This window comes from Paludibacterium paludis (assembly GCF_018802605.1).
Lineage (GTDB): Bacteria > Pseudomonadota > Gammaproteobacteria > Burkholderiales > Chromobacteriaceae > Paludibacterium > Paludibacterium paludis.
Window position 1 is genome coordinate 398,922 of record NZ_CP069161.1, and the last position, 55,873, is coordinate 454,794.

The 55,873-nt window shown below is 60.4% G+C and carries 51 protein-coding genes, 2 tRNA genes, 3 rRNA genes and 2 pseudogenes (2 of these 58 only partly in view); 35 read left to right on the forward strand and 23 right to left on the reverse strand.

Translation table 11 applies throughout. The features are described 5' to 3' along the window. The 9 genes and pseudogenes from JNO50_RS01835 to JNO50_RS01875 form a co-directional block, all read left to right on the forward strand. A protein-coding gene (locus tag JNO50_RS01835; protein ID WP_189533481.1) for a F0F1 ATP synthase subunit B crosses the window boundary here: on the forward strand, positions 1-433 show its 3' portion. It extends 38 nt beyond the left edge of the window; the window shows 433 of its 471 coding nt (coding positions 39-471); its start codon lies beyond the left edge, outside the window; the stop codon is at positions 431-433. 7 nt (positions 434-440) lie between these two features. Beyond that, positions 441-977 (forward strand): F0F1 ATP synthase subunit delta, encoded by a 537-nt coding sequence (locus JNO50_RS01840; protein ID WP_189533479.1) that lies wholly within the window; start codon positions 441-443, stop codon positions 975-977. 8 nt (positions 978-985) lie between these two features. Next, a complete protein-coding gene (gene atpA / locus JNO50_RS01845) occupies positions 986-2,530 on the forward strand; it encodes a F0F1 ATP synthase subunit alpha (RefSeq protein WP_189533477.1) in 1,545 nt (514 codons plus the stop codon). A gap of 47 nt (positions 2,531-2,577) precedes the next feature. Beyond that, complete coding sequence (gene atpG / locus JNO50_RS01850; RefSeq protein ID WP_189533475.1) at positions 2,578-3,444, forward strand: F0F1 ATP synthase subunit gamma; 867 nt, start codon at positions 2,578-2,580, stop codon at positions 3,442-3,444. A gap of 43 nt (positions 3,445-3,487) precedes the next feature. Continuing rightward, positions 3,488-4,885, forward strand: coding sequence for a F0F1 ATP synthase subunit beta (gene atpD, locus JNO50_RS01855; RefSeq protein ID WP_189533474.1), 1,398 nt, complete (start codon positions 3,488-3,490; stop codon positions 4,883-4,885). Positions 4,886-4,896: 11 nt separating this feature from the next. Continuing rightward, a complete protein-coding gene (locus JNO50_RS01860) occupies positions 4,897-5,319 on the forward strand; it encodes a F0F1 ATP synthase subunit epsilon (RefSeq protein WP_189533472.1) in 423 nt (140 codons plus the stop codon). Between the two features lie 89 nt (positions 5,320-5,408). Beyond that, the gene (gene glmU, locus JNO50_RS01865) at positions 5,409-6,773 is read left to right on the forward strand and encodes a bifunctional UDP-N-acetylglucosamine diphosphorylase/glucosamine-1-phosphate N-acetyltransferase GlmU (protein WP_189533470.1); all 1,365 of its coding nucleotides are present in this window, start codon (positions 5,409-5,411) and stop codon (positions 6,771-6,773) included. 42 nt (positions 6,774-6,815) lie between these two features. Continuing rightward, positions 6,816-8,645, forward strand: coding sequence for a glutamine--fructose-6-phosphate transaminase (isomerizing) (gene glmS, locus JNO50_RS01870; protein ID WP_189533468.1), 1,830 nt, complete (start codon positions 6,816-6,818; stop codon positions 8,643-8,645). A gap of 1,361 nt (positions 8,646-10,006) precedes the next feature. Beyond that, positions 10,007-10,207 (forward strand): annotated as a pseudogene (locus JNO50_RS01875) (transposase); the annotation flags it as partial. Between the two features lie 71 nt (positions 10,208-10,278). On the opposite strand, the gene istB reads toward JNO50_RS01875, so the two are convergent. Both istB and istA (JNO50_RS01885) read right to left on the reverse strand, forming a co-directional pair. Further along, on the reverse strand, positions 10,279-11,055 hold the full coding sequence (gene istB / locus JNO50_RS01880; protein WP_215796452.1) for an IS21-like element helper ATPase IstB: 777 nt from the start codon (positions 11,053-11,055) through the stop codon (positions 10,279-10,281). Further along, positions 11,052-12,071, reverse strand: coding sequence for an IS21 family transposase (gene istA / locus JNO50_RS01885; protein WP_215796453.1), 1,020 nt, complete (start codon positions 12,069-12,071; stop codon positions 11,052-11,054). Before istA (JNO50_RS01885) ends, istB begins: the two co-directional genes overlap by 4 nt. 84 nt (positions 12,072-12,155) lie before the next feature. Between istA (JNO50_RS01885) and JNO50_RS01895 the strand changes: the two are divergent. Beyond that, a pseudogene (locus JNO50_RS01895) lies at positions 12,156-13,177 on the forward strand (IS3 family transposase); the annotation flags it as partial. Here JNO50_RS01895 and istA (JNO50_RS01900) read toward each other — a convergent pair. Further along, positions 13,086-13,829, reverse strand: a complete 744-nt coding sequence (istA, locus tag JNO50_RS01900) for an IS21 family transposase (protein WP_215796456.1) — start codon at positions 13,827-13,829, stop codon at positions 13,086-13,088. The pseudogene JNO50_RS01895 and the gene istA (JNO50_RS01900) overlap by 92 nt on opposite strands. Here istA (JNO50_RS01900) and JNO50_RS01905 point away from each other — a divergent pair. From JNO50_RS01905 to JNO50_RS01915, 3 genes are all read left to right on the forward strand, one after another. Then, the gene (locus JNO50_RS01905; RefSeq protein WP_215796457.1) at positions 13,819-14,520 is read left to right on the forward strand and encodes a hypothetical protein; all 702 of its coding nucleotides are present in this window, start codon (positions 13,819-13,821) and stop codon (positions 14,518-14,520) included. The two genes, istA (JNO50_RS01900) and JNO50_RS01905, sit on opposite strands and share 11 nt — an antisense overlap. A gap of 153 nt (positions 14,521-14,673) precedes the next feature. Beyond that, on the forward strand, positions 14,674-15,075 hold the full coding sequence (locus tag JNO50_RS01910) for a hypothetical protein (protein WP_189536945.1): 402 nt from the start codon (positions 14,674-14,676) through the stop codon (positions 15,073-15,075). A 3-nt stretch (positions 15,076-15,078) separates the two neighbouring features. Next, the gene (locus JNO50_RS01915; protein WP_189536947.1) at positions 15,079-15,801 is read left to right on the forward strand and encodes a hypothetical protein; all 723 of its coding nucleotides are present in this window, start codon (positions 15,079-15,081) and stop codon (positions 15,799-15,801) included. 558 nt (positions 15,802-16,359) lie between these two features. Here the strand turns inward: JNO50_RS01915 and JNO50_RS01920 are convergent. Then, positions 16,360-17,322, reverse strand: a complete 963-nt coding sequence (locus tag JNO50_RS01920) for a helix-turn-helix domain-containing protein (protein ID WP_189536949.1) — start codon at positions 17,320-17,322, stop codon at positions 16,360-16,362. Between the two features lie 207 nt (positions 17,323-17,529). Between JNO50_RS01920 and JNO50_RS01925 the strand changes: the two genes are divergently transcribed. Then, on the forward strand, positions 17,530-17,883 hold the full coding sequence (locus tag JNO50_RS01925; protein ID WP_215796458.1) for a DUF559 domain-containing protein: 354 nt from the start codon (positions 17,530-17,532) through the stop codon (positions 17,881-17,883). 279 nt (positions 17,884-18,162) lie between these two features. Here the strand turns inward: JNO50_RS01925 and JNO50_RS01930 are convergent, their stop codons facing one another. Together JNO50_RS01930 and JNO50_RS01935 are read right to left on the reverse strand one after the other, a co-directional pair. Continuing rightward, the gene (locus JNO50_RS01930) at positions 18,163-19,152 is read right to left on the reverse strand and encodes an alpha/beta fold hydrolase (RefSeq protein WP_189536951.1); all 990 of its coding nucleotides are present in this window, start codon (positions 19,150-19,152) and stop codon (positions 18,163-18,165) included. Positions 19,153-19,288: 136 nt separating this feature from the next. Further along, entirely contained in the window at positions 19,289-20,323 is a 1,035-nt protein-coding gene (locus JNO50_RS01935; RefSeq protein WP_189536953.1) for an SDR family oxidoreductase, read from the reverse strand. Between the two features lie 74 nt (positions 20,324-20,397). Here JNO50_RS01935 and JNO50_RS01940 point away from each other — a divergent pair, with 74 nt between their 5' ends. From JNO50_RS01940 to rrf, 9 genes are all read left to right on the forward strand, one after another. After that, positions 20,398-20,826, forward strand: a complete 429-nt coding sequence (locus tag JNO50_RS01940; protein ID WP_189536955.1) for a MerR family transcriptional regulator — start codon at positions 20,398-20,400, stop codon at positions 20,824-20,826. Between the two features lie 212 nt (positions 20,827-21,038). Then, entirely contained in the window at positions 21,039-21,866 is an 828-nt protein-coding gene (locus tag JNO50_RS01945; protein ID WP_215796459.1) for a DUF2167 domain-containing protein, read from the forward strand. Next, a complete protein-coding gene (locus JNO50_RS01950) occupies positions 21,863-22,597 on the forward strand; it encodes a hypothetical protein (protein ID WP_189536959.1) in 735 nt (244 codons plus the stop codon). Before JNO50_RS01945 ends, JNO50_RS01950 begins: the two co-directional genes overlap by 4 nt. Next, positions 22,585-22,974, forward strand: coding sequence for a J domain-containing protein (locus JNO50_RS01955; protein ID WP_189536961.1), 390 nt, complete (start codon positions 22,585-22,587; stop codon positions 22,972-22,974). The genes JNO50_RS01950 and JNO50_RS01955 overlap by 13 nt, the downstream gene beginning before the upstream one ends. 235 nt (positions 22,975-23,209) lie before the next feature. Next, positions 23,210-24,747: ribosomal RNA gene (locus tag JNO50_RS01960) — 16S ribosomal RNA — on the forward strand. Positions 24,748-24,812: 65 nt separating this feature from the next. Beyond that, positions 24,813-24,889 (forward strand) — tRNA-Ile (locus JNO50_RS01965). An 11-nt stretch (positions 24,890-24,900) separates the two neighbouring features. Further along, a tRNA-Ala gene (locus JNO50_RS01970) sits at positions 24,901-24,976 on the forward strand. Positions 24,977-25,204: 228 nt separating this feature from the next. Then, a 23S ribosomal RNA gene (locus JNO50_RS01975) occupies positions 25,205-28,098 on the forward strand. A 108-nt stretch (positions 28,099-28,206) separates the two neighbouring features. Further along, positions 28,207-28,321 (forward strand): 5S ribosomal RNA (gene rrf, locus JNO50_RS01980). The 16S, 23S and 5S rRNA genes sit together here with 2 tRNA genes alongside, the layout of an rRNA operon. A 58-nt stretch (positions 28,322-28,379) precedes the next feature. Here rrf and JNO50_RS01985 read toward each other — a convergent pair. Continuing rightward, positions 28,380-29,201, reverse strand: coding sequence for an alpha/beta fold hydrolase (locus JNO50_RS01985; protein WP_189533970.1), 822 nt, complete (start codon positions 29,199-29,201; stop codon positions 28,380-28,382). Between the two features lie 600 nt (positions 29,202-29,801). Between JNO50_RS01985 and JNO50_RS01990 the strand changes: the two genes are divergently transcribed. Continuing rightward, on the forward strand, positions 29,802-30,143 hold the full coding sequence (locus JNO50_RS01990; RefSeq protein ID WP_189533968.1) for an FKBP-type peptidyl-prolyl cis-trans isomerase: 342 nt from the start codon (positions 29,802-29,804) through the stop codon (positions 30,141-30,143). A gap of 28 nt (positions 30,144-30,171) precedes the next feature. Here the strand turns inward: JNO50_RS01990 and JNO50_RS01995 are convergent, their stop codons facing one another. Next, positions 30,172-31,485, reverse strand: a complete 1,314-nt coding sequence (locus tag JNO50_RS01995; RefSeq protein ID WP_189533966.1) for a Na+/H+ antiporter family protein — start codon at positions 31,483-31,485, stop codon at positions 30,172-30,174. A 196-nt stretch (positions 31,486-31,681) separates the two neighbouring features. Between JNO50_RS01995 and JNO50_RS02000 the strand changes: the two genes are divergently transcribed. Further along, positions 31,682-32,281 carry a phosphorylase family protein gene (locus JNO50_RS02000; RefSeq protein ID WP_189533964.1) on the forward strand — a complete coding sequence of 200 codons (600 nt, stop codon included), beginning with the start codon at positions 31,682-31,684 and terminating at the stop codon, positions 32,279-32,281. A gap of 58 nt (positions 32,282-32,339) precedes the next feature. Here JNO50_RS02000 and JNO50_RS02005 read toward each other — a convergent pair whose 3' ends face one another. Then, the gene (locus tag JNO50_RS02005; protein ID WP_189533963.1) at positions 32,340-32,798 is read right to left on the reverse strand and encodes a DUF4870 domain-containing protein; all 459 of its coding nucleotides are present in this window, start codon (positions 32,796-32,798) and stop codon (positions 32,340-32,342) included. A gap of 105 nt (positions 32,799-32,903) precedes the next feature. Here JNO50_RS02005 and JNO50_RS02010 point away from each other — a divergent pair, with 105 nt between their 5' ends. Further along, positions 32,904-34,799, forward strand: coding sequence for an ABC transporter ATP-binding protein (locus JNO50_RS02010; protein ID WP_280530241.1), 1,896 nt, complete (start codon positions 32,904-32,906; stop codon positions 34,797-34,799). On the opposite strand, the gene JNO50_RS02015 is transcribed toward JNO50_RS02010, so the two are convergent. The 3 genes from JNO50_RS02015 to JNO50_RS02025 form a co-directional block, all read right to left on the reverse strand. Further along, complete coding sequence (locus JNO50_RS02015) at positions 34,791-36,449, reverse strand: SulP family inorganic anion transporter (RefSeq protein WP_189533960.1); 1,659 nt, start codon at positions 36,447-36,449, stop codon at positions 34,791-34,793. The two genes, JNO50_RS02010 and JNO50_RS02015, sit on opposite strands and share 9 nt — an antisense overlap. A gap of 186 nt (positions 36,450-36,635) precedes the next feature. Beyond that, the gene (locus JNO50_RS02020; protein WP_189533958.1) at positions 36,636-37,304 is read right to left on the reverse strand and encodes a DsbA family protein; all 669 of its coding nucleotides are present in this window, start codon (positions 37,302-37,304) and stop codon (positions 36,636-36,638) included. Then, the gene (locus tag JNO50_RS02025) at positions 37,298-38,182 is read right to left on the reverse strand and encodes an MBL fold metallo-hydrolase (RefSeq protein WP_189533956.1); all 885 of its coding nucleotides are present in this window, start codon (positions 38,180-38,182) and stop codon (positions 37,298-37,300) included. Before JNO50_RS02025 ends, JNO50_RS02020 begins: the two co-directional genes overlap by 7 nt. Before the next feature lie 112 nt (positions 38,183-38,294). Between JNO50_RS02025 and JNO50_RS02030 the strand changes: the two genes are divergently transcribed. After that, a complete protein-coding gene (locus tag JNO50_RS02030; protein WP_189533954.1) occupies positions 38,295-39,194 on the forward strand; it encodes a LysR family transcriptional regulator in 900 nt (299 codons plus the stop codon). A 21-nt stretch (positions 39,195-39,215) separates the two neighbouring features. On the opposite strand, the gene JNO50_RS02035 is transcribed toward JNO50_RS02030, so the two are convergent. Then, positions 39,216-39,854, reverse strand: coding sequence for an EF-hand domain-containing protein (locus JNO50_RS02035; protein ID WP_189533952.1), 639 nt, complete (start codon positions 39,852-39,854; stop codon positions 39,216-39,218). Between the two features lie 232 nt (positions 39,855-40,086). Next, complete coding sequence (locus JNO50_RS02040) at positions 40,087-40,554, reverse strand: Spy/CpxP family protein refolding chaperone (protein ID WP_189533950.1); 468 nt, start codon at positions 40,552-40,554, stop codon at positions 40,087-40,089. A 167-nt stretch (positions 40,555-40,721) separates the two neighbouring features. Here JNO50_RS02040 and JNO50_RS02045 point away from each other — a divergent pair, with 167 nt between their 5' ends. The 3 genes from JNO50_RS02045 to JNO50_RS02055 all read left to right on the forward strand — a co-directional run bounded on the left by JNO50_RS02045 (position 40,722) and on the right by JNO50_RS02055 (position 43,618). After that, positions 40,722-41,411, forward strand: a complete 690-nt coding sequence (locus JNO50_RS02045; protein WP_189533949.1) for a response regulator transcription factor — start codon at positions 40,722-40,724, stop codon at positions 41,409-41,411. 1 nt (position 41,412) lies between these two features. After that, complete coding sequence (locus tag JNO50_RS02050) at positions 41,413-42,750, forward strand: HAMP domain-containing sensor histidine kinase (RefSeq protein ID WP_189533947.1); 1,338 nt, start codon at positions 41,413-41,415, stop codon at positions 42,748-42,750. Between the two features lie 166 nt (positions 42,751-42,916). Next, positions 42,917-43,618 (forward strand): GIN domain-containing protein, encoded by a 702-nt coding sequence (locus JNO50_RS02055; protein ID WP_189533945.1) that lies wholly within the window; start codon positions 42,917-42,919, stop codon positions 43,616-43,618. A 5-nt stretch (positions 43,619-43,623) separates the two neighbouring features. Here the strand turns inward: JNO50_RS02055 and JNO50_RS02060 are convergent, their stop codons facing one another. Beyond that, on the reverse strand, positions 43,624-44,547 hold the full coding sequence (locus JNO50_RS02060; RefSeq protein ID WP_189533943.1) for a LysR substrate-binding domain-containing protein: 924 nt from the start codon (positions 44,545-44,547) through the stop codon (positions 43,624-43,626). 112 nt (positions 44,548-44,659) lie between these two features. Here JNO50_RS02060 and JNO50_RS02065 point away from each other — a divergent pair, with 112 nt between their 5' ends. Continuing rightward, entirely contained in the window at positions 44,660-45,268 is a 609-nt protein-coding gene (locus JNO50_RS02065) for an FMN-dependent NADH-azoreductase (protein WP_189533941.1), read from the forward strand. 37 nt (positions 45,269-45,305) lie between these two features. Here JNO50_RS02065 and hemF read toward each other — a convergent pair whose 3' ends face one another. Next, positions 45,306-46,214 carry an oxygen-dependent coproporphyrinogen oxidase gene (gene hemF, locus JNO50_RS02070; protein WP_189533939.1) on the reverse strand — a complete coding sequence of 303 codons (909 nt, stop codon included), beginning with the start codon at positions 46,212-46,214 and terminating at the stop codon, positions 45,306-45,308. 82 nt (positions 46,215-46,296) lie between these two features. Between hemF and JNO50_RS02075 the strand changes: the two genes are divergently transcribed. Further along, entirely contained in the window at positions 46,297-46,908 is a 612-nt protein-coding gene (locus tag JNO50_RS02075) for a glutathione S-transferase family protein (protein WP_189533937.1), read from the forward strand. Here the strand turns inward: JNO50_RS02075 and JNO50_RS02080 are convergent, their stop codons facing one another. The 3 genes from JNO50_RS02080 to JNO50_RS02090 form a co-directional block, all read right to left on the reverse strand. Next, positions 46,909-47,751: an alpha/beta hydrolase gene (locus JNO50_RS02080; protein WP_189533935.1), complete on the reverse strand. Its 843-nt coding sequence runs from the start codon at positions 47,749-47,751 to the stop codon at positions 46,909-46,911. A gap of 75 nt (positions 47,752-47,826) precedes the next feature. Next, positions 47,827-49,206 (reverse strand): ATP-binding protein, encoded by a 1,380-nt coding sequence (locus tag JNO50_RS02085; protein ID WP_189533933.1) that lies wholly within the window; start codon positions 49,204-49,206, stop codon positions 47,827-47,829. Beyond that, positions 49,203-49,901: a response regulator gene (locus JNO50_RS02090; protein ID WP_189533932.1), complete on the reverse strand. Its 699-nt coding sequence runs from the start codon at positions 49,899-49,901 to the stop codon at positions 49,203-49,205. The genes JNO50_RS02085 and JNO50_RS02090 overlap by 4 nt, the downstream gene beginning before the upstream one ends. 177 nt (positions 49,902-50,078) lie before the next feature. Between JNO50_RS02090 and JNO50_RS02095 the strand changes: the two genes are divergently transcribed. Together JNO50_RS02095 and JNO50_RS02100 are read left to right on the forward strand one after the other, a co-directional pair. After that, the gene (locus JNO50_RS02095) at positions 50,079-52,145 is read left to right on the forward strand and encodes a carbon starvation CstA family protein (RefSeq protein WP_189533930.1); all 2,067 of its coding nucleotides are present in this window, start codon (positions 50,079-50,081) and stop codon (positions 52,143-52,145) included. Next, a complete protein-coding gene (locus JNO50_RS02100; RefSeq protein WP_189533928.1) occupies positions 52,138-52,338 on the forward strand; it encodes a YbdD/YjiX family protein in 201 nt (66 codons plus the stop codon). Before JNO50_RS02095 ends, JNO50_RS02100 begins: the two co-directional genes overlap by 8 nt. Positions 52,339-52,413: 75 nt before the next feature. On the opposite strand, the gene JNO50_RS02105 is transcribed toward JNO50_RS02100, so the two are convergent. Continuing rightward, positions 52,414-53,439 (reverse strand): YeiH family putative sulfate export transporter, encoded by a 1,026-nt coding sequence (locus tag JNO50_RS02105; protein WP_189533926.1) that lies wholly within the window; start codon positions 53,437-53,439, stop codon positions 52,414-52,416. A 99-nt stretch (positions 53,440-53,538) separates the two neighbouring features. Between JNO50_RS02105 and JNO50_RS02110 the strand changes: the two genes are divergently transcribed. Beyond that, complete coding sequence (locus tag JNO50_RS02110; protein WP_189533924.1) at positions 53,539-54,420, forward strand: LysR family transcriptional regulator; 882 nt, start codon at positions 53,539-53,541, stop codon at positions 54,418-54,420. Here JNO50_RS02110 and JNO50_RS02115 read toward each other — a convergent pair. The 3 genes in view from JNO50_RS02115 to JNO50_RS02125 are tightly spaced (at most 17 nt apart) and all read right to left on the reverse strand, a layout consistent with a single transcriptional unit that may run on beyond the window. After that, positions 54,406-55,344: a homoserine kinase gene (locus tag JNO50_RS02115; RefSeq protein WP_189533922.1), complete on the reverse strand. Its 939-nt coding sequence runs from the start codon at positions 55,342-55,344 to the stop codon at positions 54,406-54,408. The two genes, JNO50_RS02110 and JNO50_RS02115, sit on opposite strands and share 15 nt — an antisense overlap. 10 nt (positions 55,345-55,354) lie before the next feature. Then, positions 55,355-55,693 (reverse strand): DUF2782 domain-containing protein, encoded by a 339-nt coding sequence (locus JNO50_RS02120; RefSeq protein WP_189533920.1) that lies wholly within the window; start codon positions 55,691-55,693, stop codon positions 55,355-55,357. Between the two features lie 17 nt (positions 55,694-55,710). Then, positions 55,711-55,873, reverse strand: partial view of an LOG family protein gene (locus JNO50_RS02125; RefSeq protein ID WP_189533918.1) — the 3' portion only. Its footprint extends 566 nt past the window's final position; 163 of the gene's 729 nt are visible here — the last part of the coding sequence; its start codon lies off the right edge, out of view — the gene reads right to left on this strand; the stop codon is at positions 55,711-55,713.

Here is a 55,873-nt window from a genome sequence, read left to right on the forward strand (position 1 = left end):
CTTCGCCCTCCTGGTACTGTTCACCATGAAGTTTGTTTGGCCTCCGCTTACCAACATGATGGACGAGCGGGCCAAGCGCATCGCCGATGGCCTGGCCGCTGCAGAACGTGGCAAGCAGGATCTGGAAGCCGCCGAAAAACGCGTCGCCGACGAGATGAACAAGGCTCGCCAGCAGGCGACCGAAATCGTCATGGCCGCTGAAAAGCGCGCCTCCCAGATCGTTGACGAGGCCAAGGACACGGCTCGCGCCGAAGGCGCCCGCATCGTGGCGGAAGCCAAGTCCGAAGTCGATCAGGAAGTCCTGCGCGCCAAGGAAACCCTGCGCGCGCACGTGGCAGACCTGGCCGTCGCCGGCGCGGAGAAGATCCTGCGTCGCGAAATCGACCCGGCTCGGCACGCTGATCTGTTAGCCTCCATCAAAGCGGAGTTTTAAATAACTCATGGCAGAAATCATTACCGTAGCAAGGCCCTACGCCGAAGCGGTATACAGCCTCGCCACCGAAGGGAAACGACTGGACAGCTGGTCGGAGGCCCTCGCGTGGCTGGCTGCCATGGTGAATAACCCGGACGTGGCCGAGGTGGTCACCAACCCGAAACATACCGCACAAGAGGTTGAGGCGCTGATGCTGGACGTGCTCGGCGAGCGTGGCGGCGAAGACGTTAAGCGTTTCGTTGCGACCCTCATCGAGAATAATCGTCTCTTGCTGCTGCCGGAAATTGCCAGACAGTTTGAGCTCCTGAAAGCCGAAGCGGAGGGTGTGGTCGACGGTGTCGTCGAAAGCGCCTTCCCGATGTCCGACGATCAGTTGACCGAACTCACCGCGACATTGTCCCGCAAGTACGGCAAGACCGTACGCCTTGAGGTGCATGTCGACGCCGACCTGATCGGCGGCGTGCGGGTGCTGATCGGTGACGATGTCATCGACACTTCCGTTCGCGGCAAACTGCACGCCATGGCGGCAAGCCTCAAGAATTAGGAGAGATCATGCAGTTGAACCCCTCTGAAATCAGCGATCTGATCAAGGCGAAGATTCAGAACCTGTCCGAAAGCGCAGAAACCCGTACCAAAGGTACGGTTATTTCCGTGACTGACGGTATCGTTCGTATCCACGGCCTGGCAGACGTGATGCAGGGCGAAATGCTCGAATTCCCGGGCAACACCTTCGGCCTCGCCATGAACCTGGAGCGCGACTCGGTCGGCGCGGTGATTCTGGGCGAGTACGAGCATATTTCCGAAGGCGACGAAGTCCGTTGCACCGGACGCATCCTGGAAGTTCCGGTGGGTCCGGAACTGGTGGGCCGCGTTGTCAACGCGCTGGGCCAGCCGATCGACGGCAAGGGTCCGATCAACGCCAAGCAATCGTCCCCGATCGAAAAGATCGCCCCGGGCGTGATTGCGCGTCAATCGGTGTCGCAGCCGATGCAGACCGGCCTGAAGGCCATCGACTCGATGGTTCCGGTCGGCCGCGGTCAGCGCGAACTGATCATTGGCGACCGTCAGACCGGCAAGACCGCTGTCGCGCTGGACGCGATCGTCAACCAGAAAGGCACCGGCGTCATCTGCATTTACGTCGCGATCGGCCAGAAGGCTTCCTCGATCGCCAACGTGGTGCGCAAGCTGGAAGAACACGGCGCGATGGCTCACACCATCATCGTCGCGGCTTCCGCTTCCGAAGCGGCCGCCCTGCAGTTCATCGCTCCGTACGCGGGTTGCTCGATGGGTGAATACTTCCGCGACAACGGCGAAGATGCCCTGATCGTTTACGACGACCTGTCCAAGCAGGCTGTCGCCTACCGTCAGATCTCGCTGCTGCTGCGCCGTCCCCCGGGCCGTGAAGCGTACCCCGGCGACGTGTTCTACCTGCACTCCCGTCTGCTGGAGCGTGCTTCGCGCATCAACGAAGTCGAAGTCGAGAAGCTCACCGGCGGCGCCGTCAAGGGCAAGACCGGTTCGCTGACCGCCCTGCCGATCATCGAAACCCAGGCCGGCGACGTATCCGCGTTCGTTCCGACCAACGTGATTTCGATTACCGACGGCCAGATCTTCCTGGAAACCGACCTGTTCAACTCGGGTATCCGTCCGGCCATCAACGCCGGTATTTCGGTATCCCGCGTTGGTGGCGCGGCCCAGACCAAGGTCATCAAGAAGCTCGGCGGCGGTATTCGTCTGGCTCTGGCCCAGTACCGCGAGCTGGCGGCGTTCTCGCAATTCGCCTCGGACCTCGACGAAGCCACCCGCAAGCAGCTGCTGCATGGCGAGATCGTGACCGAGCTGATGAAGCAGAAGCAGTTCTCGACCCTGTCGACGTCCGAAATGGCGCTGACCCTGTGGGCCGTGAACAAGGGCTACTACGAAGACGTGCCGGTCAAGAAGGCACTGGAATTCGAAGCGTCCTTCCTGGCTTTCGTTCGCGCCAACCATGCCGATCTGCTCAAGGCCGTCGACGAGAAGGGTGACCTCTCCGGCGATCACGAACAGATCCTGGTCAAGGCGATGGAATCGTTCAAAGCCGGCTTCAGCTACAACTGAGCCTTTCGCCAACGTAACACGACTTAGGCAAAAGAAAGGTTCAGGATATGGCAGTCGGCAAAGAGATTCTCACCAAGATCCGAAGCGTGCAAAACACGCAGAAGATCACAAAAGCCATGCAAATGGTGTCGACCTCGAAAATGCGCAAGACGCAAGAGCGTATGCGCACTGCCCGTCCTTACGCCGAGAAGGTGCGCACAGTCATGGCGCACCTCGCTCAGGCGAACACGGATGTCGAACACCCGATGCTGACGCAGCGCGACACCATCAAGCGTGCCGGCGTTATCCTGATCACTTCGGACAAGGGCTTGTGCGGCGGCCTCAACGCCAACACGCTCAAGCGCTTCTTCGCGAAGGTGAAGGATCTGCAGGACAGCAACATCGAAGTCGATGTGTGCTGCCTCGGACAGAAAGGCCTCGCGGCCTGCCAGCGCGCGAAGATGAATGTCGTCGCCAGCGCCACCCAACTGGGCGATGTGCCCAGAATGGAAAAACTGATTGGCCCGCTTACGGTGCTGTTCAGGAAGTACGCCGAGGGCGAGCTGGACGCGGTGTATATCGTCTACTCGCGCTTCATCAATACGATGAAGCAGGAGCCGGTGCTGGAACAGCTCGTACCGCTGACCCCGGAACACATGGTCGTCGAGCATAGCCACTCGTGGGATTACCTCTACGAGCCGGATCCGCTCACCGTCCTCGAGTTCCTGGTTCGGCGCTATCTGGAGTCGGTGGTCTATCAATCGCTGGCCGAAAACATGGCCTCCGAGCAGGCGGCCCGTATGGTCGCCATGAAAGCCGCTACCGACAACGCGGGTAATGCCATCAAGCAGCTGCGCCTTGTGTACAACAAGTCGCGGCAGGCGGCCATTACCACCGAGCTGTCCGAAATCGTGGCCGGCGCCGCCGCGGTCTGACCGCGAGCAGCCTGTAAAAGTTTATTGAGTTTAGGAACCGATAATGAGCCAAGGCAAAATCGTACAAATCATTGGCGCGGTGATCGACGTGGAGTTTCCGCGTACCGCCATGCCAAAGGTTTATGATGCCCTGAAGCTGGTCGACACCGATCTGACGCTCGAAGTCCAGCAGCAGCTGGGCGACGGCGTGGTGCGTACCATCGCCATGGGCAGCTCCGACGGCCTGAAGCGCGGCATGGCCGTCGCCAATACCGGTCGGGCAATTTCCGTACCGGTCGGCACCGCCACGCTGGGTCGCATCATGGACGTGCTGGGCAACCCCGTTGACGAAGCGGGCCCGGTCGCAACGGAAGACCGTCGCGAAATCCACCAACCCGCACCGAAGTTCGACGAACTGTCGAGCGCCACCGACCTGCTGGAAACCGGCATCAAGGTGATCGACCTGCTGTGTCCGTTCGCCAAGGGCGGTAAGGTGGGTCTGTTCGGCGGCGCCGGCGTGGGCAAGACCGTCAACATGATGGAGCTGATCAACAACATCGCCAAGGCGCACTCGGGTCTGTCCGTGTTCGCCGGTGTTGGTGAGCGTACCCGCGAGGGCAACGACTTCTATCATGAAATGAAGGACTCGAACGTTCTGGACAAGGTGGCCATGGTTTACGGCCAGATGAACGAGCCTCCGGGCAACCGTCTGCGCGTTGCGCTGACCGGTCTGACCATGGCCGAGCACTTCCGTGACGAGAAGGACGAAAACGGCAAGGGCCGCGACGTTCTGCTGTTCGTGGACAACATCTACCGCTACACCCTGGCCGGTACCGAAGTGTCCGCGCTGCTGGGCCGTATGCCGTCCGCGGTGGGTTACCAGCCGACGCTGGCCGAGGAAATGGGCCGTCTGCAGGAGCGTATTACCTCCACGAAGACCGGTTCGATCACCTCGATCCAGGCCGTTTACGTCCCTGCCGACGACTTGACCGACCCGTCCCCGGCGACCACCTTCGCCCACCTGGACGCGACCGTCGTACTGTCCCGTGATATCGCCGCCCTGGGTATCTACCCGGCCGTGGATCCGCTGGACTCCACTTCCCGCCAGCTGGATCCGCTGGTGGTGGGTGACGAGCACTACTCCGTCGCCCGTGGCGTTCAGTCCACGCTGCAGCGTTACAAGGAACTGCGCGACATCATCGCCATTCTGGGTATGGACGAACTGTCCGCCGAGGACAAACTGCTGGTCGCCCGTGCACGTAAGATCCAGCGTTTCCTCTCCCAGCCGTTCCACGTTGCTGAAGTGTTTACCGGCTCGCCGGGCAAATACGTTCCGCTGCGTGAAACCATCAAGGGCTTCAAGGCCATTCTCAGCGGTGAGTACGACCATCTGCCGGAACAGGCGTTCTACATGGTCGGCTCCATTGAAGAAGCCGTCGAGAAAGCCAAGACCCTTAACTAAGGAGAGGTCTGATGGCCAAGATGCATGTTGAAGTGGTCAGCTCCGAACAGCTCATCTACTCGGGTGAAGCCGAGTTCCTCGTGGCTCCGGCCCAGGAAGGTGAGATCGGGGTGTATCCGCGTCACGTGCCGCTCCTGACCCGCATCAAGCCCGGTATACTGCGTCTGACAGTCCCGGGCAGCAAGGAAGAAGTTCTGGTAGCCGTTTCGGGGGGCATGATGGAAGTTCAGCCCTCCCTGGTTACCGTCCTTGCCGATACGGCGATCCGCGGCGAGGATCTCGACGAGGCCAAGGCCAGCGAGGCCAAACGTGCCGCAGAGGATGCCCTGAAGAAGGCGACCGACGACCTTGAAACCGCCAATGCGCACGCTGCCCTGGCAGTGGCCATTGCGGAACTCAAGGCCCTCGATTACCTCAGAAAGCGCGTCCACTGATTGTGCCAGACACGATTCGTGTATAGTGCAGGCTGCCACGCAAGTGGCAGCCTTTTTGCTTTCCATTGAACAGAAGAATGCTTAACGCCATGAACCGTTTGAGTATCGTCATTCTCGCTGCCGGCAAAGGCAAGCGCATGTATTCGGCTCTTCCCAAGGTGCTTCACCCGATCGGCGGCGAACCCATGCTCAAACGGGTCATTCGCACCGCCCGGGAACTCTCCCCGGCGAACCTCGTCGTGGTTTACGGCCATGGCGGCGAGAAGGTGCGCGAAACCATCGCCGACAACGACGTGAAATGGGCCGAACAGGCCGAGCAGCTCGGTACCGGCCATGCCCTGAAAATGGCCCTGCCGCTTTTACCCGCCGACGGCCGCACGCTGGTGCTGTACGGGGATGTGCCCCTGACGCGGGCTTCCACTTTGCAGACGCTGCTGGAGGCCGCGGGCGACGGGGCCGCGGTCCTGACCGATATGCTCGACAAACCGACCGGTTATGGCCGCATCGTGCGCGATGCGAATGATCGCGTCGTCGGTATTGTCGAAGAGAAGGATTGTTCCGAAGAACAGCGCCGGATTCGCGAAATCAATACCGGCATGCTGGTTCTGCCCAACGCGAAGCTTGGTGCGTGGCTGGATGCCCTCAAGAACAGCAATGCGCAGGGCGAGTACTATCTGACCGATGTGATCGGTCTTGCCGCGCGGGACGGTCTAGATGTCGCGGGCGTGGCGGTGGCCGATTCCTGGGAAGCCGCCGGAGTCAACAACAAGGTGCAGCTCGCCGAACTCGAGCGCATCCTGCAGCGCAACCAGGCGCATGCCTTGCTCGAGGCCGGGGTGGGGCTCGCCGATCCGGCGCGGATCGATATTCGCGGTACGCTGCGTTGCGGCAAGGATGTCAGCATCGACGTGAATTGCGTGTTCGAGGGCGATGTGGCGCTGGGCGACAATGTGCGCATCGGACCGAACTGTGTGCTCAAGAACGTGAATGTGGCCGACGGCGCCGATATCGCCGCGTTTTCTCATCTGGAGAACGCCGTGGTGGGCGAGGCCTGCAAGATCGGCCCTTATGCGCGACTGCGCCCGGGGGCGGAGTTGTTCGATCACGTGCATATCGGCAACTTCGTGGAAGTGAAGAAATCCCGCATCGGCTCGGGTAGCAAGGTCAATCACCTGACGTATATCGGCGACGCCAGTATCGGCAGCAAAGTCAATGTTGGTGCCGGCTGCGTGACGGTGAATTACAATGGCGTCGACAAGTTCCTGACCACGATAGAAGACAATGTATTCGTCGGTTCGGGGACCATGATGGTCGCCCCCGTTACCCTGGAGGCCGGTTCCACGGTCGGTGCCGGGTCGGTGATCACGCGCAACGCGCCCGCCGGCGAACTGACCGTTGGCCGTGCCCGCCAGGTGACGATCGCGGGCTGGAAGCGCCCGGAAAAGAAACAATAATTCAGCGGCGGTCTTGCGGCCGCCTGATTCGAGGATGTGTCCATGTGTGGAATTGTCGGGGCGATTGCCGCCCGCAATGTGGTGCCGGTACTGGTCGATGGGCTCAAGCGCCTGGAGTATCGGGGTTATGATTCCGCCGGCATCGCCGTGTTGTCCGGCGACGCGATCCGCCGTGTGCGCCGGGTAGGCCGCGTGGCGGAAATGGAGAACGCGGCGGCGGCGGAGAGTCTTGAGGGTTTTCTGGGGATCGGCCATACCCGCTGGGCGACGCACGGCGGCGTTACCGAGCCGAATGCCCATCCCCATGTGTCGCATGGCCAGGTGGCGGTGGTGCACAACGGTATCATCGAGAACCATGAAGAGCAGCGCGAGCGCCTCAAGGCGCTGGGCTATGTCTTCGAATCGCAGACCGATACCGAGGTGATCGCCCACCTCGTTCATTACTACTATCAGAACCACAAGGATCTCTTCGCGGCGACGCGCGCCGCGGTGCGCGAATTGACCGGTGCGTACGCGATCGGCGTGATCGCCGTGGACCGTCCGGACGAGCTCATCACCGCTCGGATGGGGTGCCCACTGCTGATCGGCCTGGGCGAAGGCGAGAACTTCATTGCTTCGGACGTCTCCGCCATCCTGTCCGCCACGCGCCGCGTGGTGTTCCTGGAAGAGGGCGATCTGGCCCGCATCACGCGCGATGAGGTGCGTATCGTCGATCTGAACGACGCGCCGGTCGAACGCAAGATTCACTTGTCCGATGTGTCGCTCGCCTCGCTGGAACTGGGGCCGTACAGCCACTTCATGCAGAAGGAAATCCACGAGCAGCCGAAGGCGCTGTCCGATACCATCGAAGCGGTGCTGGACAACGGTTTTGTTCCCGCCCTGTTCGGCGAGAAGGCCGAGGCCCTGCTGCCCGGTGTGGAAGGCATCAAGATCCTGGCCTGCGGCACCAGCTATTATGCGGGTCTGACCGCCAAATACTGGATCGAGAGCATCGCCGGCATCCAGTGCGATGTCGAGATCGCCAGCGAATACCGCTATCGCGATGCCTGGGCGGATCCGCGCCACATGGTGGTCACGATCTCCCAGTCCGGCGAAACTCTGGATACCATGGAAGCGCTCAAGTACGCCAAGCACTTGGGGCATACCGTGGCGCTGTCGATCTGCAATGTGCGCGAAAGCGCCATTCCCCGTGCTTCCGAACTGGTGTTCTACACCCGGGCCGGCGCCGAGATCGGCGTGGCGTCGACCAAGGCGTTCAGCACCCAGCTGGTGGCGCTGTTCGCTCTGGCGGTGACGATGGGCAAGGTCAAGGGCCGGGTGACGGCGGAGCAAGAGGCCGGTTACCTTGATGCCCTGCGACATCTGCCGGGTTCGGTGCAGCATGCGCTCAACCTCGAGCCGCAGATCCGCGCCTGGGCGGATCTCTTCGCCGCCAAGAACGACGCCTTGTTCCTTGGCCGTGGTCTGCACTATCCGATCGCCCTGGAAGGCGCGCTCAAGCTGAAGGAAATCTCCTATATCCACGCCGAAGCGTATCCGGCGGGGGAGCTCAAGCATGGTCCGTTGGCCCTGGTCGATGAAAACATGCCGGTGGTGGTGATCGCGCCGAACGACTCGCTTCTGGAGAAGGTCAAGTCGAACATGCAGGAAGTGCGCGCGCGTGGCGGCGAGCTGTTTGTTTTCGCGGATCTTGACAGCCATTTCTCGGAGTCCGAAGGCGTGCATGTCATCCGCACCCCGCGCCATGTCGGCATTCTGTCGCCGATGGTGCATGTGATTCCGGTGCAGATTCTGGCCTACCACGTTGCCCTGGCGCGCGGCACCGATGTCGACAAGCCCCGCAACCTCGCCAAATCGGTGACGGTGGAGTAAGTCGCGGGTTGTTGAGAGACTAGTGTATTAAGAAATAATAAAGTGCTTTACCGAAAAATAAAGTTCTTAACCAGTTAATAAAAATCTTTACTTTACGGATTGAGTACTAAGTAAGCAGCTGCGTCCAGGCCGCAAGAACCCCCGTTTGCACGGGGGTTCTTGCTTTTCTGGCGACATGATCTGTTGTTTGCTCAATGTTTGAGTGTTAGATGTTCTAAGGCCATACATCAGACGGCTTCACCAGCAGGTTTAGGTGGTCATCTAGATCGTTAATGAAGGCCTGCCAATCGGAAGCCCCGATGCGAATTGCCGAAAACGCACCTGCCATGTTCACGAACGCCTCCAGTACTGTGGCTAGATCGTCGAGAAATCCATTTAGCACAGTTGCTGCATGTGCTTCATATGTCAGGAACAAAGCGTCGCGGTAGTTGGCCTTGCCTCTATAACGGAACGCTTGGTGCAAAAAACCAAGGGATTTACCCCGTAATCGGTCGTCACGCAGTTGACGGGCTTTAGATGTCCGGAAATTGGTTAGGCTCTCTTTTGCCAGTTCGCGGACTAATAGGTTCTCTCACACCATCCGCTCATGGTATTGCCGGGTGCCAGAGAGGTAAGTCAAGCAGGCTGCATATGCCTCACTAGCGTTGCTGGCACGTACTGTCAGGTGATTCACTGATGTTGCATGTTGCCCTGCTAGGACTTGGATTTCCTGTTTCGCATCCACTTCGACCAAAGTGGTCAGCCGAAGGTCAAAAGGTGTAACAGCGGCCCATTGCTGCGATCTGACGATCCCACTGAGTGGCGGTGCCGGAGTGGTCCTGTTGCTGCGAACCATCCTTCGCCGCAATCATCGCGCTAGCTGCGCAGTAGATCCCGTATACCAGGACATGATGGCAACGCGTGCCAAATCCTGGTCTCGTCCAACTTGGCTCATGGCTTTCAGAGCAGACAAATGGTGCAACGCCATCAACAGTTGCTCGAATACCGTGTTGGCAGCCGGCTCAGTCATGCTGCTGAAGCGCTGGAGATTTTTGCTGAGGTAGAAAGCTCGCATCGACGGCCCGGTGATGCCGTGGCGGCGTACTTGGATCCCTAAGGCATGCATCCAATTTACTGTGGACTGCAACGCAAATCGTGGCTCTGCAGTTCCCTCGTGTTCGGCCAGTGTGCCCGTGGCCCCAGGCTGACGCTTAGTCATCCGACGATAGAGAAATGGTTCCGAAGACGTCATGGATACCTCGATTGAGTTAGATACATATGGTTCATCGGCACTCCCATCGTTCGCTCGATCTGGATGAGCCCCCTGAAACATAGGACACCGATTCCCGCTTAGAATAAGGGATAGGTTTAAGGCTATGTTTATGACTAACACCAACAACAAGACAGACGTACTCGGACCCGAGCGCCGCCGCCGCTGGAGCATCGAGGAGAAGCAGGCCATTGTGGCCGAAAGCTTCATGCCCGGCCAGTCGGTTTCCCTCGTGGCCCGTCGTCATGGGCTCAATCCCAATCAGCTCTTCAAGTGGCGCAAACTTTATCAGGAGGGCAGTCTATCGGCGATTGTGTCAACGACAACCGAAATCTGACCCACCATTCCCTCACATCGACATTTCAACTCTGACCCACCCGGGTCTCATGGGGTGGTCGGTTTCTTGACCGCCCCGGCTTTACGTTTGTCTTTCAGTCGATAGCTTTCTCCGCTCATGCTGACGATGTGCGCGTGATGCAGCAACCGATCAAGCATGGCCGCGGTCAGCGTGGCATCGTCCGCAAAGGTCGTCGCCCATTGGCCGAACGGCAGGTTCGACGACAGGATCATCGAGCCTTTTTCATAGCGCTTGGCCACCACCTGGAAGAACAGGTTGGCCTCTTCCCGGCCAAAGGGGAGATAGCCGATTTCATCCACGATCAACAGGCTTGGCCCCATCACGGTACGATTGAAGTACTCTTTCAGCCGTCCCTGTCGTTGGGCCGCCCCCAGTTGGAGCATCAGATCGGCCGCCGAAATGAACTTCACCTTCAACCCCGCTTGCGTTGTGCGGATACCCATCGCCGTGGCCAAATGGGTTTTGCCAATGCCACTCGGACCGATCAAGACGATGTTCTCGGCTCGCTCCAGAAACGCCAGTCCCGCCAATTCCTGTATCTGCGATTTCGGGACACCACAGGCGAAACCAAAGTCAAATTCCTCCAAGGTTTTGATGGCGGGGAACCCCGCCATCCGCAACATGACTTCACGTGTACGTTCCTGGCGCAGTCGGGTCTCGCGTTCCAGCAGTCTTTCCAGGAAATCACTGTAGGGCAGCGCATCCCGCGCGGCGTCCTGCGCCACCGCCGGATACAGGGTGGCCATGGATTCCAGCTTCAATTGGCGGCACAGATGGCCGATGCGTTCTTGTTGCAAGTTCATGCGGCCTCTCCCAGCAAGGCGGCATACACCGATAGCGGGTGCTGGAGCGACTCAAACGGCATGCCGCGAGCCAGGGCCGCGGCCGGCGGGGTCGTGTTCCGGGGCGGCAACGCCTGTAAGGCATCGAGCTCGTGTCGCCAACGGTCAAGCGGCCGCTCTTTTAGCGTGGCATGCAGGCGGACATTGGCCACTTCCGCCAGCCATCGCTCCACCTCGCGGTTGGCGGTGGCCACATCCACGCGCAGGCCGGCACCTTTGAGCCGGCTCGCCAGAGGGTTGTAGAAACTTTCCCGCAAGTAGCGGTTGAAGCGCTCCACCTTGCCTTTCGTTTTGGCCCGATAGGGGCGGCACAACTTGGGCACAAAGCCCAGCGTCTTCGCCAGCGACAGCAGCCCAGGATGGAAACGATGTTGCCCGGGCCCATAGGCATCGCGCTCCAGAACCACTGTCTTCATGTTGTCGAAGAGGGCCTGACGGGGGACGCCGTGAAAGTAGTGGCAGGCAGCCAACAGGCACTCCTGCACCGATTCGAAGTCTTCGCTGTCGACAAAGCGGACAAAGGACAAGCGGCTGTAACCCAATGTGGCCACGAATGCGGACAATGGCGAGGCGCCGCGCCGGAACACCACGAAATCGGCTTGCATCTGCTGGCCTGGCTCGGTCTCGAAGCGCACCACCGGGTCGGCGTCTTGTGACCGCGTCGGTCTCAAGGGCAGGTAAAACTGCTTCAGCAACGACAGACTGCCGGAGTACCCCAGCGGCTCAATCTCCCGCATCAACACCGTGGTCGGCAACCATTGCGGATGCGCCTCGCGGATACGGCGCCGCAGATAGCCGATAAATGGATCGAGCTTGCTCGGACGTGGCGGGCGTTCTTTATAACGGTGGCTGTTGGCTTCCCGCAGATGGCGTCGAACGGTATTGCGCGACACGCCGAGCATTCGGGTGATCTCCCGAATGCTCTTCCCTTGGCGGATCAAAATCTGGATTTCCACTACTTGCTCCTGGGTCAACATAATCGGCGGCGCAAAGCCACCACGTTACCCCAGGTGGGTCAGTTTTGGTTTGTCTAGGTGGGTCAGTTTTACATTGTCGCTAACATTGCCGCGGGTGAAGAAGTCGTGCCGGCCTCCGAGTTGGCGTCAGCCATCAAGCAAATACGCGAACTGCAGCGACTCCTCGGCAAGAAGACGATGGAGAACGAAATCCTCAAAGAAGCCGTGGACATCGCTCGCACAAAAAAGTGGATTGCGCGCTCACCCTTATTGCCGGGGGAAGACCAGTAGCCCCGGTCTGCACTTCGCTCGGGTTGGCGCGCTCGAACGTGATTCGCCGTGCGTCGCGTCCTGTTGATTGACGCGATGGTCGTTCTTGTCGATCGACCGATGATAGCGAGTTGGTCAAAGAGATCCAGACCGCCATTTCTCCGTTGCCCAGCTACGGCTACCGCCGGACGTGGGGATTGATTCGCCGACAGCGAGAGGCCGGTAACTTGCCACCGGTCAACGTGAAGCGCATTTATCGCATCATGCGTCAGCATGGTCTGCTGCTCCAGCGGCGGCTCAAACCACCGGGTATCCCGCGCAGGCATGAGGGGCGCGTTGCTGTGACCACCAGTAATCGCCGCTGGTGCTCGGATGGCTTCGAGTTTCGCGGTGATAATGGCGAAAAGCTGCGCGTTGTCTTTGCGGAGGACTGCTGCGACCGTGAAATCATCAGTTGGACAGCCTCGACCGGTGGCTACACGGGTGACATGGTTCGAGACGTTATGTTGGAAGCGGTGGAAAAGCGCGGCATTCAGTTGGGTATTTCGCCGGAGGTGGAATGGCTGAGCGACAATGGTTCGAGTTATATTGCCGCCGATACTCGGCGGTTTGCGCGAGAAATCGGCCTCAAGCCGGTAACCACGCCGGTCTGCAGCCCGCAGAGTAACGGCATGGCGGAAAGCATGGTCAAGACGCTGAAGCGAGACTACGTCGGCCCTATGCCGAAACCGGACGCCCATACGGCTTACCGGAATCTGGCGATGGCTATTGAGCATTACAACAAGTTTCACCCGCACAGCGCGTTGAAATACCGATCTCCACGAGAGTTTCGACGCCTGGCGGTTTCATCAACTTAAGCGTTGGTCGGTGTCCTGTGATACGGGGGCAAATCCAAGTAAAGATGGCGTCCACCACCGTCTTGAGGTTGTCGTAGATCACCTTGCGTGGCGCGCCGCCTAAGAAGGCGAAAGCCTGGACGTGGGCATCCAGCACCATTTCCTGGGTTTCGCGCGGATAGGCGATGACGAAAGGCTGGCGACTATAGGCCAATCGGAAGTGCGCCAGCTTGATGGTCTGGGTAATGCCGCCGAGTACCACCTGTTCGTAGCTCCAGTCGAATTGGCAGATCTCGCCCGGCGCGAAGAGCAGCGGGACGAAGGCCTGCTTCGGCGTGAGGGTGCCGGGCTTGGAGGCCTTCCAGGCTTTGACGTGGCGCTGAATGCTGTCGTAGGCGCCCCGGTACCCCTCGGCCTGCAGGCATTCGAACAGACGACGGGCGGTACGCCGCTGTGCCTTGGGCAGATGGCTATCGTGCTCAAGCCAGGCGTTCAGCGTGTCCATGAAGGCGCCGAGCCTGGGGCGGCGGGGTTGGCGCTGATATTGCGGGGCGGTGGTGGTCTTGAGGTATTTCTTGACGGTGTTGCGGGAGAGGTTGAGGGAGCGGGCAACAGCGCTGATGCTCTCGTTGCCCACCAGGTGGCGGCGGCGGATCTTGCCGATGGTTTCCATGCAAATCACTCCAGGTTTGCCCTCGCCAAAAGGCGAAGTGTGGCACATGCCCGGGGTGGTCAAAATTGGACGCTGTTTACCCCGGGAACCTGGTCACTTTTGCACGCTGTTTAACACTGGAGAGCTTGAACTGCTTGGTCAGAATGGAAGAAACTTGATTTTGGAAGATAAAATGAAAGACCGCCTTCCGAAAGAATGGTTAGATTGTTTCAGGCGGGAAAAGCAAGTCTTTGGTGTGAGTCGTGTATTTGCCAAAACCAGCAATCAGCGAGCAACTGAATTGTACCTACTTTTGTTTGCCTTTTTTTATGATTCATTTTCAGATATTTTAATTGAGTTTGAAAAGATGGATCATATGGCAACATTATTCCAATTGGAGGGTAAAGATTATTCATACGAACTACTGTACGGCGAATACATTAGAAACAACGGGAAGGTCGCAGATATAAAAGAAAGTTGCTCATTAAGTAATGCGGCGGTGAATGAATATTTAAATTTTAACGGGTTGCCTGATCTTGATGGCGAGCACGAATCGGATTTAAATGCGCTAAATGATTTCTTTAGTGGACAGTCGCTTGCCTCTGTGTGTGAAGCGCATGGTGCTAATATTGGTGCCATAGAGAGATTGTTGCGGAAATCAGGAGCCAGATTAGCTCGTGCCCTGAATAGGATGAATACTAATACTGTCTAAAGAAGCATGTGCTTGACTATGTTGAAGATGGCAGCTCCCGGCTAGAAGTGCCCCTTCAAGTCAGCTGATTGCTAAGTAGAAATTGGAATGCTGCAAAAAAACTGCACCGCTTTTCAGTGCGAATTTCAATATCAATAGAAAGGGATTTGACCAATGAATGCCATTAGTAAAGTAAAATCTGTTGATGACTTGCGTGTGTTGGGTGACTTACCAATGTTGGTGAGCGCTTTGGAGGAGGATATAAGCCCTTTAAAAGTCGATGTTTCAAATTATGAAGAGCTTTTTAGTGTTGTTTTGAAATTGCGCCGAAATTGGGTGCCTTACATAAAAGGACCGTTTGTCTCAAAACAACAAGAATATATATATTACCTAACAAAGCTAGAAGGAAAGCAAAGAAATGTTGCTCTTGGCATAACGGATAAGCTTTATGAAGATAAGAGCGCTGCTAAAAAATGGTATAAAAAAATAGCTAACCAAGTGCACCCTGATAAGGGCGGTGATAATGCAGCATTTGTGGTGGCAAAGAAACTATACGAAGTCATGATTGAGGATTAAATCATGTCTGATGAAAATAAAAGCTTTCCAATTGTAATATCGACATCTGAATTGCAAATATCTTTTCCGCCTGTTAGTGAGAATATTGTTCCGGTGGATGGAGAGAAAACACGTCAACTTATAAAAGAAACGTCGGTTTATACTCCTGATGGACGTGCTTTTATTGACAAAGAAGCTATGCCACATTTGCTAGCAACTGACAAAAAAGGAGTAAATAGAATCTATAATGATTTAGATGACGATGATAAATTAGAGCAAGGAAAAAAGAAGCTATTATCCATTCCGGCCGTATGCAAAGAATTGTCGAAACGTATTGAAGAACCTCGAGACCCAGTTGAGCGTGAAAGGCTTCGCGATTCCGAAAGCTGTGTTGTCGCACTGCGCGATGCTCCCGAGCTTGAAAAAAAACGCGTCTTAGAAGAGGCAAAAAACAGGCATGAACAACCACGCTTAAAAGAGAAGAAAATTAAAGCTGATGAAATTAAAGCTTGTCAACTGACGGGGCAGCCTCTCCAACCAAATGCGCATGCACATCACATTGAAAGACGTGCAGACAAACCTCGTAAATCAAGAGATTTAAGTAACATTATTGTTGTTAATCCAGAGGCGCATCAAGAAATTCATAGGCAAGGAGCTGAATCACCAGAAGAGCTTCAAGCGTTGTGCGATAAAAAAGGCTGGTCTAATCCTTTATCTGAAAAGCCATCTGAAGATTCCCAAGGATAGGTAAGGAGCAAAGTGTTTCTAGAAACCATCTAGGTAGGTGATCTAGGCTATTGTCGATTAAAACTTAGCCGTTGGGTAACCTTTTACGGAAGCATCATACTGAGTCCTGCGCGCAAGCCGAGAATGCGGCTGTTGTTCAGATCTGGACCAAACCTTATCGTAAAATGCAGGAAAATGATTTCCTGTAAAGAACTTTATTTTGTGGTGCTTCCGGCTGACAGGTAAGTCATCGTTGTTGAGTAAAGAACTTATTTAAAGGTATGGCTATGTGCTATATCTTTAAGATCAATTGGTTACGACGATTTTAGGAAAGAACTTTATTTTAAACTAACATAGTGATCAGAAAGAATAAAGTTTGTTACGACGACATGATCAGTTTCTTGCCAGTAGTACTCAGAAAAGAGGCCCGGAAGGGCCTCTTTTTGTTTGAGATTGCTTGGTTTGATAATTCTCAAGGGTAATGATTGAAGTAGGGGTGTGACGAACTCACGTGTGAGGCCGGTGAACAAACTCTCAACGAGATTATTCGGGGTTTGGATGAACGGGACCAGCTAACCGCTACTGGCCGAGCCGGAGTTTGGAAGTATCAAGCTCAAACTCGTCTTCAATGCCAAGCTTTTTCATGATTGCTGGCAGCACTTGATGAATCACACGCATGCCTGTGAGCAGTTCGTCCATATAGATGTCCGGATGAAGGCGGCTTTTGTCAAACCCAAGGCTACGCGCTTCTGCGGTCTGACCCAACTCGTCGTGGGAATCAAAGACCAGGTCCATCAACTCGGCTCTGAGGGGGATGCCAGCACGAAATGCACGCTCCTTCAGATACGCGACCATTTCAGTGACCTCAGACTCTACTTTGTGCTTGAACCTTGGAAAGCCGGGAAACTTGTTCTCGTCCAGATCCAGCTTCGATGCGGCCAGGCTGAGCAGTGCAGTATCAAGTTCCCAAGCTGGGGTATCGAATAGATCCAACTCGTCGTCGTAAACCAAATCCGACACGAACGCTGCATAGAAGTCGTACACATTTGTCAGTGACTTGAACATGTCATAGATGAGTGAAGCAATCTTGTTGTCCCAAACGGCCTCGCCCTCATCATCGTCATCCTCCGCTATGCAAGCCCACAACTCCTCGGGAAATGGCTGAGGAATATTGACCCCCATTTCTTGAAGCACATGAAAGGTGTTCCAGAATAGGACGCAATTGTCGTCATCCACATCCTCAACTAACGGTGCTGTGTTGTAGCCAGTCTCCGCATTGCACTCAGCGAGATCGGCAAGGTAACGGATAAGTTTTACCCATTTCTTGGCATCTTCTTTGGAGCCGGCAAGCAAGACGATGTTTGGATCCAGATCGTCCAAGCCCGCCAGTTCGCTCAACTTTTCGCTCATTTCGAATGAAATGTGCTCGCCGTTCTTCCACTTGCTAATCTGTGCTGGCGAAACTCCGAGCCTAAGGGCAAGTGCCTTCTGGGTACAGCCCAGAGCGGACAGTGCGAGTTCCACGAGTGACGATGACTTCATGTTCGGCTCCTTTATTAAGTAAATTTATTTTAATGTTTACTAAAAACTATACGAGTACTTCTTGAGAGCTGCAACATCTGACTTGCTATTTCGGCGCATGGATCGGACGACGGTCGCTAGAGGTCCGGTTGGCAGGGAAAAAAGGTAGCACTTGGTTTGGCTGTGCGAATGCTACCGACTCCTGCCACTGTATTCTGCTGGCGAGCTGTGCCGAACCTGCCAGCGTTACTACCGGAAGTATGGCTGCACTGGGATCCGCGCACGGTCAAGGAGCGAGGGGCAGATGCGCTTTTGCGTTTTCGCATGGACTTCCTGCTCCTGTTGCCGCAGGGCGTGCGAGTCGTTATTGAGGTCGATGGCAAGCACCACTACGCGGATGCCTCTGGCACCGCCGATGTACAGCGCTACGCGCGGATGGTCAGGGCTGACCGCGAACTCAAGCTTGCGGGTTATGAAGTCTTTCGCTTCGGGGCGGCGGAGCTACAGGCGTCTACGGCCAAGGCGGACGTGAAGACCTTCTTCGAGAGTCTGTTCAAACGCTATGACGTTTCGACGAACTGACAACCGGCCTCTCGCTGGCCACCGCAAAAAACCAGGGAGAATATTGTGCAGGATGACCAAGACTATGTAGCAGCGGAGATTGATCGCCAAAATGAGGCTTCCCTCCGACTTCTCCGGGCGACTGAATCGTCCCTCGTTTAGCAAGATGCTTTTTCGGCGGCTGCCTGCATGAATGCCGACATGGCTTATCTGAGAAGCTAAGAACGACTGTTTCGGCCGAGAGGCCGCCACTGACTACCAGCATGCGTCTGGAAGTTGACCCTCCGCCACCCCGTTGACTCAACGGCTGCCGTCGGTTTGGTGATGTTTTTCAATAAAACCGCCAATCGCATCAATGACTCCCGGAGCGAGCGGCAGGGCCGGATCCGCATAGGTGGCGAGGTTGGCGTCCACGGAGTCGTGGGCGACATGCTTGAGGACATGGTTGACGTCGCGCAGCTGCACCAGCGCCGCGGCCGGGTTGGCTTTGTTCAGGGTGAGGGCATCGATCTCGCGGATTTGGAGATCTTTTTGTCCCTGGAGTATCAGTACCGGCTTGGGGTAGTGTTCCAGGAGTCTCGCCGGCTCATAGGAAAACGCACTCATCAGAAACCCCTGTACCTGGGGACCGAACAAGCCGAGTAGCGCCGGATGCATCGTTGTCGTGTCGACCGGCTGACCCTTTTCCAGCCTGTCGATCGCAACGAAGGCCTGATCCCGCAATGGCGCATTGGCCGGGTTGTCGCTCAGTTGCTCCCTGAGGATGTCGCCCATTCGCCGGCCCGGCGCAGCCGCGAGCAACAATCCACACACGTCTTTTCGCGCGTTGGCGGCCACCATCGCCACGAGCCCGCCTTCGCTGTGCCCGAGCAGCCAGACGCACGAAGTCCCGGTATGTTCGCGGACCACGCGGATCCATGCGTCGATGTCTTTTGCATAGTCGTCAATCGTGACCGCATTGGCATCCGGGAGGGCCGCGCGACTCGCGAACATGCCGCGCTTGTCGATCCGGACCGTCGTGATGCCGCGAGCAGCGAGTCCTTCCGCGAGAAGCCGATACGTGGCGGCGCGCACGCCAAGCGGGTTGTTGCCATCGCGGTCGGTCGGGCCCGAGCCGGGGATAATCAGGACCACCGGGCCGGATGGCGCGGCGGGAGCCAGCAGAGAGCCCTTCAGTGCTCCCTGAGGGCCGGGGGCGTCAAGGAAGGTTTCCATTTGGGCAGAGGGGGCAGCGGTTGCGATCCCATGGGTCAGGCCAAGGACGGCAACCAGTCGGTTCAGACGATTCATTATGTTTTTCTGCATGAGGCGGCGAGTTTGCCCTGTATCGATTGACCATCGTGCCCGATGTATTTGGCGGGTATCCACGATTTTCGGCTCGTCGGGCAACGGGAAGGGGACCACGGGTCCCCTTTGTCAGATAGTATCAGGCGGGCAGGCGTCCGTGATGACGGAACCATGCCACTTCGTCGCGCAGCGTCTCTTCCAGCGGTCGGAACACCAGACCCAACTCTTGCGCGCTTTTGGCCGGATCGAAGCGCGAGCGATCATTCTCCGAAGCCATGGTGCTTACCAGCGCCCAGCTTAACAATACCGGACGGCCGGTGATGCGCGCGAACAGTTCGTTGGCGGCGGCCAGCAGCCACAGCACGGGCAGCGGAATGCGTCGGACCGGCGCTTTGACACCCAGTTGTTCGGCCAGGAGCGGAAGCAACTCTCCCATATCCATATGCTGACCCGCCGCCAGGTAGCGCTCGCCACGGCGGCCGTGGCGGTTGGCCAGAATCATCGCCTGGGCCACATCCCGGGCATCCACGATGGAGAACGAGCCCGGAGGAACGCCGGGCAGGCGGCCATGCGCCAAGTCCAGCACAGTTTGCCCGGCCTGGGTGGGCCCCAGGTCGCCCGGCCCGTGCATCCAGCCCGGCAGAACGAAACTGGCCCAGAAGTCAGGATGCTGCGCCAAAAAATCCAGGACGATCCGGTCGCTCCGGATTTTGCTGCGATAGTAGTCGTCGGCGTCGACCTCATCCCGTAGCATGGTCTCATTCACCGTCTGTCCGGGCGCGCCGCGCAGCACCGCGATCGAACTGGCGTGCACCCAGCGTCTGACCCCGGCTTGCCAGGCGTGCTGCAAGAGCGCGCGAGTCCCTTCCTCGTTGGCCTGCCGTAGCGCTTCGCGGTGGCTGCCACCCTTATAGGAATCACGAAAATACGCCGCGGTGTGAAAGACCACGTCCACACCTTTCAGCGCGGCGGCAAACGCGGGCACATCGAGCATGTCGCCGGTCACGATCTCGACCTCCAGGCCGGTAAACTGCTGCATGGCTTTTTGCGGTGAGCGGGCCAGCGCTTTCACACGGAAACCTTCGGCGAGCAGGGCGCGGACCAGATTGTTCCCCAGCAGGCCGGTGGCCCCCGTGACAAAGGCGGTGGGTAATACAGGATATTGGTTCTGCATCAGCGGACTCCATCGACAATGAAGTCGGTTTTATAATGCTGGAGTGAACTCCAGGGTCAAGCGGGAGAGTAAGTATGCTGATAGGTGAATTCGCCCGGCGAAGCGGTCTGAGCCAGGACACCGTGCGTTTTTACGTACGCAAGGGATTATTGCAGCCGCGGCGCGGCAGACAAGGGCGCAGCCATGGCTATCATGAGTTCTCCGAGCGGGACGTGGCGCTGGCTGCCCTGATCCGCTTCGCACAGTCATTGGGTTTGTCATTGCAAGAGATCGGGGATGTGACGCGCGAACTGCTGTGGACCGGTATTTCGCCGGAACGCGAAGTGGCGCTGCTGGATGCCCAGTTGGCCAAGCTGGCGCAAAAAGCCGCTGAGCTGGAACAACTCGCCGGCTATTTGCGCGGCAAGCGCGACTGGATTGCCAGTGGTCGCTCGGGGGACGAGCCCCGATTCGCCGGTCTTGCGCCCTGCCTCGCGTCGCTGATTCCGCCTGCTGCCGGGTGACAACTGGCTCCGTTTCCGGAGTCCACCTTGCCAGGCTCGCTATCAGGTAGTGGATTGAATTACATGAAATGGTTTTTTTTGTTTGTTAATTATTCACTATTTTAAAAGATATGGAATAAATCCTGCCATACTGCTGCTTTTATTGCGTATTCAGCGGGTTTCCAATGCATTCTCTTTCCTCCAATAAATCGTCGGTAATGAAGTTCAAGCAAGTGGTCGCCGTATTCTGCGCCGTCCCTGTTCTGGCATTGGCCGCGCCAAGCGAACCGGATCCGAATATCGCGCTGCGTAACCTGAACTGGCATGTCGGCCCGAAAACGGAACAGGTTGTCGGAAAGGCCACACTGAAAACTCCGGACGAGAATACGCTTTTCATCGATGAGAGCAATTCTTCCCGGTTCCTGCGAATTACCGGCAATCTGCCCCAGCCCGGAAACAATATTGTCTTTTCCCAGGAGGATGGCTGGTGGGCCGCCTTTTCCTTCGATCCGGTCGGGTATGTGAAGGATGATGAAAAGATCGAGGCCGATGAACTTCTGAAGACGCTGAAAGAGAGCGACGGTCCTTCCAATGAAGAACGCAAACGTCTCAACCTGCCGCCTCTGTATACGGAAGGCTGGTATGTGCCGCCTCATTATGATCAACAAACCAAGAGTCTTGAGTGGGGTATCAAACTGCAATCCGAAGGCAAAACCACGCTCAATTACACCATCCGTCTGCTCGGGCGAAGCGGTGTCATGAGCGCGACTTTGGTTTCTTCTCCGGAGACGCTGGATAAAGACGTAAAGAGCTTCAAAAAGGTGCTCCAGAGTTTCCAGTTCAATGCGGGTGAGCGATATTCCGAATTCAAGGAAGGCGATCATGTCGCCGAGTACGGTCTGGCCGCGCTGATCGTCGGCGGCGCCGCAGCCGTCGCCACCAAAAAAGGGTTCTGGGCGGTGATCGCCGGCTTCTTCGCCGCTGGCTGGAAATTGATTGTCGGTGCGGTGGTGGCCGCCATCGCCGGCATCACCTCGCTGTTCAAGAAAGCGAAGTCTTGATTATTCCGTATCCGGAGATGTGGCTGGCGGCGGGCATGGTCGTGCTGTACCTTTACGATTCCGCCCGGCTGCTTGGCTGCAACGAAGTCCTGCTTTGCCGTTCATGGAATGGCCGCTGGGCCGCCTGTTTCGGCGAGAACAGGTTTCTGCTGCGCGGGAAAGAACCCTTTTTGCCAAATCCCTTTCTGCCCCACCGTCCTCTGCATCGCCTGGCATGGAATATGGAGGGACTGGTCGGGCCTTCCCGTCCCTGGGTTCCTCCCGGGAACATTTATGCCGTGCTGGCTCCTTTCATCTGGCTGATGATGTTTGCGCTCTTTGTCCTGATTCCCGCGGGTCTTTACTCCCGGTGGGGCAATCTGGCGATCGCGGCCGGCATCGTGCTTTTTTATTCCAGCCTTCTCGTTCTCCTCTCGCTGATCTGGTTCCGTCGCGCGGATTACCGGTTGTCCGCAAAAACGTTCGCCGCTCTCGCGTTCGAGAGCCTGACTTGTCCGCCTTTCGCCCTCAACGTGGTCAGGCATTTGAGCCTGGCATATCCGCTGAACGACGATTTCCTGTCGGTGCTCGATCGCGGTCTTGACGGCGCCGAGCGTGCTTCGGCTCTTGCCGGTGTGGTCAGCCGCCTCCGGGTGGAGGCGGAATGGGCGGACGAGACGAGCGAGCGTTCCGGTCGTTTGAACAGTCATCTGCAGTTTCTTATTCGGGAAATGGACTCATGTCGGGCGTAGAGATCCTGGTTTGCCTTGTCTGTCTGTTCATCGGGTATTGGGTGGTCGCCCGGTACTGCTTCGGTTCTGTCGAGCCGAAACCCGCGCCAGGCGGTCTGTCCGGACATGAGCGGAATCGCCGTGAGGAGTGTTCGGCGGAAGAATGCGAAGAGGATTTGCCCGCCACGGCCTGGCATAAAGTGCTGAATGTCGACCGGAATGCGGATGTCCGGGAGATCCGGCGGGCCTACCAGACTCTGATAAGCCAATACCATCCTGACAAGGTCGATGCGCTGGGGCCGGAAGTGCGACAACTGTGCGAGCGCAAGACCAAGGCGATCAACGCCGCTTATGATCGGGCCATGGCCGAGCGAGAGGGTAATGAGCCGGTTTGTTGAAATTCAACGGGTTAGCGATTTTGTTGTATTTTAGGACGTGAAAGTGTTGACGGTGTTGGGTTGAGGGGGTATAGTTCGCTTCCTCTGCTGCAGCGAAGAGCGCGGCGCCGATCTTTAATAATGCGAATAACCGATAGGTGTGAGTGTTTGGCGAAGCCGACACTTGCACGGCAAGACAGAAATGAACCTGGTTTTGTTTCTTTGATCTTGCGTGCCAGAAGTAAAGTTAGCGATTGAACTGAAGAGTTTGATCCTGGCTCAGATTGAACGCTGGCGGCATGCTTTACACATGCAAGTCGAACGGCAGCACAGGAGCTTGCTCCGGGTGGCGAGTGGCGAACGGGTGAGTAATGCGTCGGAACGTGCCGGGTAATGGGGGATAACGCAGCGAAAGTTGTGCTAATACCGCATACGCTCTGAGGAGGAAAGCGGGGGACCTTCGGGCCTCGCGTTATCCGAGCGGCCGACGTCTGATTAGCTAGTTGGGGGGGTAAAGGCCCACCAAGGCGACGATCAGTAGCGGGTCTGAGAGGATGATCCGCCACACTGGGACTGAGACACGGCCCAGACTCCTACGGGAGGCAGCAGTGGGGAATTTTGGACAATGGGGGCAACCCTGATCCAGCCATGCCGCGTGTCTGAAGAAGGCCTTCGGGTTGTAAAGGACTTTTGTCGGGGAGCAAATCCTGCCTGTGAATAGCGGGTGGGGATGAGAGTACCTGAAGAATAAGCACCGGCTAACTACGTGCCAGCAGCCGCGGTAATACGTAGGGTGCAAGCGTTAATCGGAATTACTGGGCGTAAAGCGTGCGCAGGCGGTTGGACAAGCTTGATGTGAAAGCCCCGGGCTTAACCTGGGAACGGCATTGAGGACTGTTCAGCTAGAGTACGTCAGAGGGGGGTAGAATTCCACGTGTAGCAGTGAAATGCGTAGAGATGTGGAGGAATACCGATGGCGAAGGCAGCCCCCTGGGATGATACTGACGCTCATGCACGAAAGCGTGGGGAGCAAACAGGATTAGATACCCTGGTAGTCCACGCCCTAAACGATGTCAATTAGCTGTTGGGGGTTTGAATCCTTGGTAGCGTAGCTAACGCGTGAAATTGACCGCCTGGGGAGTACGGCCGCAAGGTTAAAACTCAAAGGAATTGACGGGGACCCGCACAAGCGGTGGATGATGTGGATTAATTCGATGCAACGCGAAGAACCTTACCTGCTCTTGACATGCCAGGAACGCTGCTGAGAGGCGGCGGTGCCCGAAAGGGAGCCTGGACACAGGTGCTGCATGGCTGTCGTCAGCTCGTGTCGTGAGATGTTGGGTTAAGTCCCGCAACGAGCGCAACCCTTGTCATTAGTTGCCATCATTAAGTTGGGCACTCTAATGAGACTGCCGGTGACAAACCGGAGGAAGGTGGGGATGACGTCAAGTCCTCATGGCCCTTATGAGCAGGGCTTCACACGTCATACAATGGTCGGTACAGAGGGTCGCGAAGCCGCGAGGTGGAGCCAATCTCATAAAGCCGATCGTAGTCCGGATCGCACTCTGCAACTCGAGTGCGTGAAGTCGGAATCGCTAGTAATCGCAGATCAGCATGCTGCGGTGAATACGTTCCCGGGTCTTGTACACACCGCCCGTCACACCATGGGAGTGGGGGATACCAGAAGTGGGTAGGCTAACCGCAAGGAGGCCGCTTACCACGGTATGCTTCATGACTGGGGTGAAGTCGTAACAAGGTAGCCGTAGGGGAACCTGCGGCTGGATCACCTCCTTTCTAGAGAATGGCGACGTCAAGCGCTCACAACCTATCGGTTATTCGGAAGTTGGCAAGTAGAGACTGGGTTTGTAGCTCAGCCGGTTAGAGCACCGTCTTGATAAGGCGGGGGTCGTTGGTTCGAGTCCAACCAGACCCACCAGGACTCTGAAGGGGGGCATAGCTCAGTTGGGAGAGCACCTGCTTTGCAAGCAGGGGGTCGTCGGTTCGATCCCGTCTGCCTCCACCACAGTGCAAATCAAAGAGGATGGGAAGGGATCCGTCGTTTTTGATTTGCGTTGTAGCCAACGCGTTGATCTTTAACAAATTGAGAAGCTGATATGTAAAGTTCACCGATCCGGAGGAATCCGGGTGGGTGCGACTTGGGTAGATGATTGTATCGACGTGACGGTCTTGAAGGGGATCGTGACGTGTCGCGAAACTGGAGTCTGGGTGGTTTAGGCTGTTCAGATGATAGGGTCAAGCGATTAAGTGCATCTGGTGGATGCCTTGGCGATCACAGGCGATGAAGGACGTGCAAGCCTGCGAAAAGCGTGGGGGAGTTGGCAATGGAACATTGATCCCACGATGTCCGAATGGGGAAACCCGGCCCTTAGGGGTCATCCCTTCCTGAATATATAGGGAAGGCGAAGCGAACGCGGAGAACTGAAACATCTAAGTACCCGCAGGAAAAGAAATCAACCGAGATTCCGCCAGTAGTGGCGAGCGAAAGCGGAATAGCCTGTACGAGATAGTCGCGGCGTTAGTGGAAGGCTCTGGAAAGGGCGGCCATAGTGGGTGATAGCCCCGTACACGAAAACGTGGCGATGAGACTAGGCGTACGAGAAGTAGGGCGGGACACGCGAAATCCTGTCTGAAGATGGGGGGACCATCCTCCAAGGCTAAATACTCGTGATCGACCGATAGTGAACCAGTACCGTGAGGGAAAGGCGAAAAGAACCCCGGGAGGGGAGTGAAATAGAACCTGAAACCGGATGCATACAAACAGTGGGAGCCCTTGAAAAATGGGGTGACTGCGTACCTTTTGTATAATGGGTCAGCGACTTACGTTCAGTAGCGAGCTTAACCGAATAGGGGAGGCGTAGGGAAACCGAGTCCGAACAGGGCGACTGAGTTGCTGGGCGTAGACCCGAAACCGAGTGATCTATCCATGGCCAGGATGAAGGTGCGGTAACACGCACTGGAGGTCCGAACCCACTAGTGTTGCAAAACTAGGGGATGAGCTGTGGATAGGGGTGAAAGGCTAAACAAACTCGGAGATAGCTGGTTCTCCCCGAAAACTATTTAGGTAGTGCCTCATGTATCACTTCCGGGGGTAAAGCACTGTTATGGCTAGGGGGTCATTGCGACTTACCAAACCATGGCAAACTCTGAATACCGGAAAGTGCGAGCATGGGAGACAGACGGTGGGTGCTAACGTCCATCGTCAAGAGGGAAACAACCCAGACCGCCAGCTAAGGTCCCAAATGATAAGCTAAGTGGTAAACGAGGTGGGAAGGCACAGACAGCCAGGATGTTGGCTTAGAAGCAGCCATCATTTAAAGAAAGCGTAATAGCTCACTGGTCGAGTCGTCCTGCGCGGAAGATGTAACGGGGCTCAAGCTTATAACCGAAGCTGCGGATGTGACTTAGGTCACGTGGTAGGGGAGCGTTCTGTAGGTCTGTGAAGGTGTCCTGAGAGGGATGCTGGAGATATCAGAAGTGCGAATGCTGACATGAGTAGCGATAAAGCGGGTGAAAAGCCCGCTCGCCGAAAGCCCAAGGTTTCCTACGCAACGTTCATCGGCGTAGGGTGAGTCGGCCCCTAAGGCGAGGCAGAAATGCGTAGTCGATGGGAAACGGGTCAATATTCCCGTACTTTTGCAAGGTGCGATGTGGGGACGGAGAAGGTTAGGTCAGCGGCCTGTTGGAATAGGTCGTTCAAGCTGGTAGACGGGCGTGGCAGGCAAATCCGCCGCGCTGTTAACGTCGAGAGGTGATAACGAGGGTCTACGGACCTGAAGTGACTGATACCCCGCTTCCAGGAAAAGCCACTAAGCTTCAGCCTTGCAAAAACCGTACCGCAAACCGACACAGGTGGGCAGGATGAAAATTCCAAGGCGCTTGAGAGAACTCAGGAGAAGGAACTCGGCAAATTGATACCGTAACTTCGGGAGAAGGTATGCCCCGGTAGATTGTAGAGCCTCGCGCTCGAAGGTCGAAGGGGTCGCAGAGAATCGGTGGCTGCGACTGTTTATCAAAAACACAGCACTGTGCCAACACGAAAGTGGACGTATACGGTGTGACGCCTGCCCGGTGCCGGAAGGTTAAGTGATGGGGTGCAAGCTCTTGATCGAAGCCCCGGTAAACGGCGGCCGTAACTATAACGGTCCTAAGGTAGCGAAATTCCTTGTCGGGTAAGTTCCGACCCGCACGAATGGCGTAACGATGGCCACACTGTCTCCTCCTGAGACTCAGCGAAGTTGAAATGTTTGTGAAGATGCAATCTCCCCGCTGCTAGACGGAAAGACCCCGTGAACCTTTACTGTAGCTTTGCATTGGACTTTGAACAGACTTGTGTAGGATAGGTGGGAGGCTGGGAAGTGTGGACGCCAGTTCGCATGGAGCCGCCCTTGAAATACCACCCTGGTGTGTTTGAGGTTCTAACCTTGGTCCGTGATCCGGATTGGGGACAGTGCATGGTAGGCAGTTTGACTGGGGCGGTCTCCTCCCAAAGTGTAACGGAGGAGTTCGAAGGTCACCTAGGTACGGTCGGAAATCGTGCTGATAGTGCAATGGCAAAAGGTGGCTTGACTGCGAGACCGACAAGTCGAGCAGGTGCGAAAGCAGGACATAGTGATCCGGTGGTTCTGAATGGAAGGGCCATCGCTCAACGGATAAAAGGTACTCCGGGGATAACAGGCTGATTCCGCCCAAGAGTTCACATCGACGGCGGAGTTTGGCACCTCGATGTCGGCTCATCACATCCTGGGGCTGTAGCCGGTCCCAAGGGTATGGCTGTTCGCCATTTAAAGTGGTACGTGAGCTGGGTTCAAAACGTCGTGAGACAGTTTGGTCCCTATCTGCAGTGGGCGTTGGAAGTTTGACGGGGGCTGCTCCTAGTACGAGAGGACCGGAGTGGACGAACCTCTGGTGTACCGGTTGTCACGCCAGTGGCATTGCCGGGTAGCTAAGTTTGGAAGAGATAACCGCTGAAAGCATCTAAGCGGGAAACTCGCCTGAAGATGAGACTTCCCTGGAGGCTTGACCTCCCTGAAGAGTCGTTCGAGACCAGGACGTTGATAGGTCGGGTGTGGAAGCGCTGTGAGGCGTTAAGCTAACCGATACTAATGGCTCGTGAGGCTTGATCCTATCATTTGAACAGCTTGGGTGAGCCCAGGCTGGCGACGCGATGCGTCATCGACCCGATACATACTCCCGCGACGCGCGGGCGGCTTCTTGATTTGTTGACAGTTTATGTCTGGCGGCCATAGCGAGGTGGTCCCACGCCTTCCCATCCCGAACAGGACCGTGAAACGCCTTAGCGCCGATGATAGTGCGGTATTCGCCGTGTGAAAGTAGGACACCGCCAGACTCCCCCCTCCAAGCCCTGACCCTACGGTCAGGGCTTTTGCCTTTCTGGCGGCCGGATTTCATGGCGCCGCCTCCGGTGTCGTCCCGGCCCGTTCCTCCAGAAAACCCGCGATGCGTCGCGCGATGCCGTGGCCGTCCTCCCGATGCGGAACATGGCCTGTTTCCGGAAGGAGGGTCATGCGCGCGCGCGTCCCGATGCCGTTGGCGATGCGTCGCGGATGCGCCGCTGAGCCGTATTCATCGTTTTCGCCGTGAATGACCAGCGTCGGGCAATCGACGCGGGGCAGCACACCGTCCAGCGTCCAGTTGCCGAAACCGGGTGACAACCAGATGTCGACCCAGGTATCCAGTACCCAGCGCGCTTTTTCCCCGTGGTAGCGGCGTAGCCGTTCGAACGACGCCGCCTGCGCAAAATCCTCGCGCGCCGCCATGATTCCCGCACGAGTCCGGTCTTCGACAAAGGCCTGAGCCGATACCGTGATCAGGGCTTCGCAGTCTGGCGCGTGGTGCGCCGCGCAGTGAACCGCCATGCCACCTCCAACGCTGTGTCCGAAGGCGATGAATCGCTCGATGCCCAGCTGCCGGCGCAACACGGGGAAATACCGCAGGGCTTCCTCCTCGATGAAATCGATGCCCGGCTTGTCGGTGCGAAGATCTGACTGCCCGAACCCGAGGCGGTCGTAGGCGATCACTTGCCGTTGGGTTTGCTCGGCCAGCAAGGCAGGAAACGCGCGCCAGAGCTCGATGCAGCCCAGTGAGTCATGAAACAGAACGATGGGTGTGCGGGAGCGGCATGAGGCCGGCCGCCAGCAACGTGAAAGAATGTCGCCCTGGTCTGTGGTGATCCATGTGTCTTTATGCGGAATCGGCGGGATTTCCATCGCGGTCTTTCGTCGGTTTTGGTAAAGAAACGTTTTGCCGAGCGGGCTTGCCGCCCGTCGTCGGCCATGGATGCATCAGTTTCACATGTTTTTACGCGAATGGCATCTTTTGGTTGGGCGTCTCGTGGTATCCGTTATCCCTAAAAGGCCGGGCTGGTCCTGTGTCGCCGCGATGGGGGCATAGGCAGCGTCGCGCACGTCCGTCACAAAGCGGCCCGACATGCCTCCATAAAGAGTGTTGGTAAAAGCCACAACACTAATTCCTTGCGCCTTGTCGACGAACCAGGAGTGCCCGTAGGCTCCACCACCATGGCGACTCGGGAGAGTCCGCCGCCAACGGATCGCGCCTCACCGAGAAGCCGAAGCCGAATCCGCAGCCCGGTCCCTCGTTCTGATCCAGTCCGGGAATAAGGAAGGACGCACGATAGCGGTCGTAATCACAAAGAAAAAGGCGGGTTCGCTTCCCGTTTGAATGGAGACTTCAGTCCGCAATGCGGTGTTTTTCAACAGGCAGGGCTTGGGCTACACTGCGTGCGATATTCCGCGAAGCCCTGTGCCGAGCAGGGGGGAACGCGGCAACGACAACCAGTGAGTGACGGCATGAGCAATGAACTGCAGGTAACCGACATCGTGGTCGGTGATGGACGGGAGGTCGTCAAAGGCGCCTTGATTACAACTCAGTATACGGGGTTTCTCGAGGATGGCACCGTGTTCGACTCTTCCTGGGAGCGCGGAAAGCCTTTCCAGTGCGTGATCGGCACCGGTCGCGTCATCAAAGGTTGGGATCAGGGATTGATGGGCATGAAAGTGGGCGGGAAACGCGCATTGTTCGTTCCTGCCCACCTCGCCTATGGCGAACGCTCGGTTGGCGAGCGTATCAAACCGAATTCGAATCTGAGATTCGAGATCGAGCTTCTGGACGTGCTCACCCGCGACGACTAGGACCGGACTGCCATGGCCCTGTCCCGTGTCAGAGCGTCATGGCGGCGATCCAGCCGGCCGCCATCAACGGCAGGTTGTAGTGCAGGAAGGTCGGCACCACGGTGTCGCGAATATGGTCGTGCTGGCCGTCCATGTTCAGGCCCGAGCTCGGGCCGAGCGTCGAATCCGACGCCGGTGACCCGGCGTCTCCCAGGGCTCCCGCCGTACCGATGAGCGAGACGGTCGCCAGCGGCGAGAAACCGAGCTGCATGCACAAGGGGACGTAAATGGCGGCGAGGATGGGCACGGTGGAGAAGGATGAGCCGATGCCCAGCGTGACCACCAGTCCGACCAGCAGCATCACGAAGGCGGCCATGCCCCGATTGCCGGCGAACAAGGCCGTGCCTGAGGCGACCAGCGCATTGACTTGGCCGCTGGCCTTGAGCACTTCGGCGAATCCCTGGGCGGTGATCATGGTGAAACCGATCATCGCCATCATTTTCATGCCTTCGTTGAATACTCCGTCAGCATCTTTCCACTTGACGACACCGCATGCCAGGAACACCAGAAATCCGGCCAGCGCGCCCATGATCATCGAGTCGCAATAGAGCTGCACCGCGAAGGCCAGAACGATGGCGGCCACTGCCGCGATCAGCGATGAACGCTCCAGTTTGACGCGGGTCATTTCCACGTTTTCGATTTTGCCGAGCCGGTAGTGGCGCGGACGGCGGTAACTGACGAACACGGCGAGCAAAAGCCCCGCCAGCATGCCCAGCGCGGGAATCGCCATGGCGTGCATCACATTGACGCCGGAGACATCAAGCCCGGCGCGAACGATGTTCCCCAGCAGGATCTGTTTCAGGAAAATATCCCCGAAACCGACCGGAAACACCATATAAGGGGTGACCAGGCCGAAGGTGATGACGCAGGCGATCAGCCGGCGATCCAGATGCAGGCGCGCCATGACATACAGTAGCGGGGGCACCAGCAGGGGGATGAAGGCGATATGGATCGGCACCAGATTCTGGCTGGCGATGCTGACCAGCGTGAAGAGCAGGATCAGCCCCCATTTGAGACGAGTCTGTCCCTGGCTGTTTTCCAGGTGGCGAGCCGCCAGATCGGCCATGGCGTGCGGCAGTCCGGAATGGGCGATCGCGAGGGCGAACGCGCCGAGCAACGCGTAAGAGAGCGCGACCGACGCGCCGCCGGTAATGCCGTTATTGAATGCCGCCAGCGTGTCGGCGAGCGACAGGCCGCCATACAGGCCGCCGACCAGCGCCCCGATCAACAGGCTGATGACAACGTGGGTTCTCAGCAGGGCCAGGCCCAGCATGACAAAAATGGCCAAAAGTACTGAATTCATTATTTGTATAGACAAGTATAGACAAATCAACGGGTTGTGCGGCTAGAGGCGGGGCAGGGTAGCGGGTTTTTGCGGATATGTCGAGTGATTCGCCGTGCCGCGGTCGTCGGGATTGCCATTTTTCCGGTGTTTACAGCATGATGGTCGGGTTCTGACATGAATGCGGGGCCGCCGCTCCGTTATCCCGGGTTTTGGTATGAAGATCATTATTCTGTTCCCCACGGCCACCGAGGCGGCGCTGTTTTCCTCGCCGGAGGTCACAAGCCTGGTCACCGGCGTCGGTTTGACCGCCACCGCGTACGCGACGCTCAAGACGATTCATGAACACCGGCCCGACTGGCTGATCCTGGCCGGTGTGGCCGGCGCGTTCGCGCATTCCGGGCTGGGTATCGGCGATGTGGCGCTCGTCGAATCGGAAGTCGAGGCCGATCTCGGTTTCTTCACCAAAGACGGATTCACGCATCTGGCGCATTTGCCGATCGATATGGAGTTCGAGCGGCGCCATATCCTCGACTGTCCCCATTTGCCCGAATCCGATGTGTTCAAGAGGGCGCGCAGCATCTCGCTGAACGCGGCCATGGCGCCGTTCGTCGACACGCGCGAAGCCGATCTGGAAAACATGGAAGGGGCGGCGTTTTTTCATGTTTGCCGGCAGGAGGGGCAGCGCTTTCTGGAACTGAGGGCGATATCCAATACCGTGGGGCCGGAGGCGGACGACTGGGATTTGCCGGGATCCGTCCGGGTGCTGACCGACGCCTTGCACCGCCTGGTGGACGTTGTGAAGGGCGCGGCATAAGCGAGCCCGCCGCGGCTGTCGTTCGCCGCGCCGCCGGGAGCTGCCCGCCTCTTTTTCGTTAGCGCAGGATGCGCAGGCAGACCGGGTAGCGGTAGTCTTCCCCTGTCGCGCATTTGACCGCTCCGATCACGCACAGCACGAGATAGACGATGCCCAGCAGCCACCAGACCAGGCCGACCAGGACCAGGCCGAGTCCGAGCGTCATCACCGCGAAAATGAATCCGCCGATGGCGACGCCGATGCCGACCAGCACGGCGGTCAATTGAAAATTGATCGCCTCGCGGATGTTGCCGGCGGCCCGCGGATCCTGGTCGCGGTTCTGCGCGATGAGGATGACGAGCGCTCCGAGAACGGGAATGAAAATCCCCAGCAGATGGGCGACGACGGCGAGCGCCGTGTGGTCGACCACCAGCCGGCCCAGCGGCGGGCGGTCGTGTTCGAGGCCGAGCGCCTTGCCGCAATGCTTGCAGAACCGGTCGTGTTCCGACGCCTGGGTACCGCAGTCCGGACAGTACATGATGCAACTTTCCCTGATGCGCTCAGTCGAAAAGCCATCCTAGAGTATCCACATTGCATTGGCAAGGAACGGTGGTTGGCGGGTACGTCCCCGCCGCGCGTTGCCATGCCGGCTTTTTCTGTTATTGCGGAGATATCAACCGTGTTCGGTTTTTTCGAGAAATGGATCGACCCTTATCCTGAAACACCGCCTCCGGCTCCCCCCACGGGGCTGTTCGCCTTCCTGTGGGCGGCAACGCGTGGAGTACGGCCATTCATCGCGGCCCTGATCCTGCTGACCGCCATGATCGGCGCGTTCGAGGCGCTGCTCTTCAGTATGCTCGGCAGCATCGTTGACTGGCTCGCCCGTGTCGAGCCGGCGAAACTGTGGAGCCAGGAGCGCGAGCATCTGCTCCTGCTCGCGGCCATTTTGCTGGGTAGCGGATTCCTGGTGCTTCTGGAAACGCTGATCAAGCACCAGGTCCTCGCCGGCAATCTGCCGATGCGGCTGCGCTGGAATTTCCATCGTCACATGCTGGGCCAGAGCATGGCGTTTTTCCAGGACGAGTTTGCCGGGCGGATTTCCGCGAAGGTCATGCAGACCGCCCTTGCCGTGCGCGACACCGTGATGGTGGTGGCCGACATCATGGTGTTCGGAACCATCTACTTCTTCACCATGGTGGCCGTGGTCGGCGGTTTCGATGCGTGGCTGATGGCGCCGTTTCTGGGCTGGCTGGTTCTGTACGTGGCGGCCTTGCGGTATTTCGTGCCCCGCCTTGGCCACGTGGCGGCGGCCCAGGCGGATGCCCGCTCGCTGATGACCGGACGCATCACCGACGCCTACACCAATATCGCCACGGTCAAACTGTTCTCCCACGCCCAGCGCGAGGCGGGATTCGCCCGTTCGGCCATGCAGGAATTCATGCGGGCGGTTCATGCCCAGATGCGTCTGGTCAGCGGTTTCGATGTCGTCAATCACTTGCTGAGCATGCTGCTGATCGCGTCGACGGCCGGTGTCGCCTTGTGGCTGTGGACGCAGGGGCGCGCCGGAGTCGGAGCGGTGGCGGCCTCGACGGCCATGGCCTTGCGGCTGAACGGCATTTCGCACTGGATCATGTGGGAGATGGCCTCGCTGTTCGAATACATCGGCACGGTGCAGGACGGCATCACCACCTTGTCGCGGCGGCATGCCATTACCGATCGTCCCGGCGCGAGCGAACTTGTCGTGCGTCGCGGCGAGATCCGCTTCGAGGCGGTGAGGTTTTCCTATGGCCGGGACACGCCGGTGATCGACAGCCTGAACCTGACGATCCGTCCCGGCGAGAAGATCGGTCTGGTGGGCCGTTCGGGGGCGGGCAAGTCGACGATCGTCAATCTGCTGCTTCGGTTCCACGACGTCGACAGCGGACGCATCCTGATCGATGGTCAGAATATCGCGGAAGTGACCCAGGAGAGCCTGCGCAGGGAAATCGGCATGGTGACCCAGGATACGTCGCTTTTGCACCGCTCGGTGCGCGACAACATTCTGTACGGCCGGCCCGACGCCGGCGAGAGCGACATGGTGTCCGCCGCGCGGCGCGCCGAAGCGGATGAATTCATCGCCACGCTGACCGATCCGCAGGGACGCTGCGGCTATGATGCCCATGTCGGCGAGCGCGGCGTGAAACTGTCCGGGGGGCAGCGGCAACGCATCGCGATCGCCCGGGTGATGCTCAAGGACGCGCCGATCCTGTTGCTCGACGAGGCGACGAGCGCGCTGGACTCCGAGGTGGAAGCGGCGATTCAGGCGAGCCTGTACCGGCTGATGGAAGGCAAGACGGTGGTCGCCATCGCTCACCGGCTATCCACCATCGCGGCGATGGACCGGCTTGTCGTGCTGGATCGGGGGCGTATCGTCGAAGAGGGCGACCATCGCACCCTGCTGGCCAAAGGGGGCGTGTACGCCAGGCTCTGGGCCCATCAGAGTGGCGGTTTTCTCGGCGAGGAGTCGGATGAGGCGGTCGGGCAGGCCGCGTCAACCTGATGCGCTGTCAGCCGGGATGGCGTGCCGGCGGGCCAGGTGAACCGCGCCGTCGACGCTCAGGTCGATCAGCGCGGCCTCGCCCAGGTCCTTGAGCGCGGCGCGCGACAACACCTGGTGGGCCTCGGGTTTGAGGCGCGCCAGATAGACGGTTTTTCCCTTGCCCGCGAGGTGGGCCGCCAGTTCGGCGAGGCTTTCCACCACCGAGGCGTCAAGATCCGGCGACTCTTCCAGGCTGATGATGACGATGCGCGCGTCGCTGGCGTCGCTTTCCTGCCGGATCAGCGACGCGGTTCGGTCGCTGTTGGCGAAATACAGTGGCTGATCGGCGCGCAGGATGAGGATGCCCGGCTCTTCGCGCGCTTCGGGAAACTGGCTGATACTGACGTAGTCGTGACCGTGGTTGAGCCGGCCCAGCCGCGATACCGAGGCCTTGGACAGGTCCATGATGGTTCGGACGAAGCTGATGCCGACGGCCAGCAGCAAGCCGTCCAGCACGCCGAACAACAGGGCGCCCAGCGCCGCACTCACCGCCAGCGTTCTTCCCCGCCGAAGGCGGAAATAGTCCAGAATGGGCCGGGGGTTGAGGTTGTGCGCCAGCGCGTGGATCACGATCGCCGCCAGCACGGGCTCCGGGGTGAAAGCCAAGAGCGGCAGCAACGTGGTGATGGCGATGAGCACCACGGCCAGCGACAGCATGCCGGCGGCGCGCGACGTGGCGCCGAAGGTTTCGTTGGCGGAGGTGGCGGAGTAACCGGCGCCGACCGGCGCCCCCTGAAACAGTCCGGACAGGATGTTGGCCATGCCCAGCGCCCACAGGTCGCGGTTCGGGTCCACCGTATCACCGTGGCGCAGGGCGGTCGAACGGATCGAGGTACAGGATTCGGCGTACGACATGAGCATCACGGCCAGAGCCAGTTCTCCCAGCCGTTCCCATTGCGCCAGATCCAGATCCGGGATGTCCGGACGGGCGACGTTGAGGGTGATCCGTCCGACCAGCGCGACATCCGGGATGGCCTGGGGAAACAGCCTGGCCGCCAGGATGCCCAACCCCATCACCAATAAGGCGGCCGGCAGGCGCCGCCAGCGGGACAGGCCGAACAGCAGGGCGAGCGCGGCAAGGCCGAGCAGCAATGAAGGGAGATGCCACTGGGGGAACCGGGTTCCGACATCCATCAGGGTTTCCAGCGGCACACCGGGTGTTTTGCCCAGACCGACCAAATGCGGCAACTGCTTGATGGTCACCACCAGCCCGAGTCCGAGGGAGAATCCGCGCAGCACAGGACGCGCGATGAAGTCGGCGATGCGGCCGAGCTCAAGGAACGCGGCGCCGGCGAACAGCACGCCAGTCAGCAGGACAAGGCCGGCGGCCAGCATCATCTGCTGCTGCGGATTGCCCGGAGCGATCGACGCCGTCGCGCTGGCCAGCACGGCCGCGGTCGATGATGTCGACGCGACAATGGCGAAGCGGCTCTGCCCGATCAGCCCGTAACCGAGCAGGCCAAAACACAGCGCCACAAGGCCCGCCTGCGGCGGCAAGCCCGCGATGCCGGCGTAGGCGACCGCCTCGGGAATCAGCAGGCCCGCCAGGGACAGGGCGGCCATCCCGTCTTTTTGCCAGTCGCCCACTCTTGGCGGAGGTGATGGTGTCATGCCGCTACTATAAACCGGGTATCCATAGTTCATGAAATAGTGAAATTAACGTGCGATGCCATCCTTGTTGTGAGTGGATGGTCGGGATTTTTCGACTGCCGTTGAAGACGCTGACCCGATAAAAAAAGAAAGGGGAGACCGGATCGGTCTCCCGTGTTGTCCCGTCTTTGTGTCGCGGAACGTCTTTCAGCGCGGGCGGTCGGTGGCTCCAACCTCAACTTTGTCCCGCAGGTCGGCGGCGAAAGCGTCCGGCTGTCCGATATAGCGGCCGATATCCAGCCGTGTCCAGTTTCCGTCCGTTTCCAACGCCAGGGTTGGGAAACCCTGACCACCGATGCGGGCGAGCACGTCCCGGCTGTTCCGGATATGCGCGTCCACCGAGCCTTCGGCGAGCTGTTTCGCCAGCTCATCCGAAAACGCCCCGGCGGACAGGCCCGCTTCGGCCACAATGTCGGCCAGCACGGCCGGATCGGCGATGCGGCGTCCTTCCCGGTAGTGCGCGGCCTGCAGGCGGGCAAGCAGGGCGGCGCCTTCTCCTGCGAGCGACTCGGCGGCGAGGATGGCCGCGATAGGCGGGGTGGAGTCGAAGACAGCGGTTTCGTCGAGCAGCAAGCCGTTGAAATAGGCCTCCCCGAATGTTTGTCCGCTCAACGCGGCGATGCGCTTGTCGTGCTCCATCACATAGCGGCGCAGCGCCGGCGTCACCGGTTGACGGTTGGGGCCGCTCATCATGCCGCCGCCGTGCAGGACCAGCCCGATGCCGGGCAGCGCGCGGGCCGCCGCGATCAGCGGCGCGGCGCCGTAGCACCAGCCGCACAAGGGATCGAACACATAATGCAGCCTGGCGCTTACCACGGCATTTCACCCTTGAGCACCTTGGCGCCCAGTTCCAGATCGGCTTCGCCGCCGAGATTCGGGTAACGCAGTTTCATCGCCTCGACCAGCGCTTTGCTGTCGGCGGCTTTCGGCAGTTCGGTCTCGATCGCGTCGATATAGTCACGCGTGAAACGTACCGATGTCAGATCGAGTTTCGCGCCGGGCAGGTAATGGCCGGGAACGACTTTGACCGGATGCAGCGCCGAGATGCGATCAAGAGTTTGTTTCCAGGTCTTGCGGGCCTCGGGAGTCTTGCTGTCGGCCATCCATACGTGCTGGTTGCCGACCACCGGAACCCCGCCGGTCACGGTGCGCAATGAAGGAATCCACACTACGCTCAGTTCGGAGCGAGCGCCGTCGACACCGATCACTTTCAGCTCGCGGCCTTCCAGCTTCAGGGTATCGCCCTTGATCGGCTCGGGCACGATCAGGCGGGCCGGCGCATCGTTGCCGAGCTTGGGGCCCCAGAAGGCGAGTTTCTGGTTCATGGTGGCCTTGATGTGCGCGATGGTTGGCCCGGTGGCCAGAACGCGAGCGTTGGGGAACGCCGCCTTGATGGTGTCCAGTCCGAAGTAGTAGTCCGGATCTCCGTGGCTGATGTAAACGGTGGTCAGCGTTTTGCCGCTGTCCTTGATTTGTTTGACGAGCGCCTCGGCGTCCTTGCGGGCGAACTGGGCGTCGATCAGGATCGCGTCGTGCTTGCCGGTGACCAGCGAGGAGGAGACCGGGAAGATGGCCTTGTCGGCCGGATTGTAGACCGACAGGTTAAGTTGGGGGCCGGCGGCCTGGGCGGCGGGCAGAGTGGCGGTGGCGAGGGCCAGGGCGGCGGCGGTTTTGTTCAGCGTGAAGCGGGTCATGGAGTCTCTCCTGAAAAATGTCTTACCAACATGCCGCTCATCTTAGTTGCGCAAAACAGCGAGATAAACCCCATAATGGTGGCTTTATTGTTGCATTAATCGATCAAACAAAATGGACAGACTCAGGGCGATGCAGGTTTTTCTGGCGGTGGCGGAACAAGGCAGTCTGACCGCCGCCGCGGAACGGATGGAGATGTCGCGGGCCATGGCGACACGCTACCTGGCCAGTCTGGAAGACTGGGTGGGCGCGCGGCTTTTGCACCGCAGTACCCGAAAGGTCACGCTGACGCACATGGGCACGGAAATGGTGTCACGCTGCCGCCAGATGCTGGCGATCGGGGAGGAAATGACCGCGCTCGGGCGTTTGCCCGATGAAGCGCCGCGCGGCATCCTGCGATTGACGGCCAGCATGTCGCTGGGGCAGGCCTGGCTTGCGCAGCGGCTTGGCGAGTATCAGGCGCGCTACCCCTCCGTGGCCGTCGACATGTTGTTGGTCGACCGGGCGGTGAATCTGGTCGAGGAGCGCATCGATCTGGCCATCCGCATCACCAACGACCTGGATCCCAACCTGATTGCCCGGCGCTTCGGTACCTGCCGTTCGGTGATCTGCGCGTCGCCGGCCTATCTGGAACGGCACGGCGTGCCGCTGCGCGCGGCGGACCTGGCCTTGCACAATTGTCTGACCTACTCGTATTTCGGTAAAAGTCTGTGGCGTTTCGACAGCGCGGAAGGCCCGCAATCCGTACCGGTGTCGGGGACCCTGACCGCGAACGAGTCATCGGTGTTGCTGGCGGCCACGGTGCATGGATCGGGCGTCAGTCTGCAACCGCGCTACGCCGCCACCCCCCTGCTGCGGGACGGGCGGCTGGTCGCCCTGCTGCCGGAGCTCGAACCGGCCACGCTGGGCGTGTACGGGGTGTACGGTTCCCGGCGGCACATGCCGGCGACCTTGCGCAGCATGCTGGATTTTCTTGGAGAAGCGTTCGCCGCCGACCCGCTGTGGAAGGCCTAGAAGCGGGCCGGAAGCCCCCCGTCAGGCGCGCCCCTGGGTGCTGTCGGCGCCGCCCGCCGCCGGGGTGGCGTAAGCGCTGACCAGCTGCATCATGGTACGTATGGCCGATGCCGTTGCGGATGCCGGGGGTTGCGCCGTTCCGCTGCTTTGCGTCGCTTGCAGGAAACTCCAGGCTTCGCTGGCGCTGAGCTTGCCGTTCTTGTCCGTATCGGCCGCGTCGAACTGATTGATCAGTGTATCGAGTGCGCCGGTTTGCCGGGGCTGACCGCTGTTCAGCGCATTCAGCAGGTTCTGCAGGTCATTCCGGCTCATGCCATCGCCCGCTTCGCTGGCCGGCCCCGGTTTGTGGTGATGACCGTGACGATGAGTGCGCTGGGTATTGAAGGCCCGATCGAATTGCGCGGCCAGTTGTTCGAGGCCGTCGGTCATCTCGTTCTGGGTGATCTTGCCGTCGCCATCGCTGTCCAGCGCGGCGACAAGCTGGCTTGCCGACGTGTCGGCCTGCGCCTTGCCGATGCCGAGTTTTTGCAGGGCGCTGGTGAAATCGCTCTGGCCGAGGTAACCCTGCCGGCTGGTGTCCAGGTGGGAGAATACCGTATTGACGGCCTGCGCCGGGTCGTTGCGGTACGGTGTCGCGGTGATGTTTCCGAAGGTACTCATGATGGGACGTCCTTCTGTGTGTCTGCGACGGGCAGAACGCCTGCCGTCGCGCCTTTTTATGCAAGAACCTTGCCAGTAAGTGATTGAAAAAACGTGCGTTTCGCGTAGATAAACGTAAAACGGTGTTAACCGGTGGCACGGAGACATAAACAAAGCGGCCCTATCGGGCCGCGAATCGCCATTGAGCGGGATATGCCGCAGAGGCGGCGGCAAATCCTGCCGCCGGACCGGGTCAATGCGGCATATCGTGTCGGGTTTGCAAATCCTTGAGCCGGTCGCGTTGCGACGGAGTCAAGACGGCGACGACACGGGCGTCGGTGGCGGCATGCAGCAGGGCCATCCGGCGGTGGGCGGCGGCAATGTCGTCGGCCAGGGCCGCAGCGCGGGTTTCATCGTATTTGCCGGACAGCGCCAGATCCTTCAGTGCGCGGTTGGCGTTGCGCATGGCTTTCATGGCGTCCCGCAGTGTCGGCGCCTGTTCGTGCAAAATGGCGAAAATGGTGTCTTTTTGCGCATCGCTCAGATCGACACGGTGCAGCAGACCGAATAGTCCCGGGTGTCCGCGCACGGAGCCGTGGGCCATCATGCCGGGCTCCGGGTTCATCATGCCGGGGCAGGGGGCGGCGGCGGCGGGTAAGGCTGCCAGACACAGCGACGACACAAGAAGCTGGCGAAGAATGCGTTGCGAAAAGAAATTCATGGGACTCTCCTTCGTGAAGCGTGCGGGGGATGCCTTGAAGTGTCGTCGATCAGGCTGTAAACCGGCTTTAAGGGCGGGTAAAACTCTGTAAAACCGTGCTCCTGGCAGGTGGCTCCCTCCTGGCGCGGGAGTTATGATTCGCAGCAGGGAAACAGGAATGAATGGTGATGGCCAAGGTATTGCTGGTAGATGATGACGCGGAGCTGGTCGGAATGCTCAAGGAGTATCTCGAGCTTGAAGGGTTCGAGGTGACCACGGCGCCGGATGGCGAGAGGGGCGTCGCGCTGGCGCTCGGCGGGCAGTTCGCGATAGTCGTTCTCGACATGATGATGCCGCGTCTCAATGGTCTGGAGAGCCTGCGGCGCATTCGGGCCGCGAGCAACCAGCCGGTGCTGATGCTGACGGCGCGCGGCGACGACGCCGACCGGATTCTCGGGCTGGAGCTCGGCGCCGATGATTATGTACCCAAACCGTGCACCCCCCGTGAATTGACGGCGCGCATCCGCGCCATATTGCGCCGGACCCAGTCGTCTTTAGCCGAGGATGTCGCGCCGCAGATGATCATCGTTGGCCAATTGAGTCTGTGGCCCGAGCAACGGCGCGCCGAATGGGCCGGAGAGACCGTGTCCCTGACCAGCACGGAGTTCAATCTGCTCGAAGTGCTGGCGCGCCATGCCGGGCGGCCGGTGAGCAAGAACGATCTGTCGGAGCAGGCGCTCGGGCGGCCTCTGGCGCGTTTTGACCGCAGCATCGACGTGCACCTGTCCAGCATCCGTCACAAGCTCGGCCCGCTGGCCGACGGGCGCTCCTGCATTCAGACCGTGTACCGGCAGGGCTACCAGTTGATCCGGGAGTAGCATGGGCCGCCTGTTCTGGAAGTTCTTCTTTTTTATTTGGCTCGCGCAACTGGCCTCGATGGCCGGCATTGGAGGGGTGATCTGGCTGGAAAACCGCCAGCGCGATGCCTTGTATGCGCTTGTCGACGGCAGTCCGCCCGCCGCCTATTTCGTTTCGGCGGCGGCCGGTACCTTGCAGCATGGTGGCAAAGGCGCGCTGACGACGCTGCTGGGTAGCCAGCGCCATCCGGAAGTCCTTGCCGTCGATGATGCCGGCCGCGACCTGATGGGAAGATCGGTCGCCCCATCCGTGCTCAAGGCGGCGCGCGCGCTTGCCGAGCGGCGCGAGCCGGCGCATGCCGTTCGCACCGTGGTCCTGCCCGGCGGCGAGCGTTTTCTGTTATTCACCGCCCGCCCGGCCGATGGCGCGCCTCCGGGGCCGCCGCCTCACCGCCGGCGTCCCGTGCCATTCATCACCCTGGTGTCCGCATTGTGCGCGAGCCTGATTTTCGCGGCCTTGCTGGCGGCCTACATTTCCCGCCCCATCCGTTTGCTGCGCGGCGCGTTCGCCGCCGTCGCCGCCGGAGACTTGACGGTGGAAGTCGGCAGCGCCATGGGACGGCGGCGCGACGAATTGGCCGACCTGGGCCGCGATTTCGACTTCATGACCCGGCAATTGCGCAGTCTGGTCGAAGGCCAGCGGCGGCTCATGCACGATGTCTCCCATGAGCTGCGCTCTCCCCTGGCCCGGTTGCAGGCGGCCATTGGCCTCGCCCGGCAGCAGCCGGCCCGGCTCGAGGACACCATGCAACGGCTCGAGCGCGAAAGCGAGCGCATGGACCGTCTGGTCGAGGAACTGCTGACCCTGTCGCGTCTTGACGCCGGAGCGGCGGGCATCCGCGCGCCGGTGGACGTGGGCGAGCTGATGGAGGGGATTGTCGAGGACGCGGTCTTCGAAGCGTCCGCCCGCCGGGTATCGGTGACCCTGGCGGGCGGCGACGCCTGGCATGTGCTGGCGGATGCGTCGCTGTTGCATCGCGCCATCGAGAACGTGGTGCGCAATGCGCTGCGCCACGCGCCGGAAGGCAGCGAGGTCGACGTGAGCATGGCGAAGACAGGCGGATTGCTGGATATCGTGGTGTCAGACCGGGGGCCTGGTGTTCCGGACGATGAGCTGGAGTCGATTTTTGTGCCGTTCGTCAGGGGCAGCGACGTGCGGGATGCCTCGGGGCATGGCCTCGGTCTGGCGATCGCCCGGCGCGTGACCGGGGCGCTGGGAGGGTCGGTGACGGCGGTCAACCGTCCAGGGGGCGGATTGCAAGTCCGCTTCACCTTGCCGGTCCTGCCCGTTCAGGAGTGAGCCTGCGCGCGAAAGTCTTTCCTGTGCCGTGGTTGGGAAACTTGCGGCCACTGCCTGTGTCGGACTCCGGTGGGCACGATGTCCGTGCCGTTACGAGGGGTCAAGGCTCCCTTTTGCCGGGAGGTATGGCACTATAAGCAAATTGAATATGCAATGGAAACGCGACATGATCAATAAACGGCGTTTGCGGGTGACGGGAGGCATTCTCGTCGTATGGCTGCTCGCGCTGGGAGGCTACCTGGCCTGGACCGGCGACGCGACATCGCTCTTCTCTCCTGTCGGCGAAGCCTCGGCGTCGCGTGAGTCGAATGTCGAGCTGCGCGTCGTTCCGGGGTTTTCCGGGGTGAAAGTCACCGGTCCGGTGAGCGTTGATTATCAGGTCGGACCCGAGGTATCGGTCAGGATCGTCGCGCCGGACGATGAGGCGGGGCTGGTGTCCACCACCGTGGACGACAAGACGCTGGTGGTCGGCGTGAAAAGCGGTTTCATCGAAGGCAAGGAGCCGGTCAGGGTGGAAATCAGCGGGCCGTCGCCCGAACTGATCGATGTGGCGGGCAGTGCCAGCCTCAGCGCCGAAGCGATCAAGGGGAACACGCTGGCGGTCAAGAGCGCCGGAGCCGGTCATGTCCGTCTCGCCGGCGAGGTGGGCAGCGTGGCGCTTTCCGCGAGCGGTTCGGGCCGGATCGATACGTCCGCGCTCAGGGCGCGCGAGGCCTCGGTGTCTTCCGCCGGTTCCTGCGTGATCAAGACGTTCGCCGGCGAATCGGTGTCCGTGGCGATGGCCGGCGACGGAAAGGTCACGGTGCTCGGCAAACCGGCCAAACGCAGCGTGCAAAGCGTTGGCGTTGCCCGCGTCAATTTCGAGTAAGACGTTCAGAGCCGCCGGTAGCCCGGCGCGTTGTCGGGCACGAGGTGTTCGACAAGAAAGTCGATGAAAACCCGTACCGCCGGGCTCAGACCGCGCCGTGTCGGAAACACCGCGTGCAGGATGCCGTAGGGAATGTCATAGTCCGGAAACAGCCGGATCAGCCGTCCGTCCGCCAAAAACGCCTCGCACAGGAAACGCGGCAGCGCCGCGATGCCGCACCCGGCCAGTGTGGCGTCGCGCAGTACCTGCAGATCGTCGGTGACCAGACGGGGGGCCTCGATGGTCAGTTGGATGGTTTTGCCCTGGTCGTCGCGCAATACCCATTCCCCGGTGCTGTTCGGACGGATCATGGTCAGGCAGGGCCAGGCGGACAGCGCGGCGGGGGACGAGGGCGTGCCATGGTGCTCGATCAGTGTCGGGCTGGCCACCAGCACCAGTTCGGTGGCCCCCAGAGGGCGGGCGACGAGGCTCGCGTTGTCCTCCAGGACGTTGCGCACTCGGATGGCGACATCGACACCCTCTTCGATCAGATCCACGCGCCGGTTGGTCGATTCCAGATGCAGCCGTACTTTCGGATGGCCGGCCAGAAACCGGGGCAGAATCGGACCCAGCAGGACTTTGGACAGCAGTTCCGGGCAACTGACCCGTATCAGCCCGCGTGGTTCGGCCGTGACCCGCTCGACAAGCTCTTCTGCCGCGGTGGCTTCGGCCAGCATCGCCTGACAATGCTGATAAACATTCCCTCCGATCGCGGTCAAGGCCAGACGCCGAGTTGTCCGATGCAGCAGACGGACGCCAAGGCGGGTTTCCAGATCCGCCACCCGGCGCGACAGGCGTGACTTGGGAATGCCGAGCACGCGCGACGCCGCCATGAATCCTCCGTGTTCGACCACTTTGGCGAAGTAAAACAGATCGTTGAGGTCTTGCATCCGAATTGTCCTATGGGTGGAACAATGATTCCGATTTTAGTGGACTAGTGTCAATTTTGTCTGGGATTTACGATGGCGTCACTGAAACACACAACACATAGGGAACACCATCATGAACGTTCTGCACATCGACACCAGCATCCTCGGCGGCAACTCCGTTTCCCGCGACCTGACCTCGAACATCGTCACCGGCCTCGCCGCGCGCCACCCGGCGGCCAATATCACCTACCGTGACCTGGCCACCAGCGAGATCGCCCACCTGTCCGGGGAAATCCTGGGCGCGGCTTTTGTGCCGGAGGCCGAGTGGAATGAGCGGCAAAAGCGCGAGCGCGCCCTGACCGATGCGCTGATCAACGAGTTTCTGGCCGCCGATGTGGTGGTGATCGGTGCGCCGATGTACAACTTCTCCATCCCCTCGCAACTCAAAAGCTGGATCGACCGCATCTGCGCGGCCGGCCGCACGTTCAAGTACACCGAACAAGGCCCGGTCGGACTGGCCGGTGGCAAGACGGTGATCATCGCGTCATCGCGCGGCGGGGTATACAGCAACGAGGCGGGCCGCGCGATGGATTTCCAGGAAGACTACCTGCGCACCGTGTTCGGCTTTGTCGGCATCGACAACGTCAACATCATTCGCGCCGAGGCGGTGAACATGGGCGATGACAAACGCGCCACAGCGCTCGCCATGGCGCGCGAGGCGATCGCCGGGCTGACGGTCTGACCGGGGCCGCCCCTTCCCCGACGGGAGGGGCCATGGCTCACACCCAGTCGCGCGCCGGAAGAAAATCGGTGTAGAGCCGCTCTTCGGGCGAGCCCGGCTCGGGGTGATACCCGTATTCCCAGCGCACCAGCGGCGGCATGGACATGAGGATCGACTCCGTCCGTCCGCCGCTTTGCAGTCCGAATAGCGTGCCGCGGTCCCAGACCAGGTTGAATTCCACATAGCGACCGCGCCGGTAAAGCTGGAACTGGCGTTGCGCCTCTGTCCACGGTGTCGATTTGCGGCGCTCGACGATCGGCAGATAGGCGTCGAGGTAGCCGTCGCCGACGGCGCGCAGAAAGGCGAAGCTGTCGGTGAAACCGCCGGCGTTCAAGTCATCGAAGAACAAGCCGCCCACGCCGCGCGCTTCGTTGCGGTGTTTCAGGAAGAAATACTCGTCGCACCAGGCCTTGTAGCGCGGATAGACGTCCTCGCCGAAAGGACGACACAGATCGCGTGCCACGCCGTGCCAGTGCCGCACATCGTCGAGAACCGGATAGAACGGTGTCAGATCGAACCCGCCTCCGAACCACCACACCGGCGCTTCGCCGTCGCGGCTGGCGATAAAGAAGCGCACATTGGCGTGGCTGGTCGGAACGTGGGGGTTCTCCGGGTGGATGACCAAGGAGACGCCCATGGCCTCGAAGCGGCGTCCGGCGAGCTCCGGGCGGTGCGCCGTGGCCGAGGCGGGCAGGTGGCCGCCGCTCACATGGGAAAAGTTGACGCCGGCCTGCTCGAAGACCGCGCCGCCGGTCAGCACGCGCGTGCGCCCGCCGCCGCCTTCGGCCCGCTCCCAGGTCTCTTCGCGGAACCGCGCCCGGCCGTCGGCCTGTTCGAGCGCGGCGCAAATGCGCTCCTGCAAGTCAAGAAGGTAGGTTTTGACGACGGCGATATCCGGTTGCGACATGGTGTTCCTTGAAGGCGGCGGGTAGTGGGCCCATATTTTACCGTGTTGTTTTCCCCCCTCACCACCCTCACCGGGAGTCATCATGATTACGTTGTATACCTGGGGTACACCCAATGGCCGGAAAATCTCCATCATGCTCGAAGAGCTCGGCCTCGATTATGAGGTCAAGACCGTCGATATCGGCCGCGACGAGCAATTCGATCCCGGCTTTCTGGCGATCAGCCCCAACAACAAGATTCCCGCCATCGTCGACCACGATACGGGACAATCCGTCTTCGAGTCGGGCGCCATCCTGGTCTATCTCGCGGAAAAATACGGGAAACTGCTGCCGGAAGCCGGTCCGGAGCGCTATGCGACGCTGCAATGGCTGATGTTCCAGATGGGGGGATTCGGTCCGATGCTGGGGCAGGCGCATCACTTCATGCGTTATGCGCCCGAGCCGATCGCGTATGCGATCGAGCGCTACCGCAACGAGGCCGCGCGTTTGTACGGCGTGCTCGACGGGCAATTGGCGCGCAGCCTCTATGTGGCCGGCGAGGCCTACTCGATCGCGGACATCGCCCTGTATCCGTGGGCGGCGCGCCATGACTGGCACGGTATCGATCTTGCCGATTACCCTAATGTGGAACGCTGGAGCCGTCTGGTGGGTGAACGCCCTGCCGTTCGGCGCGGGATGACCGTTCCGTCGGCGTGATCAGACCGGCAGGGCCTGGTGGCGCCAGCCGCTCGCCTCTTGCGGCGCCGCTTCCGGGCGGGGCGGCGCGTCGTCCGGCGCCCCGAAAAACTCCAGCGACAGCTTCATCACCGCCTCACGTTCGTTGTCGACCAGAATCATGTGGTAGCTGTCGTTCAGCACGATCAGCTTGCACGGGCCGCCGATCCGGCCGGCGATGCATTGCGCGGAGCGCAGACTGGTGATTTCATCCTCCTCCGCGTGCATGATCATGGTCGGCGCCTTGACGGCTCCCATGCCGCGCAACAGCGTACGCCGCAGGCGATCCACCTGGCGTATGGTCGTCAGGGGCACATAGGGATAGTGGAAACGGTCGCCCCTGGCGAAGCGTTTGCGGATCAGGCCGCGGATGCGGGCATTCTTGATGCCGAAGGGATCCGCCTCGTCGATGCGGTAGTGGTCGGTGAAGCGCCGGAAGGGATACACGAAGTGCCGCGCCCAGGTCAGGGACGGCAACGCCCAGCCGTCGAGGAACAGGGGCGGGGACAGGAGCAGCAGGTTGTCCCGATGATCCGTGAGCCGCGCCACCTCGAGGGCGATCAACGCGCCCAGGCAGAATCCCGCCAGATGCACGGTGCGGTGGCGGGAGCGCAACGCCCGGTATTCCGACGTGACGGTGTCAAGCCAATCTTCCAGCCGTACCTCGAGCAGGTCCGATGGCGTTCCGCCATGCCCGGGAAGGCAAGGCACGGAGGTGGCGAAGCCGGTTTCGGCAAGACGCTTCGCCAGTGATCCCAAATCGTATTCGGTTCCGCCAAGCCCGTGGACAAGCAGGACGGCGGGTTGTTCTGAGAGGGGCGTCATTTCTTGTAAGGCAAGCGTGTAGGACAGCTTGCATTGTCTTCCCGCCGCCGCGCTGTGTCCGTTTAGACTGTGTCCTTAAAGTGTGACGGTCTGTGACAGTGATCCGTATTTGTCTTGTCCAGGAAGGGTAACGGTGAAGCGCGCGCCTCCCAGCGGCGAGTCGCCGACATGCGCCTGTCCCCCATGGTGCTGGGCGATGAGCCGCACGAACGACAGTCCCAGGCCATATCCGCCGGTGCTGCGGTCCCGGCTGCTGTCCAGCCGGTGAAACGGATCGAAGATCGCGGCGCGGTCCGCCTCCGGTATGCCGGGTCCGTCGTCGTCGACGGCGAGGGTCAGTACGCCGCCCGCCAGGCTGACGGACAGACGGACCTGGCTTTTCGCGTAGCGCAGGGCATTGACGAGCAAATTGCGGGTGGCGACCCAGATCAGCCCCCGGTCGAACAGACCGCTGTCGGCCGTGATGGCCAGTGTCAGCGTCACCCCTTCGGGCGTCAGTGGCCCGACCATTTCCGCCAGTTCTCCGAACCATTCGCGCAGCGGCGTATCTTCGGGATGCAGGATCACGTCGCCGCGGTTGAGTCGCGCGTAGCGCAGGCTCGCATTAACAAGTTCGTCCAGCTCTTCCATGTCCCGTTCCATGCCGTGGCGGTAGGTCTGGAATTCCTGAGTGTTTTCGGCTTCGTCGAGCATGGTCAGTCCGAAGCGCAGGCGCGCGATGGGTGTGCGCAGTTCGTGGGCGACGGCATGGGCCAGCGCCTGCTGGGTGGCCAGTTGACGCTCCACATGGTCGGCCATGGTGTTCAGCCCTCTGGCCAGCGGCGAGACCAGCCAGCTTCTGGCCGGGGCGGCCCGTGCGCTCATGTCGCCGCCGGCGAGGTTTTCCGCGGTGATGCGCACGGCGACGAGGTCGAGCCAGACCGGGCGGATCCCCAGGTAGACGATGATGCCGAAGCCAAGGCCGGTCAGCGTCCACCACAGTATCTGGATGTGGTTTTCCTCCGACAGCAGCGCATCCTTGTCCTGAGTGACCTCGAGCGGTCCCAGCACGAGCACCCGCTGGCTGTCGCCCACTCTGTGGTAGACGATCATGTCGTCGGCGTCGACATGCAGCACGCCGTTGGCCACCTCCTGGCGCAGGGCGGCGTCGGAGCCGCCGACACGGGCAAGATCGCGCAGTTGCAGCGGATAGGAAAACGACTTGCCCAGCTGGCGCAGGGTGTCGTCCCACTGCGCGGCGGGGTGGCGCTGCAGTTCGGTCTCGATCATCGTCACGGTGCCGCGCATGAAATTGCGGCCGTTTTCCTCATCGATCCCGCCATAGATCTTGTCGATGACGACACCGACCCCGGTGATGATGAGCACCAGCGCGACAAGCGCGGTCAGGTAGTAACGGAAAAACAGCGTGGTCAGCGACGGGCGGAACAGGTTTCTCAGGTAGGTCGTGCGGGTCACTTTTCCGGCTCCCAGTCGCTGCGCGAGAACAGATAGCCCTTGCCGCGCACCGTCTTGATGCGGGTCGGCGAGTCGGGGTTGTCGTGCAGTTTCTTGCGCAACCTTGAAATGCGGGCGTCGATGGAGCGGTCGGCGCCGTCGAATCCGATGCCCCTGAGCTTGGCCATGATGTCGTCGCGGGAAAGAATCGTGCCGGCCTGGCTGGCCAGCATCCACAAGAGGTCGAATTCCGCCGTGGTCAATTCCAGCGCCGCGCCGCGCCAGGCGGCTTCGCGGGTCGCCTGGCAGATGGAAAACTGTCCGAATACCAGCGTGTCGGCGGAGGGATCCTCGCCGCCGCGCCGCAGCAGCGCGCGGATCCGCGCCAGCAGGCGTCGCGGTTCCACGGGTTTGGCGAGGTAGTCGTCGGCGCCCAGTTCCAGTCCGAGGATTTCATCGACCCCCTCGTCGCGGGCGGTCATGATCAGGATGCGTCCCGTGTAGCGCGGCCGGACATCCCGACACACCGCGAAGCCATCCTTTCCTGGCAGCATCACATCGAGGATGACGAGGTCGGGACGGCTCTGAAGTATGGCGGTTTCGGCCTCGTCGCCGCGGCTCATCCGCTCCACCCGGTAGCCGTGTTTGGCGAGATAGGCGCAGATCAGTTCGGCTAGCCTGTCGTCGTCTTCTACCAGAAGGATATGCGTGTTCATGGTTGGGTTGCGCTGTCCGACAAAGTGGGGTGATGATAGCATCTAAACCACCCGCCCGATCGACTGACAAACGATGCGTTTGCCGGCAGGAACACGAGGCGGGGGACTACAAAGGCAGTCATAACAACATAGGCCGGCGCTGTCCGGTGTCATCGTCAATACAGGGAACTATCAACTATGCAACGTATCAGGGATAAGGCGGTCTGGATCGCCGTCGCCTTGCTGGGCGCGTTCGCTTTCGCCACCGTGGCGTTGAACCGCGGTGAGACGGTGAGCGCGGTGTGGCTGGTGGTGGCGGCGCTGTCCGTGTACGCCATCGCTTACCGGTTCTATAGCCGGTTCATCGCCGACAAGGTGCTGCAACTGGACGAGCGGCGGCTGACCCCCGCCGAGAAGTTCAACGACGGTCTCGACTACGTCCCCACCAACAAGTGGGTGACGTTCGGCCACCATTTCGCGGCGATCGCCGGGGCGGGGCCGCTGGTCGGCCCGGTGCTGGCCGCCCAGATGGGCTATCTGCCGGGAACCCTGTGGATTCTGGTCGGCGTGATGCTGGCCGGCGCGGTGCAGGATTTCCTCACGCTGTTCATGTCGGTGCGGCGCGACGGCAAGTCGCTGGGCGACATGATCAAGACCGAGCTTGGCCCCGTGCCGGGGCTTATCGCCTCGGTCGGCATCCTGATGATCATGATCATCCTGCTCGCGGTTCTGGCGCTCGTGGTGGTGAAGGCCTCCACCAACAGCCCGTGGACGACCTTCGCCATCGCCGCGACGATCCCGATCGCGCTGTTCATGGGGTTCTACACCCGGTATATCCGTCCCGGCCGGATCGGCGAGGTATCGGTGATCGGCTTCGTGCTCCTGATGCTGGCGCTCGCCTACGGCAGCCAGGTCGCGGCCAGTCCCGCGCTGGCGCCGCTCTTCACCCTCAACGGCACCACGCTCGCCTGGGCGCTGATGATCTACGGCTTCATCGCCTCCGTGCTGCCGGTCTGGCTCCTGCTGGCCCCGCGCGACTATCTGTCCACCTTCCTGAAGATCGGCACCATCATCGGCCTGGCCATCGGCATCGTGATCGCCTCGCCGGATCTTGCCATGCCGGCCGTGACGCGTTTCGTCGACGGCTCGGGACCGGTGTTCTCGGGTAACCTCTTCCCCTTCCTGTTCATCACCATCGCCTGCGGCGCGGTGTCCGGTTTCCACTCGCTGATCGCCTCGGGCACGACGCCCAAGCTCCTGGAAAATGAAAACCAGGCGCGCATGGTCGGCTACGGGGCGATGCTGGTGGAAAGCTTCGTCGCCATCATGGCGCTGATCGCCGCCTCGGTGCTCGATCCGGGCGTGTATTTCGCGATGAACAGCCCGGCCGGCGTGATCGGCAAGACCGCCGCCGAGGCGGCGCAGGTGATTTCCGGCTGGGGCTTCGTCATCACGCCCGACGCGCTGACGCAGATGGCGCGCGATGTCGGCGAGGGCACCATCCTGTCGCGCGCAGGCGGGGCGCCGACGCTGGCGGTCGGGATGGCGCACATCCTTTCCACCGTGATCGGCGGCAAGGCGATGATGGCGCTCTGGTATCACTTCGCCATCCTGTTCGAGGCGCTGTTCATCCTGACGACGGTGGATGCCGGCACCCGCGTCACCCGCTTCATGATCCAGGATCTGCTCGGCACGGTGTACAAACCGATCGCCAACACCGAGTCCCTGTCCGGCAACCTGGTCGCCACCGCGCTGGCGGTGGGCATGTGGGGCTACTTCCTGTATCAGGGCGTGGTCGATCCGCTGGGCGGCATCAACACGCTGTGGCCGCTCTTCGGCATCGCCAACCAGATGCTGGCCGGCATCGCGCTGACCCTCGCCACCGTGGTGCTCCTGAAAATGCAGCGGGTCCGCTACGTATGGGTCACGCTGGTGCCGACCGTCTGGCTCCTGATCGTTACCCTGACGGCTGGCTGGCAGAAGCTGTTCGACGCCAATCCGAAGATCAGCTTCCTCGCGCATGCCCGCAAATTCTCCTCGGCCGCCGCCGAAGGCAAGGTGCTGGCTCCGGCCAAGAACCTCGCCGAGATGCACCAGGTGATTTTCAATGACTATGTCGATGCGACCCTGACCGCGCTGTTTATGGCCGTGGTGATTTCCATGCTGGTGTTCGGCATCGGCGTGGCGCGCCGCGCGCTCGCCGTGCGCTGGCCGACCGCCCGCGAAGTGCCGGCGGTGTATCGGCAAGGAGGCGCCGATGCGTGATACGGTGACGAAGCTTTTCGGTCGTCTCGCGCAAACCGCCCGCCTGATGGTGGGGGTGAAGGACTACGAGACCTATGTGGCCAGGCGGCGCGAGCTCGGTCCGGACGCGCCGGTGATGAGCCGGGAGGACTTCCTGCGCTATTGCCAGGAAGCCCGCCATGGCGGCAAACACGCCGGCAAGTGTCCCTGCTAGCTCGCCGGCCGATCTGACCGAACCCCCCGCGCATTCCGATGAGCGGGGGGGTTCTTTTTTGGGGCGCGTCCGTCTTTACAGCATCGCCTGCATGGCCAGATTGATCAGCATGCCGCCGGCCATCAGCCAGACGAACAGCACACTGGCCAGGATCAGCGGCGCGATGCCGGCCTTGCGGATGCTCGACACATGGGTGGTGAGGCCGAGCGCGGCCATCGCCATGGCCAGCAACAGGTTGTCCAGCCAGATCAGTCCCGCCGCCACCGACGCGGGCAGCAGATCCAGCGAATTCAGTCCCGCCATGCCGACAAAGCCCAGCGCGAACCAGGGAATGGTGATCGCCCGCTGCCGCCCGGTGTTTTTGCCGCTCAAGGTGGCCGACAGCACGATCAGGAACGGCGCGAGCATCATCACCCGCATCATCTTGGCGATGACGGCGACGCCGGCTGCATCGTCGCCGACAGCGCGAGCCGCCGCGACCACTTGGGCGACCTCGTGCAGCGTCGAGCCGGCGAACAGGCCGAAATCCCGTGCGGAGACCGGCAGGCCGGCGCTGTGCGCCATGGTATAGGCGAGAGGATAGAGGAACATGCCGGCGGTACCGAAGACCACCACGGTCGCGACGGCGACGGAGACTTTGTCGGCGCCGCCCTTGACCACAGGTTCCGAGGCCAGTACCGCGGCGGCGCCGCAGATCGAGCTGCCCGCGCCGATCAGGATGGCGCTGTCACGATCGAGACCCAGCCAGCGGATGCCGACCCAGAGGGCCAGCGCGAAGGTCGACAGCACGATCAGCGCATCCGTGGCCACGCCCGCCGGACCGACCGCCGCAATATCCTGAAACGTCAGGCGCAAACCGTAAAGAATGATGCCAAGACGCAGCAGCGTCTGCTTGGCCAGCCCGACACCGTCTCCCAGCGTGCCGGCAACACGGGGGTAACCGGTGTTGCCTGCCAGCATGCCGATCACGATGGCCAGTGTCAGGGCCGAAACACCGTGCCGGGACAGTCCGGGCTGCGCCGCCAAGGCAAGGCTGCCCAACGCGATGGCCAGAACGGCGGCGAGTCCGGGCAAGGTGTGTCTGATCCGAAGGCGATCCATAGCACTCTCCGTGCTTTATTTAGTACGAAGAGTACTTTACGCTCCGTTTTTTTAGCAGTAAAACAGATTGAATCGATAATAATAATCGGAAAAATCACTATGGTGTTGCGGTTTTCCTTACGGGAACTGGAAATTTTCGTGGCGATCGCCGAGTGTGGGTCGGTCACGCGCGCCGCATCACGCGTCGCATTGGGGCAATCGTCCGCCAGTCAGGCGTTGGCGGCGCTGGAGGCTTCGATGGGGGCGGCGCTCTTCGATCGCATGGGCAAACGGCTGGTGCTCAACGAGCATGGCCGGTTGCTTTTCCCGCGGGCGCGGGCGTTGCTGGATCAGGCCCGGGACCTCGGCAGCCTGTTCGATTCGGAGGCCGCGAGTCTGTCGCTGGGGGCCAGCACCACGATAGCCAACTACCTGTTGCCGCCTCTGATCGCGCGCTTTCGCAAGGCGCGGCCCTCCGCGAAAGTGACGCTCGAGGTGGCCAATACCGCGCGGATTGTCGACGCCGTGGCGTCGTTCACTGTCGATGCCGGGTTGATCGAGGGGCCGTGTCACCATCCCGAGTTGCGCGTCGAACCCTGGCAGCTTGACCGCCTGAGCGTGGTGGTGGCGTCCTCGCATCCGCTGGCCGGGCGGCCGGTCACGCTTGGCGAGTTGGCCGAGGCACCCTGGTTATTGCGCGAACCGGGATCCGGCACGCGTGAGGTCGTCGAGCGCTTGCTTTTGCCTCATCTGGGAACCGTGAATCTGGAGATGGAACTGGGCGATTCCGAAGCGATCAAGCGATCGGTGGCCGCCGGGCTCGGGGTGAGCTGCCTGTCGCGCTGCGTGACGGAAGAGTTGCTCGCCAGCGGGGCGCTGGTGGAAGTGGATGCGCCCCTGCCGACGCTCGAACGCCCCCTGTACCGGATCATGCACCGCGACAAGGCGATGACCCGGGCGCTGGCAGCCTTCTTCGGCGACGAGGCGTCACAGCCAGAATGAGGTGCGTCCGCGGTGCGCTTCTGCCAGACGCCGGAATACCCCCGGGTCCTTGGTGTAGGTCATCGCTCCGGGCGAGGGCTCATGGTAATCCTGCAGCCGCGATACCCAGAAACGCAGCGCGGCGGCGCGCAGCATGGCGGGCCAGGCCTCGATCTCTCCGGAGGACAACGGCCTTGACGACTGATACCCCGCGAGGAAGGCGGAAGCCAGATCATCGTCGATGGTGCCGTCGTCGCGTCGCGCCCAGTCATTGACCGCGATCGCCACATCGTAGAGCAGCACGTCGTTGCAGGCATAGTAGAAATCGATGAAGCCCGCGATGTCGTCACCCTTCATCAAGACATTGTCGCGGAACAAGTCGGCATGGATCACTCCCGCCGGCAGGTGCAGGAAGCGCTGGCTTTCCTGGAAGCGCAGCTCGGCGCGCAGGCTCGCCGCCTCGTCGGCATCCAGATAACCGTAAAGCGTGGTGGAAACACGGCTCCACCAGGATGGCCCGCGTGGATTGTCCATGCGGGCAGGATAGGTGCTGCCCGCCTTGTGCAGCGCGGCCAGCATTTCCCCCACTTTCCTGCACTGAAGCGGCGACGGATGCGTGATGTCGGCGCCTTCCAGGCAGGTGACAAGACAGGCCGGCTTGCCCTCGAGTAGCGAGACGAACCGGTCGGAGTCGTCGGCGATCGGCGCCGGGCAGGCGACGCCGTGCCGCGCGAGGTGGCTCATCAGATTGAGGTAGTAGGGCAACTCCTCCAGCTGCAGATCCTCGAACAGTGTGAGGACGAAGCGGCCGCGCGTCGTGGTGACGAAGTAGTTGGTATTGGTGATGCCCGCGGCGATGCCGCGGCTTTCGACGAGCGAGCCCAGGTGATAACGCGACAGCCAGTTGGCCAGCGCTTCGTCGCCGACGACCGTGTAAACCGACATGCAACTATCCTTAGAAGCGGATCAGAACCCATTGCGGAATCATGCGCCGCTGGTTCTGGTCGATTTTTTTCATCTGGCCGTTGCCCTCGTCGTCCATCAGGTAATAGGGAGCGCCGATGGCCGGAGTCACCTTGATCATGTACAGCTTGCCGTTGAGCCGGTATTCCTCGATTTTTTCTTCGCCTTTCTGGAGAATGCGCACCTCCGGTTCGGCCTGTGCCGCGGCGTCGTCGGAAATGGCCGGCGGAGGCGGGACGACGGCGCGCGCGGGCGCGGAAGCCTCTCCCGCGGCGTGGGCGTGCAAGGAGAGCAGAGCGGGAAGGGCGGCCAGAATGAGGTAGCGGCGCATGGGAATATCCTGTGGCGTCATAGGTTGAGCAGTTGTTCGCGCTCTTCGGGGAGCGCTTCGAAACCGCGGGTCTCGTAGTGCTTGAAAATCGTTTCGACGATCTCGTGCGGGTCGTCGATGACCCGGATCAGATCCAGGTCGTCCGGGTTGATCATCTTCTCTTCTACCAGATGGGAGCGT

Bases quoted from the DNA above. Each gene is read 5' to 3' on its own strand.
- JNO50_RS02105 (WP_189533926.1), bottom strand. From the start codon at position 53,439: ATGGATCGCCTTCGGATCAGACACACCTTGCCCGGACTCGCCGCCGTT.
- JNO50_RS01910 (WP_189536945.1), top strand. From the start codon at position 14,674: ATGAATGCCATTAGTAAAGTAAAATCTGTTGATGACTTGCGTGTGTTG.
- hemF (WP_189533939.1), bottom strand. From the start codon at position 46,214: ATGTCGCAACCGGATATCGCCGTCGTCAAAACCTACCTTCTTGACTTG.
- JNO50_RS01995 (WP_189533966.1), bottom strand. From the start codon at position 31,485: ATGAATTCAGTACTTTTGGCCATTTTTGTCATGCTGGGCCTGGCCCTG.
- JNO50_RS01940 (WP_189536955.1), top strand. From the start codon at position 20,398: ATGCTGATAGGTGAATTCGCCCGGCGAAGCGGTCTGAGCCAGGACACC.
- JNO50_RS01905 (WP_215796457.1), top strand. From the start codon at position 13,819: ATGGTTTCCATGCAAATCACTCCAGGTTTGCCCTCGCCAAAAGGCGAA.
- JNO50_RS02115 (WP_189533922.1), bottom strand. From the start codon at position 55,344: ATGTCGGTTTACACGGTCGTCGGCGACGAAGCGCTGGCCAACTGGCTG.
- JNO50_RS01915 (WP_189536947.1), top strand. From the start codon at position 15,079: ATGTCTGATGAAAATAAAAGCTTTCCAATTGTAATATCGACATCTGAA.
- JNO50_RS01840 (WP_189533479.1), top strand. From the start codon at position 441: ATGGCAGAAATCATTACCGTAGCAAGGCCCTACGCCGAAGCGGTATAC.
- JNO50_RS02120 (WP_189533920.1), bottom strand. From the start codon at position 55,693: ATGCGCCGCTACCTCATTCTGGCCGCCCTTCCCGCTCTGCTCTCCTTG.
- JNO50_RS02080 (WP_189533935.1), bottom strand. From the start codon at position 47,751: ATGACGCCCCTCTCAGAACAACCCGCCGTCCTGCTTGTCCACGGGCTT.
- JNO50_RS01920 (WP_189536949.1), bottom strand. From the start codon at position 17,322: ATGAAGTCATCGTCACTCGTGGAACTCGCACTGTCCGCTCTGGGCTGT.
- glmS (WP_189533468.1), top strand. From the start codon at position 6,816: ATGTGTGGAATTGTCGGGGCGATTGCCGCCCGCAATGTGGTGCCGGTA.
- JNO50_RS02025 (WP_189533956.1), bottom strand. From the start codon at position 38,182: ATGACCCGCTTCACGCTGAACAAAACCGCCGCCGCCCTGGCCCTCGCC.
- JNO50_RS02075 (WP_189533937.1), top strand. From the start codon at position 46,297: ATGATTACGTTGTATACCTGGGGTACACCCAATGGCCGGAAAATCTCC.
- JNO50_RS02015 (WP_189533960.1), bottom strand. From the start codon at position 36,449: ATGACACCATCACCTCCGCCAAGAGTGGGCGACTGGCAAAAAGACGGG.
- JNO50_RS02065 (WP_189533941.1), top strand. From the start codon at position 44,660: ATGAACGTTCTGCACATCGACACCAGCATCCTCGGCGGCAACTCCGTT.
- JNO50_RS02040 (WP_189533950.1), bottom strand. From the start codon at position 40,554: ATGAATTTCTTTTCGCAACGCATTCTTCGCCAGCTTCTTGTGTCGTCG.
- JNO50_RS02055 (WP_189533945.1), top strand. From the start codon at position 42,917: ATGATCAATAAACGGCGTTTGCGGGTGACGGGAGGCATTCTCGTCGTA.
- JNO50_RS02050 (WP_189533947.1), top strand. From the start codon at position 41,413: ATGGGCCGCCTGTTCTGGAAGTTCTTCTTTTTTATTTGGCTCGCGCAA.
- JNO50_RS01985 (WP_189533970.1), bottom strand. From the start codon at position 29,201: ATGGAAATCCCGCCGATTCCGCATAAAGACACATGGATCACCACAGAC.
- JNO50_RS02035 (WP_189533952.1), bottom strand. From the start codon at position 39,854: ATGAGTACCTTCGGAAACATCACCGCGACACCGTACCGCAACGACCCG.
- istA (WP_215796456.1), bottom strand. From the start codon at position 13,829: ATGGAAACCATCGGCAAGATCCGCCGCCGCCACCTGGTGGGCAACGAG.
- JNO50_RS02010 (WP_280530241.1), top strand. From the start codon at position 32,904: ATGCCGGCTTTTTCTGTTATTGCGGAGATATCAACCGTGTTCGGTTTT.
- JNO50_RS02030 (WP_189533954.1), top strand. From the start codon at position 38,295: ATGGACAGACTCAGGGCGATGCAGGTTTTTCTGGCGGTGGCGGAACAA.
- JNO50_RS02100 (WP_189533928.1), top strand. From the start codon at position 52,138: ATGCGTGATACGGTGACGAAGCTTTTCGGTCGTCTCGCGCAAACCGCC.
- JNO50_RS02005 (WP_189533963.1), bottom strand. From the start codon at position 32,798: ATGTACTGTCCGGACTGCGGTACCCAGGCGTCGGAACACGACCGGTTC.
- JNO50_RS01860 (WP_189533472.1), top strand. From the start codon at position 4,897: ATGGCCAAGATGCATGTTGAAGTGGTCAGCTCCGAACAGCTCATCTAC.
- atpG (WP_189533475.1), top strand. From the start codon at position 2,578: ATGGCAGTCGGCAAAGAGATTCTCACCAAGATCCGAAGCGTGCAAAAC.
- JNO50_RS01990 (WP_189533968.1), top strand. From the start codon at position 29,802: ATGAGCAATGAACTGCAGGTAACCGACATCGTGGTCGGTGATGGACGG.
- JNO50_RS02060 (WP_189533943.1), bottom strand. From the start codon at position 44,547: ATGCAAGACCTCAACGATCTGTTTTACTTCGCCAAAGTGGTCGAACAC.
- glmU (WP_189533470.1), top strand. From the start codon at position 5,409: ATGAACCGTTTGAGTATCGTCATTCTCGCTGCCGGCAAAGGCAAGCGC.
- JNO50_RS02110 (WP_189533924.1), top strand. From the start codon at position 53,539: ATGGTGTTGCGGTTTTCCTTACGGGAACTGGAAATTTTCGTGGCGATC.
- atpA (WP_189533477.1), top strand. From the start codon at position 986: ATGCAGTTGAACCCCTCTGAAATCAGCGATCTGATCAAGGCGAAGATT.
- atpD (WP_189533474.1), top strand. From the start codon at position 3,488: ATGAGCCAAGGCAAAATCGTACAAATCATTGGCGCGGTGATCGACGTG.
- JNO50_RS01930 (WP_189536951.1), bottom strand. From the start codon at position 19,152: ATGAATCGTCTGAACCGACTGGTTGCCGTCCTTGGCCTGACCCATGGG.
- JNO50_RS02090 (WP_189533932.1), bottom strand. From the start codon at position 49,901: ATGAACACGCATATCCTTCTGGTAGAAGACGACGACAGGCTAGCCGAA.
- JNO50_RS02000 (WP_189533964.1), top strand. From the start codon at position 31,682: ATGAAGATCATTATTCTGTTCCCCACGGCCACCGAGGCGGCGCTGTTT.
- JNO50_RS01935 (WP_189536953.1), bottom strand. From the start codon at position 20,323: ATGCAGAACCAATATCCTGTATTACCCACCGCCTTTGTCACGGGGGCC.
- istB (WP_215796452.1), bottom strand. From the start codon at position 11,055: ATGAACTTGCAACAAGAACGCATCGGCCATCTGTGCCGCCAATTGAAG.
- JNO50_RS01955 (WP_189536961.1), top strand. From the start codon at position 22,585: ATGTCGGGCGTAGAGATCCTGGTTTGCCTTGTCTGTCTGTTCATCGGG.
- JNO50_RS02095 (WP_189533930.1), top strand. From the start codon at position 50,079: ATGCAACGTATCAGGGATAAGGCGGTCTGGATCGCCGTCGCCTTGCTG.
- JNO50_RS02045 (WP_189533949.1), top strand. From the start codon at position 40,722: ATGGCCAAGGTATTGCTGGTAGATGATGACGCGGAGCTGGTCGGAATG.
- istA (WP_215796453.1), bottom strand. From the start codon at position 12,071: ATGTTGACCCAGGAGCAAGTAGTGGAAATCCAGATTTTGATCCGCCAA.